This is a genomic window from Mycolicibacterium septicum DSM 44393, from assembly GCF_000455325.1.
Taxonomy (GTDB): Bacteria; Actinomycetota; Actinomycetes; order Mycobacteriales; family Mycobacteriaceae; genus Mycobacterium; species Mycobacterium septicum.
In genome coordinates this window covers 1,832,306-1,888,230 of the sequence record NZ_HG322951.1, presented here as the reverse complement: position 1 = coordinate 1,888,230, position 55,925 = coordinate 1,832,306, and the positions used below count along the sequence as shown (strand labels likewise).

The window sequence follows — 55,925 nt, the reverse complement described above, 5'->3', positions numbered from 1 at the left end:
CTTGTCGTGGAAGGACCTGGCGGACAACACCTCTGCCTGGAGCACCCTGGTGTTCTTCGGCGTACTCGTCGGAATGGCCAACGAACTCAACGAACTCGGCGTGATCGACTGGATCGGCGACTCGGTGGCCGGGGCGGTGGGGTCCCTGCCGTGGCTCGTCGCGTTCGCGATCCTGACCCTGGTCTACTTCTACTCGCACTACCTGTTCGCCTCGAACACGGCGCACATCGTCGCGATGTACGCGGTGTTCGTCGGGGCGGCGATCGCCACCGGCGCCCCACCCTTGTTCTCGGCCTTGGTGTTCGGGTTCATCGGGAACCTGTTCGGCGGTCTGGCCCACTATTCGTCCGGCCCGGCCGGTGTCATCTACGGCTCCGGGTACGTCAAGACCAGCGAGCTGTTCCGGGTCGGGTTCCTGATGAGCATCGTGATCATCCTGATCTGGACGCTCATCGGCGGCGGCTGGATGAAACTCATCGGGATCTGGTGACCTGACCGGGGCAGGCGCATTCCAGATCTTCTCCACTGCACGCCGGGTCCGGACCGTGGCCGCCCTGAGGGGTCGGCGCATCCGGTTGATCGCCGAGACCTCTGAGCGGACCGGCCATCCGGGCCACGACCGGGCTACCCGCGGCCAGGGTGGCCAGCACCGCCGACACCACGACGGCACCGTGGGCGCCGTGCGCGTCGGCGGCCACGCCGGCCAGCGCGGTACCCGACGCCCCGCCCACGAGCGCCGCGCTGTTGAGCCAGCCGAACGCCTCTGCCGCCGAGTGTTCCTCGATCTCCCGCGACACCATGAGATACAGCGCGGACATCGCCGGGGCGAAGCCCAGTCCCGACACGAACAATGCGCAGAACTGCAGGGCGAGGTTGCCGACGAGGCCGAACACGGCGGTGCCGGCAGCCACGATTCCCAGCGCGGCGACCAGGCCGGCGAGCCTGAATCGCCGGTGCCCGAACATCAAGCCTCCGACCAGGGATCCCACGCTCGCCACCGCGATCGCGAGTCCGGCGGTGACACCGGTGCGTCCGAGCGCGGCGACGATACCGACTTCCAGGGCCATGAACGAGGCGACCAGCGCGAGGCTGGCGACCATCGCGAGGATGACCGCCCGGTTGGCGATCACTCGGCCGAAGGCCGACGCGGCCATGCCCGTAGGCGGCCGAAGATGCCTGGCGCCCAGCAGAAACCACGTGGTGCCGACCACCGTGACGCCGGCGGAGACCGCCAACGGGATCGCGGTCGACAGCGCGGAGGCGAGGAAGGTCGTGGCCACCGGGCCGACAACCCAGATCAGTTCCTGTGCGGTGGTGTCGAACGCGAACAGCGCGCGGACCCCGTCGCTGGGCACCAGTTGCGGATACAGCGCCCGGACCACCGGCATCAGCGGCGGCACGGATGCCCCGATGAGCACCCCGAGCATCAGCAGCAGCGGCCCGGAGGCACCGGCGAACGCCAGCGCCAGCATGGCGATGCCGTTCGTCAGGGCCGCGGCGATCAGGGTGATCACCATGGCGCGTCCGGCGATGCGCGCGGTGACGGGCATCGCCAGCGCTTCCCCGATGCTGACGCATGCCACCGCGGCGCCGGCCAGTGCGTAGGACCCGGTCTTGGACTGGACGTGCATGAGGATCGCCAGGTTGAGCATGCCCAGCGGCAGTCGGGCGAACAGCTGGGAAGCAGTCACGTTCAGTACGCCCGGAGTCCGGAGCACGTCGCGATACACCCGCATGACCAGCTTCTCCATGTGACTCGACCGACGTGACCGGCCCAAACTATACCGTCCAGACGGTACAGTTCCACTGAATTGTCGTAAGCTCTCGGAATGGCTTCGTCGCGGGACCGCATCCTCGACGCCTACGAGGATGTCCTGGCCGTCGAAGGCGAGCGCTACGCCACCCTCGACGCGGTGGCCGCCAAAGCGGGCGTGTCGAAAGGCGGTCTGCTCTACCACTTTCCGTCCAAGGACCGTCTCGCCGCCGCATTGTGCGACCGGCTCCTGGCACTGGCGGCCGAGGATGTGCAGGCGATGCGGACCGCTCCGGAGGGACCCGCGCGCTACTACATCCGGTCCTCTCACTACGCGGGCACGCCGCTCGATCGGACCCTGGTGGCGGTGTCCCGGTTGCAGCAGGCGGGTGACGGTCACGCGCGGACCGTCATCGAGACCGTTTCGGCCGACTGGCTGAACGTCCTGCACGATGCACTCGGCGACCTCGACGTGGCCCGCGCGGTGAAGCTCATGGGCGACGGTCTGTACTACAGCGCTCTGCACCGCGCACTCGGCGGCCACGTCGTGGAGGCCGACGAGGACGACGGCTTGCTGGCGGTGATCGATCGGATCACCGCCACCTCAGACCCCGCTCAATGACGGTGGCCGAGCCCCGGTGCGTGCGGCCTGCCGACTCAACCACAGCTGCAGTCCCAGGAGCGGAATCGTCCAGCCCAACCAGGCACCCACACCCGCGACGACCCACAGATACTTCTGCTCGTCCCCGCCGAAGACGCTGTCGCGCAACGGGTCGAAGGTCAGATACAGCACGGGCGTCCAGATCCTGTTGGTGATGATCGACAGCGCCAGCGTCGCACTCCGCAGCATCTGGCGGCGGTGTACGCCGAACCTGCGGTGGCGCGCCGCAACGAATCCGTCGACCGTGAACCAGAGCCAGAGCGCCCCCAGTGCGACGTCGCTGACCCGCAGTATCGGACCGAACGGCGTCGCCGCCCCGATCACCATCGCGCAGACCGCCGCCGGAATCGCCGTCGCGACGTAGACGCGGCCGGTGCGCCGATGCAGTGCCGGGTGGCGATGCCGCAAGCCCGGCCAGATCTGCGCGACGGCGCACACCATCGCCACGCTCGCGAAGAGAACGTGAGCGACCAGCAGCGGATAGTGCAGCCCGAAGGTGGACGGCACCCGGGTGCCGCCGGTGAGGTACGGCGGTAGCGAATACGCCAGGAACACCACGACGATCACCGCGAGCGCCGCGGCCGGCCGCTTCGATCGCCCTGATGCGTATGTCATACGCAAAAGGGTATGGCATACGCATCAGGTTGTCACTGATTACTCTGAGCGGTGATGTCCGGCCCCGATGAACCGCTCCCCCGTGCGTTGCGCCTGCTCTGGCAACAAGACCCGGCGCCGAGTCGGTCGCGTGGCCTGACGCGGGAGGCGATCGTCGCGGCGGCTGTCGAACTCGCCGATACCGACGGACTCGCCGCCCTGTCGATGGCACGACTGGCCGAGCGTCTCGGATGCGGCACCATGTCCCTCTACCGGCACGTGGCCAACAAAGACGAGCTGGTGACGTTCATGCTCGCCACCGGACCCGGCCCGCCGCCGACGACGCCCGAGGGATCGGATTGGCGTGGTGCACTGTCGAATTGGGCTCATGAACTGTGGGCCATCTACCACCGCCATCCGTGGATCCTGCAGGCCGCGTCGGCCGGCCTGCCCGCAGATCCCGGTCAACTGGCCTGGCTCGACGCCGGCCTGGCCGCCCTGTCCGGCACGGGGCTGACCGAGCGCGAGAAGCTCACCGCGGTCATCGCCGTGCTGGTTTTCACCCGGGGCTCGGCGGCGTTGGCCATCGAGGCGCGCGACGTGGACGACCGGGAGTACCCAGCGTTACTGCGACGACTGGTCCGACCGGACCGGTTCCCCGCATTGGCAGCCGCCATCGACGCCGGGGTGTTCGATCAGACCGACGACGACCCCCTGGCCGAATTCCGTTCCGGCCTGGGTCAACTGCTCGACGGCATCGCAGCGAAAGCAGGGTGAGCACCGGCTACGGCCGGCGGGCCTCCAGCCGCGCGGCCACGCCGTCGAGAAGCAGATCCAGAGCCGATTCACCCGCGCTGCGCCGCATCGACTCGTCGAGCAGACCACTGGTGGCCGCGATGTTCGGATAGTTCTCGGCGGGCAGCTGCGCGTAGGTGTCACGCCACCTGTCGTCATCGCGCTTCTGGTGTTCTGCGGGCAGGGCTTCGAAGGCGGCGTCCAGAGCGGCGAACCCCAGCATCTGGTCGATGAAGGCGTGATACACCTCGACCGCCTCCCGCTCGGGGAAACCGGCCGACCGCAGTGAACCCAAAACCGTCTCGATGATCTGGATCTCGTGGGCGCCTCCGGTCACCCGGCTCGCGGCCAGCACACCGGCCTGCGGGTGCTCGACGTAGACGCGGTGCAGGCGCAGCCCCAGTTCCCGCATGTCCTCCCGCCAGTGACCGGTCGGCTCCCACCCCTCGACCACTCGTCGCAACAGCTCGTCGGTGATGGCCAGCACCACGTCCTCGATGCCGCGGAAGTAGCGGTACAGGGCGGTGGGGTCAGCCCCGAGGGCGACGCCGAGGCGCCTGACGCTCAGGCCGGCCGCACCGTGGTACTGCAACACCCGCAGGGCAGCCTCGACGATGAGCTCCTCGGACAGCACGACGCCCTGCTTCGTCTGTCGCCGTCGTCGCCGCGGCGACTCGGACTTCAATGTTCGGCCCATCCGCACTGCCTCCCGGCGCTTACATCAACGCCTTCGACCCATTGTGCGGCCCGGCCGCGGCCCGGCCCACAGAAACGCTATGCGACGAAGACCTTTCGCAGTGTCTCCCGCACCGTCCAGGTGGTGCGCTGCCCGGCGTGCAGGCGAACGAGGCTGCCGGGCCGGAGATCGATCGTCGGAGTGCCGTCGTCGAACGCGACACTGGCGTCCCCGCTCAGGACGACGAAGACCTCGTCCGACTCCACGTCCCGGGAAACGCCGGGGGTGTGTTCCCAGACGCCCACCGTCACGTCGGCCAAAGAGGTCACGTCACGATGCCCCGTCGTCGGAGCGCCGTCCAGCACCGACTCACCGGGAAGCGGCGCGTGGTCGAGCTCCAGGCCTACGGCGTCGACACATGTGCTCACGAGTCGAACCCAAGCCCGACCGAGTCGAGCGCCTTCAGCAGCACGTTGCGGCGGCCCTCACGATGGTCGGCACGGTCGAGCGACCAGCGGGTCGCCTGAATCCCGGCCGAGGCCAACGGTTCCGGCGGGAACGGTGCCGGCATGGACTTGACCATCTCGAGTTCGGTGCGAACCGTCGGCGTACCGGCGAAACGGTCGAGCATCACCTCGGCGGCGAAACGCGTGGCCGCCACGCCGAGCCCGGTGAACCCGGCGGCATATCCGACGCGGTCGCCGTACGCGGACCCGAAGAAGGCACAGAACCGCGTCGAGGTGTCGATCACCCCGGCCCAGCGGTGGCTGAAGCTGACGTCCTCGAGCTGCGGGAACGTGGTGAAGAAGTGGCCGGCGAGCCGGCGGTAGGTGGCATCGCGGTCCTCGTACTGAGGCCGGATCCGGCCGCCGAAGTGATAGATGGCGTCGTATCCGCCCCACAGGATGCGGTTGTCTTTCGACAACCGGTAGTAATGGAACTGGTTCGACATGTCACTGATGCCTTGCCGGTTGCCCCAACCGATCTCGGCCAGCTGGGTATCGGTCAGCGGCTCGGTCATCAAGGCGTAGTCGTACACCGGCACCGTGTGGTAGCGGTATCGCTTCAGCAGCGACGGAAAACCGTTGGTCGCCAAGATCACTCGGTCGGCGTACGCGGTCACCCGCTCGGTGCGCACCGACAACGGCCCGCCCCGATGGTCCTGACCCAGGCCGAGAACCTTGCTGTTCTCGTAGATCTCGACACCGAGTTCACTTGCGGCGCGGGCGAGTTCACTCGCGAGTTTGGCCGGGTGAACCAGCGCGGCGGCGTCCTTGGACCACACTCCGGAAAGGTAGGTGGGCGAGTTCACCTCGGCGCGGATCGCCTGCTGGTCGAAGTAGACCTGATCCGGCCGCAGCGCCGCGGTGGCCAGTTCGGCTGCCTGGTAGGGCTCGACCGCCACCGCGATCGAGCCGGTCCGCTCGAAGTCGCAATCAAGGCCGAGCGAATCGACGGTCTTCGCGATGCCGTCGAGGTTCTCCAGCCCCAGCCGGTCGAGAACGTCGATCTCGTCCGGCCAGCGGCTGCGGCCGTTCTCGGCGCCGTGGGTGAGCGACGCCTCGACGAAACCGCCGTTGCGGCCCGAGGCCGCCCACCCGATCGTCTGTCCCTCTACGAGGGCGACCCGCATGCCGGGGTCACGCTGCTTTGCCATCAAGGCGGACCACAGGCCGGTGTACCCGCCGCCGACCACGACCAGGTCGTAGCGCGACGACGGCTTGGTCAACCCCGGGTAGCGGGCTTGACCAGGGATGTCGTCGAGCCAGAAAGGCTGAAGCGCGGTCGTGGCCAACGAGCGGTCGACGAGGCTGGTTGCGGGGGAATTTCGTTCGAAAACGGTTTGCACGGGTATCTTCCTGGACAGTGAGGTACTACCCAGTAAGACGTATCCCCAGCGCTACCTCAAGGGTGTTGACGTAAGCGCAGCAGCTGCGGGATCAGCACCCGGGTGTCGGGCACGAAGGGCCAGTCCGGATCGGCCAGATGCGTTGCGAGCTCCTCATCGGTCCACCACCATCCGTCCACGATCTCCTCGGGCTGATGCCTGATCGGGCCGTCCCAGCTCACCTCGAACGCGAACAGGTGACAGCGCATGGGTTTTCCGGCCCACTGTCCGTCCCAGGCCTCTGACGCCAGCGCCGTCAACGGCACGCCGCCGATACCGAGTTCCTCGGCCAGTTCCCGGGTTGCGGCGCGCACCGGCGTCTCCCCCGGGTCGACGACCCCACCGGCCAGACAATCGTGCATCCCGGCGAACACCGACTTGGTCATGGTGCGGCGGTGCACGTAGATCCGGGTCCCATCCGGAGACCGCACCAGCACACCGGCACTTGCGTGCCACAACCCCTCGGCATACACCCGCGAACGTGGCGCCGCGCCAACCACATTCCCGTTGGCGTCGTACACCGCGACGAGTTCGTCGGTCACGCCGTCACGTTACCGGCCGGCGCACCGGCGGTCGGCTACGGCGTGACGATGTTGAACCAGAACGGGAACGTATCGAGCATGCCCACGAAGTCTTCCACCGGTTGACGGTTGCCGTCGAGTTTGACCTTGTTCTGATCGATACCGTCGTTGAGCTTGAGCTTGCCCATCTGAATCTGATTCATCGCGTCCTTGGACAGCGTGAGGCTCGCGTCGGCGTTCGGGATCTTGCCCGGCGCGTAGTTCAGCACGCCGTTCTCCACGACGAGGGTGTAGTCCTTCTTCAGGTCGTCGAAGGTCACGTTGAGCTTGATGTTCTTGCCTGCGGCCTTGGGGCCGTTCAGGCGCACACCCAGGTAGTCGAACATCATCTCGGGCGGCATCGCGCTGATCGTGTCCGGGCTCGCAACATCGGTGCCGCCGGACGTGGGCACTCCGTTGCGCAGTTCGTACGCGCCCTGCAGGTATACCGAGCGCCAAGGCCCGGACTCGGCCTGATAGCCCATCTGCTCGTAGCTGTCGGCCAGCAGGTTCTTGCCGTTCACACTGTCCGGGTTGGCGAACACCACCTGCTTGAGCACCATCGCCGTCCATCGGTAGTTACCCGCGTCGAAGTCCTTTTTCGCCTTGTCCAGGATGGCGTCCTCGCCGCCCATGTACTCGACGTACTTCTTGGCAGCGTCGGCCGGCGGCAGGTCATCCAGATCGGACGGGTTGCCGTCGTACCAGCCCATGTACCGCTGATAGACCGCCCGGGAGTTGTGCTTGAGGGTGCCGTAGTAGCCGCGGTCCGGCCAGAAGTTGCCGAGTTCGGGCGGCATCTGGATCTCCTCGGCGATCTCGGAGCCGACCAGACCGTTGTTCATCAACCGCACTGACTGGTCGTGGATGTACTTGTACATGTCACGCTGCTTTTTCCAGTAGTCGATGATCTTGTCGTGACCCCACATGGGCCAGTGGTGGCTCTGGAACTTCACCTCGGTGTTCGGCCCGTAGGTATTGATGGTGTCGTCGAGGAACTTCGCCCAGATCCGGGCGTCTCGCACCTGGGCACCGCGCAGGGTCAGCAGGTTGTGCATCGTGTTGGTGGTGTTCTCGGCCATCCACATGGCCTTGAACTGCGGGAAGAAGGTGTTCATCTCGGTCGGCGCCTCGGTCCCGGGGGTCATCTGGAACTCGAGGTCGACGCCGTCGATGGTCATCTTCTGGCCGGTGGTGGTGATGATGTCCGTCGGGATGATGAGTGTGGGCAGACCCGTGGAAACCGTCATGCCCAGGCCTCCGTTGACGCCGCCCTCGGCATTGCGCGGAAGTAGCGCACCGTACATGTAGACCGCCCGCCGCCCCATCGCGTTTCCGGCGATCACGTTCTCACTGACGGCGTCTTCGACGAACGCCTGCGGGGCAATGACTTTCACCTTGCCGGAATCGACATCGGCCTGATTGATGATGCCGCGGACACCGCCGTAGTGGTCGACGTGGGAGTGGCTGTGGATGACCGCGACGATCGGGCGGGCACCGAGGTGCTGATTGGCGAGGTCGAGAGCGGCCTTGGCGGTCTCGGGTGAGATCAGGGTGTCGTACACGATCCACCCGGTGTCACCCTGGATGAACGTGATGTTCGACAGGTCGTAACCGCGCACCTGATAGATGCGGTCGGCCACCTTGAACAGGCCGTACTCCATGCACAACTGCGCGTTGCGCCACAGGCTCGGGTTCACCGTGTCCGGCGCGGGCTTGTCGTCGGAGATGTACTTCTTGTATTCCTCCAGATCCCAGACCACATCGCCGTCGGCATTCTTGATCGTCAACGTATCCGGCCGTCCGACCAGATTCCGTTGTGCATCCTCGAAGTCGCCGCGCTCGTTGAACGGCAAGCTGTCGAGCACCTTCTTGTTCGCGGCCTTGGTCGCCTCGGTGGCACCTTTGACGCCGTTGTCGGTCTTCAATTCCCCACTGCCGCCGGATGATCCACCGGCAGACTTGTCGTCACATGCGACGATCAACGAGGTGGCGACACCTGCCACCGCCAGTCCGCCCAGCATCCTGCGCCGCGGAAGCTGCGCTCGCAATTCGTGAGGCTTATCGGCTTGATACGACTTCGAATTGGGATCCATGCACGTAAATTATGCCGCCGAATCGCATAATTCGAGTGCAATTCACCCGAGCGACCAAACTCCGGCGACGAACACACCCCCTACCGGCACGTTGCTGGAAAATCGAATCGCGCAGCAAGCAAACGAGTGTCGGATTGCTGAGTCAGAATCCGATTACAGAATCGGCGCAGATCCCTCGCGCGAAATGAGTGAGCGCGTGGCATCCGACGGGGACGTGAGTGGACCGCTCACACCGTCCACCAGTTCGCCCCATCGGAGATGACGTCCACTGCCTGGCCATCGGCAAGCACGAATTCGGGTTTACCGTCGATCGCCTGCCCTTTGACCGCACCGAGTTTCGCGTCGGCGCCGGAAACGTTCTTGACCGTGTAGCGGCAGGTGTTGTGCAGGGCAGACGGCAGCTTGGCTTTCGAAGCTCCCGCGGCGAGCAGATAGACATATTCGGCGTCGGGCGAACTCTCGAAGGTGCCGGGTGCCGACAACGTGACGACCGCGCGCCGCGCTGACGGCGTCAGGTTTCCCGACGTGTTTCCCGCGATCCCGACGTTGCGCCCCTCGGCCCGTACCGGCGCCTCGCTGTATCCGTTGTTGTCCCACTGGTTTCCCGAAATCGCGATGTCATCGACGTACCGGGCATCCACGGCGTAGCTCCAGCCGGCCCCCTCGTCGGTATTGGCGATGAAGTTTCCGGTGACGTTGAAGCCTTTGGTGCGGTGGTCGGCGTCGACGGAATAGATGCCGATGGCGGGATACTTGTACGGCGCACCCTTACCGCCGTTGGTGATGTTGTTACCGACAATCGCCACCTGTTCGTCATCGGACTCCAGCCACGACGGCATCGTGAAGACGATGGCCTCCTTCCGGGCGCCCTCGCAGATGTTGCCGATGATCGTCAGTTGCTTGTTGCCGCGCAGCTCGATGTTGTTCTGCGGGGCCCCGTCGAGGTGGTTGGCCAGAATGCGTACCGGGCCTGCCTCGATCGACAGGTTGGGGCCTGTCGACCCGATGTTGTTGTTCACGATCCACGAATCGAAGAACCGATACGTGGTGTAGATGCCGTAGCCCGTGCTCTGTTCGATGAAATTGTCGTCGATCCAATTCAGCAGACCCTCGGTGTTGGCGTTGAGCCGCATGCCGTAGTCGGTCCAGCCCAGGATCCAACAATGCCTGACATAGCTCTTGTCCAAGTCGACGTCGAATCCCGGTGAACCCTGAGAGTTCGCATCGATCTTGAGGTTTTCGATCCGGCATTCGATCCAGCGTCCGCTGATCGGCGCGACATCGGCCGTCACCCGCAATCGAGCAGCGCGTTCTCCCGCGCCGATCAGGCAGATGTGGGAGAAGCCGTCGTCGCCGTTACCGATCGAATCCGACAACGCATATTCGCCCGGCGGGAAGAACACCGTGCCGCCACCCGCGTCGGCCGCTTCGCGAACAGCGCGCAGCACGGCCGCATGATCGTCGGTTGTTCCGTCCCCGGTGGCGCCGTGCGACGTCACATCGATCACAGACATGGTGCCCAATCTGCCAGACCTCACCCGCACTCCGATGAAAAGATGGGGGCTGCCCGCCAACCAGCTACGGATCACCAGGTAGGGGACGTTCGATGGTTCGAGTCACTGTTCTGCTGTCAGTTGCCCTCGCCGTTCTCACGGCGTGTGGCGGGTCGCCGACCCAGGGCTCGGCCGGCGACCCGGACAGCGCCGGGCACGTCGTCTCCGAAGCGCCCCTGGACAACCTGGTGCCGGCGCTGCGTGACGCGACCGCGCAAGCCAAGATCATGACGTACGCCTCGCGCAACGGTGTCAACGATGCGGTCTCACACGTGACGGGCACGGTGTTCGTACCCAAGGGCAACCCACCAGCGGGGGGCTTTCCGGTGGTGGCCCTGGGGCATTCGACCACCGGGACGTCGGCGGACTGCGCTCCCTCGCTGTCACCCGATCTGCGCGGCGAGGCAACGACGGTGGTGGCGTTGCTCAACGCCGGTTACGTGGTCACTGTGCCCGACTACCAGGGCCTGGGAAAGCCCGACAAACCCGATGACTACGACTTCCACCCGTATCTGGACTCGACCACGGCCGGCTACAACGTGATCGATGCGGTACGGGCGGCTCGGACGATCGTGCCGAACACCTCCACATCGTGGGCGGCACTGGGCGCTCGCGAGGGCGGGCAGGCCACCTGGGCCGCAAACGAACTCATCGACAACTACGGTTACGACCTCAAACTGGTCGCCACTGCATCTCTGGCGCCGATGGCGAATATCGATGCCCTCGCGGACGGGGCGATGGCAGGCACCCTGAACGCCGATCAGAAGCTGGCCTACGTCGCCTATCTCGCCGCGTTGAAAGACCAGTACTACTACGACTTCGAAGTCGACGACTACCGTCGTGGTGCCGCCCAGGAGAATTGGGACGCCTTGCTCAGCTGCAATGACGATGCGAAGCGAAAGTCACTGGCAGACAAGTTGAGTGCCGATGATCTGCGCCCCGCCAACCCGGAAGCGCTGAAGACGCTGCGCGGCTACATCCAGAAGACGAACCTGCCGCAAGGACCCACGAAAGCACCGATGTATGTCATCTATGCCGGGAAGGACTCGGTGATCCCGGCCGCCTCCACAGAGCGGGCGCTCACCGCGGCTTGCAAGATGGGTGACGGCATCCAGATCGCCTTCTGGCCTGATGCGACACGCGAACAGGTCCAACCCGCTGCGGCGGTGGGCTGGCTCAACGATCGGATGAAATCGGTCCCGGCAGCCAATGATTGCCCGGCGTTCACCGCGGCCCACCCGTGACGACCGGCTATCTCCTGCCTACCGGCTCGTTCACCCGGTAGAGCCGCCAATCCGGCTGGCCGTCACCGTCATTGGGAACCTCCAGCTCCAGGGTGGCCACCTCGGCACCCGTGTCGTACAAGGTCGGGTAGCGCACATTGAGCGCATCCGATGTGCCGCGCCCGGTCGCCGGGACCGCGAGCAGATATCTGACCCCGTTGGCGGTCGGATCATTGAGCAACTCGGTGAAATCCGGGTCTGACGGAATCACGAAAACCTGCGGCCGGCTCGACGCAGCCAGGATTCCGAACCCGTACACCGTATCGGTGATCACGGAGCTGTCCGGCAGGTCGAGATTCTCCAGGTACTGGGCGATATCCCGCTCGGTTTTGAACGTCCGGGCGATCTGGTGCTCGATCGCCTTCCGCTCGGTCACGTTGTACGGATCCGGATTCAGCACCGCACCGAGTCCGTATTCCTGCGGCGCGTATTTGGGTTGAGCCATACCGAGCATCGTCACCGGGATACCGATGGCGACCGTCGCGGCAACGGCGACATACGGCGCGGCGGACCTGGGTTTGACCGGCTCGGCGGTCGGAGCCGGCGGCGCATATCTGCCCCGGCGGGTCGGCGTCCTGAAGACCCCGTCCGGAACCCCGAGCATCGCCATGGTCACGCACAGGGGTATCGCGATGATGAAGAACCGCAGGAACGGGAACGTCGATCCCGACGCGTAGCTGTACGACTGGAACACCAGCACCGCACCGAACAATGCGAAGGGCACGATCAACATCTGCCAGTTCGGCCGGCCCCATCGCTGCATCACCGCCCACAACGCCAACGGCAGCATGGTCGGCGCCAACAGCATGATGCAGACCGCCGCGAACATCAGGCCGTCGAACAGATTCGGCGCCGTCTGCCCGGATTGCTCAAGGATCGCCGTGTTGCCGTACTGCGAGGTGAACTGCGCGAACGCCTCACCGGTGATCAGCCAGCCGGCGGCCGCCCAGCCGAGGAACGCCAGAAAGCCGGGGCCGCTGACGATCAACATGTCCAGAAAGGCGCGCCGCAACCGGGGCGGCGGTTTGGCCCGGAGATAGGTCGTGATGGCCACCAGGAACCCGGCCGCCGCCACGCAGGCCGCCGCGTCGTACCGGGTGAGATAGGCCAATCCCATCGCGATGCCGCCCGCGGCCACCAGATGGTGCACATCGTCGTCGACCATCCACAAGATGAGCCGGCGCACCGCCCATGTCATGAAGAAGATGAACGGCGCTTCGCTCATCCCGTTGGACCCGTAGAAGATGATCATCGGGTTGAGTGCGAACAACAGGGTGAGCGTCACCGAATATGCCCGGGGCAGACCACGATCGGTGCCCATACTCAGGATCTGCACCGCGGCGCCTGCCATGAAGGTCGCCGACATGATCGTGCCCGCGAACGCCCGGCCCGCGATGTCCGGCCACACCGCGCCGAGCGCGACCGCCGGAATCTGCACCATGGCGGCCACCGGGGTGAAGATGAACCCGAGGGCAGCCAGGTGCGGATCGCGGCTGAACAGCACCGACTGGGTGGCCACGACACGTGACAACGTGTCGCCCATGATGAACCCGTGCTGGACCTGCAGCCAGTGTCCGACCGCGAGGTAGACGAAGAGCATGGCGACGAAGATCGTCAGCTTCAGCCTGAAATCCGACCGTCCGGCCGCCGCTGACATCACGCCGAGGAGGCCATCTGCTCGTGGGCAGCCTTGTCCTCCGGACGCTCGGCCAGTCCGTGAAAGGTCTTCTCCCAGAACGACGGCTGCCTGATCATCTGGTAAGCGCCCTTGGCGGCCGCGATGCTCATCATCAGCCAGAACAGCGGCACGCTCAGCGCGGCGAGCAGCAGATCAGATCGATCGTCCTCGCGTAGGGCGATCATGTTCATGTACATGACCGTGAAGTTGCCGATGATCATCGCGATCAGTGCCGGGAAGTAGATCAGTGCCGGGAACACCGAGCCGACGACGGCCGGCTGACCCAGGAACCACAGCACGGTGATGAACCAGAACAGCAGGTTCAGGACCGCGATGATGGGAGTTCCCGCCAGCACCAGGTTGAACCGGACGAAACTGCGTAATCCCAACGTGCGGTACAACTTCACCGGCTCGCGGGTGTGTACCAGCCAGGTCTGCAGGTAGCCCTTGTACCACCGGGAGCGCTGACGGATCCAGTTGATCACGTCACTGTTCGCCTCTTCGAGGGTGTAGGAGTCGATCACCGCGGTGTGATATCCGTTCGAGGCGATGCGCAGGCCGAGGTCGGCATCTTCGGTGACGTTGAACGGATCCCAGGCGCCGATTTTCCGCAGGATGTCACGGCGGAGGTGATTGGAGGTCCCGCCCAACGGAATCGGAGACGTGCTCACCATCATGCCGGGCAGCAGATAGCCGAACCACAGCGCGTATTCGGCGGTGAACCAGGCGGTCAGCAGATTCTGGTGGCCGTTGTGATACACCAACTTGGCCTGCACACACGCCACGTTGTCGGGTAGGTCGCGGAAGGCCGCCACCACCCGGCGTAACTGCAGCGGCTCGGGCAGATCTTCCGCGTCGAAGATCGTGACGATATCGCCCGTGGCGAAATGCAGACCGTAGTTGCACGCCTTGGGTTTGGTGCGGGGCTCGGCGGGCGGCACCAAAAGGATGGTGATGACGTCGGATTCGCCACAGGCCTTCGCGGCGTCGATCGTTATCTGGTCATCGGCTTCCAGCAGCAACAGAACCTGCAGCCGGTCTCTCGGGTACTCCAGGGCATCCATGGCCGCGATGAGGTCGGCGACCACTTCCGGCTCGTTGTAGGCAGGCACCAGGATCGTGTACGCCGGGAGATCCTCATCGGGAATCGCGCGCGCCACATCGTCGGGGATCACGATGGGACGCGACGCCAGCCCGCGCTTGAAGATCAACACCCGGTCGCCGAGGGTCAAAAGATAAGCCAGCGTGCACAACCCGATGAGCGTCACCGTGGTTTGCAGGGGCCGCCAGATCCCGAAGGCGATCACAATCACCAGCAGGGCCACCAGCACCGGCTTCTGCCAACCGATCAACGGTTTGGACGCCGAGTGCACCGGATCGTCCTCACGCAAACCGTTGATCGCCCGATTGAGCGCGTAGTCGCGCTGCTCCGCGGTGACGGTCTCGGGGTGGAACGTCTCGTCGAAAGTCATTGGCCGGCGCCCTTCACGAACTGTGCCGCCACCAGGGCGCGGCCGAACTCGGTGAGTAGCTCGGCGTCCTTGTACGCCGGCCTGCGCTGCACCAACACGGAATTGCCGCGGAACAGCACGGTGAACAGGTTTCGCAGCGTAGAAACCAACCCACGTTGTGGATCGGGGAACGGCGCGTCGGGCAGATGGTTGTCCACCGCGAAGATGTCGACCACCTGATCCTCTTCCTGGTCGCCCCAGGCGAAGCGTAGTACGTCCCAGCTCACCAACAGCCGGTCATCGATCGCCGAGAAGAGCTCCCCGGTCACCCCGTAGCCGAGATCGACCGGCTGTGGCGTGCTGAGCCGGGTTCCCGTGGTGTCATACAGCACCTGCCCGGGATATGCGTCGAACGAGAACGGCAGCTCGCTGACGATGCTGTCCACCATGAGGTTTCGCCGTGCCGACAGTTTGTCGAACCGCGGATCGCCGACGTCCGCGGTCATCCGCTGGCGGATGAGGACGGCTTCGTCGCCGTAGTACCTCTTCACCCCGGTGTACTGCTGCTCGCCGGTGATCGACCAGCCGGGTGGTGCCACCAGTCGCATACCGGGTGTCAGATCGTACGGCGCGCTCCGGCTGATCAGCGTGGCACTGCGCTGCTGCGGCAACGGCATGAACGCGAGGGCGACCGCGACCGCGACCACCAGCGGAATTGCCGTCCAGATCTGTTTGGCAGCAAGTGGTTCGATCTTGCGGTCGAGCAGCTTCTTCGGTTGACCACGACGCGTGTACAGCCGCGCCGCAATGCCCACTGCGAGGATCGACGCGAGCGACGGGATCATCTGGTACACGATCACCGGCACGTGCGGCCACAGCTTGTCGATCACGAAGAGGATCGCGAAACCGAACACGAACGCGACGAGCGCGCCGACCACCGCACGCTTGCGGGTACGGCCGACCGCGATCGCGGTGGCCGCCGCGGCGATCAACAGGGTCCCGACGCCTGCGGCGAAGTTGCCGCCCCCCAGCGCGATCACGACGACCTGATACGGCAGGGCGGATATCAGCGACAGCAGTAGCCACACCCATCCGAACCTGGCCACCGGCCGCACTCCGAACAGCACCAGGGCACTGCTGACCATGAACAGCCAGAGCGCCAACAGATCCAGCCGCATCAGGTGGAAGAACTCCGAGTACCGCTTGAGCAGAACCCCCTGCACCATGAGCGCCAGACCCAGTCCGATCACGCCGACGATGATGTCGGTCTGCCGGTCATGAATCGGTAGTTCGGTACGGCGCCGGAAGTTCACCCCGACGGCCGCGAGAGCGGCCGCGATCGGGACCATCCAGACATAGCCGATGAGACCACCCTCCAGCGTGGTCTGGACCAGGTTGCGCAGACTCGCACGGAACGCCACCAACGTGAGCACGGCGATGAGCGCCCAGCGTCCCACCAGCCGGACGGTCGGGGGTAGGCCGAACCACCACTGCGCCAGCCGGTCCCAATCGCGCCGGGTGCCCTGCAGCGTCGTCGTCACGACTGTCCCCGGGACCGCCGCCCACGCAGTGCGACCAGCCCGGCCCCGAGCGCCGCGAGTACCACGACCCCAGCGCCGACCCACAGCCGTAGTGACTTGTGGTCAGTGGCGGTCGCACTTTCCGGTTGGGCAGTAGGAGTGGTCAGGGTGACGGGATCGCGTCCCGGCATCGCGAGCACGGCGTTGCCGGACAAGCCCGACCACCGCGGCACATCGGCCCCCAACCAGCCCAGCAGCCGGTCCAGCTCCCCCGGAGCCCCGCTGGAGGTGGCGATCAGCACCGAGCGCCCTCCCGTGTAGACGGTCTGCAGTGATCCGAAGCCGACCTTCGGATCGAGGGTCAGAGTGGAGGATTTACCCGATCCGTCAACGTTTTCGACGGTGATCAGACCGTCGGAATTCACTGCCACGGGTAGTGCGATCCGCTCGTCGTTCCAGCCGTCGGCGCTGATCAGCAAGGCGGGGTTGGGCGAAGCGACAGCGTCGGCCAGCGAACGGACCTCGGCGTCGAAGGGGCGTGAGCTCAGGCGCTGCAGCCCCGTCAGGATCTGCACCGCACGGCGCAGGTTGGCGAACCCCGGCTCCATCCCGACCGCCAACCGCGGCATCAATGCCTGTGGCAACGATTGGAAGCCCGTCGGGACAGGAGGTTTGGCCAGCTTGCTCTCCACCGGAGACTCGCCGTCGATGGTCAACGTGATGGGTTGGAACTCGCCGCAGCGACCGGTGTTGCCTGCCGCGTCGATCGCGATGTCCACGTTGGTGTAGCGCTCCAGGAGCCAATCCGGCACGTCGACCCACCGGTCGATCCGGCCGCTCGCCTCGGTCGGCCAACGGTCGATCGTCTGCCCACCGATGCTGATCATCACCTGGCCTGCGACGCTGGCAGGCAGCGGGGTGTACGAACCCTGCAGATGCACCCGGACATCGTGAACCGCTCGGCCCAGCCTGGTCTGGTCCAACGGAACCGTGACGCGGGGATTGACGAGAGCCGTGGCGTTGACGCCGGGCTGGCCGAGCTGACGGATCGTGGTGTGGTCACTCGGCAGCTGCGGAGTGTTGGACAGCGGCCCCACCACAGCCTTCGACTGCACTGCGAGTTTCGAGATGTCACTGGACAGCAACCGGGCCTGGTTGGCGACCTCGCCGGCAGGGCCCGAAATAAGTAGGGCCGGAACAGCATTGGGCCCCTGCAGGCTCAATCCTGGTGCCTCCCCCTCACGCACGATCACCTGCCGCTCCAGCGGCTGCGGCGGCGCAACCGGACCGCCATCGGTCGTCACGATGTCGACGGAAGGACGTTGCAGGCCGTACCGGGCCACCACCGCGGTCGCAATCCGGATCGAGGCATCGGATTCCGACTGCGACGGATTCGGCGGGACGAACAGCGTGAGCTTGCTCAGTACCGGCGGCAAGAAGTCGGCGATCACCGTCGGCGGCTGTTCTGCGCCGGTGAACCGGACATCGGTGCCCATCAGCCGTAGCGGGTTCGTCGGGTCGTACGCGCAATACCCGTCGGGCATCGTCAGGTAACTGTTCAACTGCACGGTCAGAGCGTTTTCCACCACCCGGGCACCGGTCAGCGGAATGGTGATCGGCGCCTGGTCCGGGGGCAGCGGAACGCGCGACAGAACGCGTTGGTCCTGCGTCACCTCGAGGGTGCCGCCGCGGGTATTGACCGGCAGTTGCACCGTCGCCGCCAGCTCGGCGGGAATCAGTCCGCGCGGCACCGGAATTGTCAGGGTCTGCGAACCCTGAATTCCATACAGCGCGATATCCGCATTCGCACCGAGCGTCCGCAGATTCAGCGTCGGCGAATTCACCAGTGAGATGTCATCTTCTGGAGCGGCAGTCGCCACCGCAGGTGCGACTGCCGTTCCTGCAATGAGCACCGTGGCCGCAAACAGGGACCATATGCGGGAAGTCACCCGCGTCAGTCTAGATTGGACATTGCGGATACACCCGCCTTTACGGCAATCGCCACCCCAGTCTGCTCACGACGTGGGCCAGATCCGCACCGGGTGACGATGGCAAACCGCATCCGGCGATTTGCTGCGGTTCACTTACCCGCAACCAGACGTCATCAGGAATTGGCTCATTCAACAAATTGTCTGCGGCACATCGGTAAACCTCGGCAACTCCCTTTCGGGGGCGATAATTCCGGGATCTGGGTGATCGCGGACGGCGGGCCGGAACTCATGGGCATCTGGCTGCGCAGGGCGCCTGCGCCGCCACCAGTGCCCTGGCGAACGTCGTCAGCAGCCCTGCGTCCTTGTATACCGGTGTGCGCTCGTCCAGCACGGCGTTGCCGCGGAACAGTAGCGTGATGAGCGTCCGCAGGGTGGAGACGATGCTCTCTGAAGGCTGCGGAAACGGTGCGTCCGGCTCGTGGTTGTCGACGGCGAAGATCGTCACCCGCTGGGCGAGATCATTGTTGCCCCAGGCGAACTGCAGCGAGTTCCAGGTGACCAACAAGTCGTCGTCGACCACCGACAGCAGCTGGGCGCGCACTCCCATCCCGAGATCGACCTGCCGGAACGTGCTCAGCCGCGCGCCGGTCAAGCCGTACACCACCCGCGCCGGATAGACACCGAAGGTGAACGGGCGCCGGCTCACGATGCTGTCCATCACGACCGTCCGTGGCTTGCCCAGCTTGTCCCACTTCGGACTCCCGGAGTCCGCACGCAGGTATTGGCGCACCAGAATCGCGCCGTCACCGTAGAGCCGATGAACCTTGGGGTAGTCCTCTCGCTTGATGGTCGACCACCCGGGCGGCGGGACGAGTGGCCGACCAGGAGCCAGCGTGCCGGGGCTGGACCGGCTGATCGGCGCGGTGGTCACCTGCGTCGGCAGCGCACACGCCGACAGCGCCAGCGCAACCGCCACCACCAGCGGAACGCCGGACCAAACTTGTTTGGCGGCAAGAGGTTCCACCTTGCGGTCCAGCCACAGCTTGGGAGCTCCGCGCCGTGATGCCAGATACATCACGATCCCCACCACACATATCGCGGTCAACGCGGGGGCCTGCTGATAGACCAGCAGGGGCGTCGCGGGAAAGCCGATGCCGATCGTGATGAGCACGGCGAATCCGACCACCCAGGCACCGAGTGAGCCGACCACCCCGCGGCGGAAGGTACGACCCACCGCGGTTCCGGTGCCGACGGCGGCGATCAGCAGCGTCGTGGCGCCCGCCGCGAACTTCCCGCCGCCCAGGACGACGACGGTCAAGTAGTAGGGCAGGGAAAAGCCCATCACGAACAGCGCCCATACCCAGAAGAACCGCAACACCGGGCGCAGGCCGAACAGCACGATGCAACAGCACAGCACGAACAGCCAGGCCGCGACCAGGTCGAGGCGCAGCAGATGGAAGAACAGTGCGTATCGGTCGAGCAGCACGGCCTGGATCATCAATGCCAGTCCCAGACCCATGATGCCGACGATGATGTCGGTCTGACGGTCGTGGATCGGCAGCTCCGTACGGTTGCGGCGGGCCACTCCCACCGCCACCAGTGCGGCTGCGACGGGCACCGTCCACACGTATCCCCCGATTCCGCCTTCCCGGGTCGTGACCACCAGGCTGGTGAAGCTGGCGCGGAAGGCGAAGGCGGTGAGAGCAAGGATCAAGGCCCATCGGATGGTCAGCCGATAGGCCGGATGGACGTTGTAGTACCACGCCAGGAACGGGGCCCGCGGCGGGGACGCCGCTGCGGGTGTCGTAGAGGATGTCGCGGTCATCGCCGAGGACAAATCAGGGCCGTGGCTAACGCGATGGTAAATATGCGTATTCGGCCCAGGCCGCGCCAATGCTCTTCAACCACATGCGGTTTCCGGGCTCGCATGTGCGCGATGCTAGGGCAACCAACACCGATAGCAAACCCCTCACGAGGTGCTCACCCACCGATTTCCCGGCCCGGAGCAGATTCAGCAAACCCGCCACGAAACAACCGGCCGGGAGGACGGCCCAACTTCCGGGCCGTCGGCGCATCTTCGGCGAAGACCCGGCGTTTCAATCGCGATCTTCCGCGATTCCTTGACCGGCGGAGCGCGACTCAGGTCAACGACAGCCGGGCCATCATCTCCCCCGTCGGCTGCGGCGATCCGCCGTCGGGCTCCATGGTGAACGCCAACGCGGTCGAATCCCCGAGATCCCGCACCATGGCCGTGGTCGACGGCAGCATGGTCGCCATCATCCCCGCGGACTTCGGCCCCTCATCGGTCATCAGCCACATCTGGTAGACCATCCCGGACGGTGGTGGGGCCGCGTTGTTCATCACCAATACACCGGTCCGCTCATCGCGCGAGTACACGAACGTCGCGGTGCCACCGGCACCGACCTGCCCGGTGGCAGTGCGGACGTCACCTGCCGAAAACACCTGTTCTGCGGTGGTCGGCCCGCTCGCCGGGCGGAATGCCAGCCCCGCGCCGAAGCCGCCCGCGGCGACCACGAGGGCTGCGGCGGCTGCCACCAGCCCTGTGCGCCAACGGAAGCGGTCACGGTGGGAATCGCGGGACACCGCGAGTGCCCGTTGGCGCAGCGACGCCGGCGGAGTCGTCGCCGTCGTCGACGACGCGATCGCCATCGACTCGCGCACCGCACGCACCTCGGCGCGGAATGCCTCGGCGATCTCGACGGGAGCATCGGCCAGCCGGCGTTCGATGTCGACGCGCTCAGCGTCGGAAACTGCGTCCAACGCGTATGCCGTCGCCAGGTCCGGCAGCTCGGAATCGCTGGTCATGTCACCCCCAGGCAGTCGCGGAGCCTGCGCAGTCCGTCGCGCATCCGGGTCTTGACGGTGCCCAGACTGGTCGACAGCCGTTCGGACACCTGCGGGTAGGTCAGGCCGTCGTAGTACGCCAGCTCGATGGCCTGCCGCTGCAGGTCGGTCAACGATCCCAGGCAGTCGGTCACCTGCCGGCGTTCGTCGGAGCGGATCGCCGAGTCGGCGACCACATCGGTGTCGGGTTCGGAGCTCAACGCGACATAACGCGCCTCGCGCCGGCTGGAAGCCACCTCGGCCCGCACCCGGTCCACCGCACGGCGGTGCGCCAACGTCATGAGCCACGCCAGCGCCGAACCTTGCTCCGGGTCATAGTCAGCGGCACACCGCCACACCTGGGCGTACACGTCCTGCGTGGTCTCCTCGCTGTAACCGGGATCGCGCAGGATCCGGATGACCAATCCGTATATGCGGGCGCTGGTGGCGTCGTACAGCCCGGCGAACGCCTCGGCGTCGCCACGGGCCACCCGGCGCAGCTGGGCGTCGAGTACGTTGCTCACCTCCGGCGTGCGTGCCATCGATCGGTAGCCTAACGCCGCGTCGACAGTGCTCATCGCCGATCACCCGTAGGTGAACGAGAAAGCCTGCAGCCCTTGGCTCAACCGCACCTCGACCTCACCCCGATGCGCGTCGCGATCGCTGACGATCTGGCGCAGGGTGGGCGGTCCGCTCACCGGCACGCTCGTCGTCTCACCACCGCGCAGCACGGTCACGGTGCCGGTGCCACCCACGACGAGATACACCTGCCGGGCCTGGTAATCGAGCTTGATGGCCGAGCCGGAGCCTTGAGCGGTCGCACCCTGGTAGTCCAGGCGCCACGGCCCTCGTAGCGCGAACGAGTCGGCAGGCAGGCTGGTCGGATAGTCGAACACCGCCTCGCCCTCGTCGTACGTCCCGCCACCGGCGTAGTTGATCTCCTTACCGACTCCGAGGTAGGTCTCCGGCGTGAGTGGCGATGTCGGTGTCACGTCGGACGCGTTCACCGGGGCCGGCAACGCGGCATCCTTGGCGTCCATGAGCAACTCGCGAATCAACCGCTCCGTCGCGTCGTAGCCGCCTTCACCGAACTTCACATGCCGCACAACGCCGTTCGCGTCGATCAGATACTCGGCCGGCCAGTACCGGTTCTCATAGTTCGTCCAGGTGGAGTACGAGTTGTCCAGGGCGACCGGATAGGTGATGCCGAGGTCGGCCGCACCTTTGGCGACATTGCCGGGTACCCGTTCGAACGCGTACTCGGGTGTGTGCACACCGATCACGGTCAGACCGGAGTCCTTGTATCTGCCGTACCAGTCGACAACGTGGGGAATCGCCCGCTGGCAGTTGATGCACGAATACGCCCAGAAGTCGACGAGCACCACCCTGCCGCGCAGCGACTTGAGGTCGACGGGCGCGCCGGCAGGGGTGTTGAGCCAGCCGGTGATACCGGTGATATCCGGTGCGGGACCGCAGTTCTGGAGCTCCTCTGCACCTTCTGGACAATCCGACAACTGTCCACTACCGGTCGGGCTCAGTCGCTCCTGGACGTCGCCCGCGCCCGCCACCCGGTCCTGCAACCCACTGGTGTAATCCGGGATCGCCCGCTGCAACTTCGCCGGCACGTCGGCGGCCAACGCCACCGCGAACACCAGCATCACAATTCCTCCGATCAGCCGGATCTTGCGCTGCTGGCGGCGAAATGCGTTGACCCGCTCGACAACCCGACGTCCCGCGAGAGCGAAGACGAGCAGGGGAAGCGCGGCGCCGATGGCGAACGACAGGGTCAGTGCAACGGTGTTGACACCTATCGAACCGGTTGCGCCCGCGACGACGATCGCCGCGAGAACCGGACCCGCACACGGCACATAGAGCAGGCCCAGCGCCAACCCCAGCCCGAAACCACTACTCCCAGAGCCGAACTGCTTCTGCGGGATCCGGCTGAACGGTTTCTCCAGCAGCTGCTCGAAGCGCGGGAAGATCAGGCCCAGCCCGATCAGGGTCAGCGCCAGAAGCCCCGCCCAGCGAAGCGCGTCCTGAGGTAGGTGCAGCAGCTGCAGCAGTGCCGAGCCGGCGAGGGTCACCACGCTGAAACTCAGCACCAGGCCAGCGATCACCCGATAGGGACGCAGCGTGTCGGCCAGTGCCGGTTTCGTCGCAACGATCGTCGTGCCGTTCGACTCGGTGACGCGCGCACTCTGCGCTCCGGAGAAGAAGATCACGGGCAGTACCGGCAGGATGCACGGCGAGATGCCGGTGATGAGTCCGCCGAGAAATCCGATGAGCACCAAGGTGTACATGCCGGGTATTCGGCACCGAGGTTCTGCCGGATTGGTCGAAATCGGCACCCATCCGGATTCGGGTCGGCTCCGAATACCCATCGACCGAGAAAGTGACGGCGGTCACCGTCAATCACTCACAGGGAGTCGGAAAATGTTGATCCTTCACTACAAGATGGCCGCGGTGGCGGGACTGTCGGCCGCGGCCATGTTCGCGCTGCCCGCCTGCTCGAACGACACCGCACAGTCCGCACCCGTCACGCCGGAGGCCACCAGTGCGCCGGCGATGGCCGCCGACCCGGCCTCGGACCTGGTCGGCCCGGGCTGCGCGTCCTACGCGGAAAAGGTGCCGTCCGGCCCGGGGTCGGTGGTCGGGATGGCACAGGACCCGGTCACCGTCGCCGCGTCCCACAACCCGCTGCTCACGACGCTGACCGCGGCTCTCTCCGGAAAGCTGAATCCGAACGTGAATCTGGTGGACACCCTCAACGGAGGTGAGTTCACCGTATTCGCGCCCACTGACGACGCGTTCGCCAAGATCGACCCGGCCACCATCGAGACGCTGAAGACGGACTCCGCGATGCTGACGAAGATCCTGACCTATCACGTCGTGCCCGGACAGGCCAGCCCTGCCAAGGTGGTCGGCAGCCGGCCGACCGTGCAGGGTGCACCCGTCACGGTGACCGGCTCGGGTGACGCACTGAAGGTCAACGACGCATCGGTGGTGTGCGGCGGGGTCCACACCGCCAATGCCACCGTCTATCTCATCGACACGGTGCTCATGCCGCCCACCGGCTAGCCCGATACACGAAAGTGCCCCAAACCCGAAGGTTTGGGGCACTTTTCAGTCTGCTCGCGCGGAACAGAGAAGGCTACTTGGCCTTCTCCAGAACCTCGACCAGCCGCCACCGCTTGGAGGCCGACAGGGGCCGGGTCTCCATCAGCGAGACGCGGTCGCCGATACCGGCATCGCCGTTCTCGTCGTGCGCCTTGACCTTCTTGGTGGTCCGGATGATCTTGCCGTAGAGCGGGTGGCTCTTACGATCTTCCAGCTCGACCACGATGGTCTTCTGCATCTTGTCGCTGACCACGTAGCCGATGGCGGTCTTGCGACGGCCGCGCGGCGTCTCGGTGGCCGGGGTGTGCTTGGGGCCCTTGGTATCTGCCATTACGAATCCTCACCAACGGGTCCGGAAGCCAGACCCAACTCACGTTCACGCAGCACGGTGTAGACCCGTGCGATCTCCTGGCGCACAATGCGCAGCCGACGGTTGTTGGCCAGCTGACCGGTCGCCATCTGGAAGCGCAGGTTGAACAGCTCTTCCTTCGACTCGCGCAGCTTGTCCTTCAACTCGTTGTCGGACAGTTCGCGCAGTTCACCAGGCGTAGTTCCCACTGCCATCAGAACTGCTCCTCTCGACTCACGATGCGTGCCTTGATCGGCAACTTGTGGATTGCGCGAGTCAGAGCTTCCTTGGCGATCTTCTCGTCCGGGTAGCTGATCTCGAACAAAATGCGTCCGGGCTTGACGTTGGCGATCCACCACTCCGGCGAACCCTTACCGGAACCCATGCGGGTCTCGGCGGGCTTCTTGGTCAGCGGGCGATCCGGGAAGATGTTGATCCACACCTTGCCGCCACGCTTGATGTGCCGGTTGATGGCGATACGAGCGGACTCGATCTGCCGGTTGGTGATGTAGGCGTGGCCGAGGGCCTGGATGCCGTAGTCACCGAAGCTCACCGACGTGCCGCCGCTGGCGATGCCACGCTGCCGTGGGTGGTGCTGCTTGCGGTGCTTTACCTTGCGGGGAATCAGCATGATTAGTTCTCCGTGCTCTCAGCTGCGGGCGCCGAAGCAGCCGCGGCCTCGGTTGCGGCCGGTGCATCGTCTCCGGTCGCGGCGCGGCCGGCCTCGGTGCTCGTCGCCGTGGTGCCCGACGCACCGCTACGACGCGGCCGGGTGCCCGACGGACGCTCACGACGCGGCCGGTCACTGGCCGGCGCGGCGGCGGTGAGCTCACGCTTGCCACCGACGATGTCGCCCTTGTAAATCCAGACCTTCACGCCGATGCGGCCGAAGGTGGTCTTGGCCTCGTAGAGGCCGTAGTCGATGTCCGCACGCAGCGTGTGCAGCGGAACCCGACCCTCGCGGTAGAACTCCGAGCGGCTCATCTCAGCACCGCCGAGGCGGCCCGAGCACTGCACCCGGATGCCCTTGACGTTGGGCTGACGCATGGCCGACTGGATCGCCTTGCGCATCGCGCGACGGAACGCCACGCGGTTGCTCAGCTGCTCCGCGACACCCTGGGCGACGAGCTGAGCCTGCGACTCAGGGTTCTTCACCTCGAGGATGTTGAGCTGAACCTGCTTGCCGGTCAGCTTCTCCAGGTCGGCGCGGATGCGGTCGGCCTCGGTGCCACGGCGACCGATGACGATGCCGGGACGCGCGGTGTGGATGTCGACGCGGACCCGGTCCCGGGTGCGCTCGATCTCCACGTCGGCGATGCCGGCGCGCTCAAGACCAGTGGCCAGCAGACGCCGGATGGCGACGTCTTCCTTCACGTAGTCCTTGTACTGCTTGTCGGCGTACCACCGGGACTTCCACTCGGTGGTGATACCGAGCCGGAAACCGTGGGGATTGATCTTCTGGCCCACTACTCCGAGCCTCCCTTCGTCTCGGCCGTGCCCTTCGCGGCGGCGGCCTTGCTGCCCTGAGCACGACGGCTACGCGCCGAACCGGCGGACGCACCCTTCTGCTTGGGCGGACGGCTCTCCACGATCACGGTGATGTGGCTGGTGCGCTTGCGGATCCGGAACGCACGCCCCTGGGCACGCGGACGGATGCGCTTGGCGGTCGGGCCCTCGTCGGCGGTGATGGTCGCGACCACCAGCGTCGTCGGGTCCAGGCCCTCGTTGTTCTGCGCGTTGGCCGCAGCGCTGGCGATCACCTTGGCGACCGGCTCGCTGGCGCCCTGCGGCGCCCACCGCAGGATGTCGAGGGCTTCCTCGACACTCTTGCCGCGGACCAGGTCGATGACGCGGCGGGCCTTGCTCGCCGAGACGCGCACGAAGCGCGCCTTCGCCTGTGCGGACGGGTATTCAGTGACTGTGGTACTCATCGCCGCTTGCTCTTCCGGTCGTCCTTGATGTGACCCTTGAAGGTGCGCGTCGGGGCGAATTCGCCGAGCTTGTGCCCGACCATCGCCTCGGTGACAAACACCGGGACATGCTTGCGGCCGTCATGCACCGCAAAGGTGTGCCCGATGAAGTCGGGGAGGATGGTCGACCGACGCGACCAGGTCTTGATGACCTGTTTGGTGTTCTTGTCGTTCTGAACGTCGACCTTCTTGAGAAGATGGTCGTCGACGAACGGACCCTTTTTGAGACTACGAGGCATCGCTGCTACTCCTTCCGCGGCCTAGCGCTTCTTGCCGGTGCGCCGGCGACGGACAATGAGCTTGTCGCTCGGCTTGTTGGGCTTGCGGGTGCGGCCCTCGGGCTTGCCCCACGGGCTGACCGGGTGGCGGCCACCGGAGGTCTTGCCTTCACCACCACCATGCGGGTGGTCGACCGGGTTCATCACGACACCACGGACGGTCGGGCGCTTGCCCTTCCACCGCATACGGCCGGCCTTGCCCCAGTTGATGTTGGCCTGCTCGGCGTTGCCCACCTCGCCGACGGTGGCGCGGCAGCGCACGTCGACGCGACGGATTTCACCGGACGGCATACGCAGCGAGGCGTAAGTGCCTTCCTTACCCAGCAGCTGGATGCTCACACCGGCCGAACGGGCCAGCTTGGCACCGCCACCGGGCCGCAACTCCACAGCGTGGATCACGGTGCCGGCGGGGATGTTGCGCAGCGGCAGGTTGTTGCCGGGCTTGATGTCGGCGTTCGGCCCCTGCTCGATGACGTCGCCCTGCTTCAGTCCCTGGGGCGCGATGATGTAGCGCTTCTCGCCATCCAGGTAGTGCAGCAGCGCGATGTTCGCGGTGCGGTTCGGGTCGTACTCGATGTGAGCGACCTTGGCGTTGACGCCGTCCTTGTCGTGGCGACGGAAGTCGATGAGGCGGTATGCGCGCTTGTGGCCGCCACCCTTGTGCCGGGTGGTGATGCGGCCGTGCGCGTTACGCCCACCGGTGCCGTGCAGCGGACGGATGAGCGACTTCTCCGGAGTCGAGCGAGTGATCTCGGCGAAATCGGAGACGCTCGAACCGCGACGACCCGGGGTCGTCGGCTTGTACTTGCGAATTCCCATATCAGTTAAATCCTCTTAGTTCCCGGCGTTACGCCGGGGCTCCGAAAAGTTCGATCGGCTTGCTGCCGGCAGCCAGGGTGACGATGGCGCGCTTGGTGTCCTTGCGCTTACCGAAACCCGAGCGGGTGCGCTTGCGCTTGCCCTGCCGGTTGGCCGTGTTCACCGAGCTCACCTTGACGTCGAAGATCTTCTCGATGGCGATCTTGATCTGCGTCTTGTTGGAGTCCGGGTGCACGACGAACGTGTACACGTTGTCCTCGATCAGCCCGTACGACTTCTCCGAGATGACCGGGGCCAGGATGATGTCGCGGGGGTCTGTAATTGTTGCCATCAGACCGACGCTCCTTCTTTTTCGTCCTTCGTGTTCGCCGAGATGTACGCGTTCAGCGCCTCGACGCTGAACACCAGGTCGTCGGCATTGAGCACGTCGTAGGTGTTGAGCTGATCCGGCGAGATCACGTGCACACCGGGCAGGTTGCGGACGCTCTTGAGCCCGACCTCATCGGTGCGACCGATGACGATGAGAACCTTCTTGTTCTCGGTCAGCGTGCTCAGGAACGCCTTGGCGCTCTTGGTCGACGGGTTCTGACCCTCGACCAGCTCGGTGATCGCGTGGATCCGCTCGTTGCGGGCCCGGTCCGAGAGCGCTCCGCGCAGGGCGGCCGCGATCATCTTCTTCGGGGTCCGCTGGCTGTAGTCGCGCGGCTGCGGGCCGTGCACGACGCCACCACCGGTGAACTGCGGCGCGCGGGTCGAGCCCTGACGAGCCCGGCCGGTGCCCTTCTGGCGGTACGGCTTCTTGCCGCCACCGGAGACCTGCGCGCGAGTCTTCGTCGCGTGGGTGCCCTGGCGCTTGGCGGCCAGCTGTGCGTTGACCACCTGGTGCATCAGCGCGATGTTCGGCTCGACGTCGAACAGTGCGGCGGGCAGCTCGACGGAACCATCCGTCTTGCCGGCCGGCGTCTTAACGTCAATCTTCAAAGTCATTACTTCTCGCCTCGCTTGATTGCGCTGCGGACAACCACCAGACCACCGTTGCGTCCGGGGATGGCGCCCTTGATGAGCAGCACGCCGTTCTCGGCATCGACCTTGTGAACCTTGAGGTTCTGCGTGGTCACCCGGTCGTGGCCCATACGGCCCGACATCCGGGTGCCCTTGAACACGCGGCCCGGGGTGGCGCAGCCACCGATCGAGCCGGGGCGGCGGTGCACCGCCTGGGCGCCGTGCGAGGCGCCCTGGCCGGCGAAGCCGTGACGCTTCATGGTGCCGGCGAAGCCCTTGCCCTTGCTGGTGCCGGTCACGTCGACGTAAGCACCGTCGGCGAAGATCTCGGCGGTCAGCTCCTGGCCCACCTCGTACTCGGCGGCAGCAGCCTCGTCGACCCGCAGCTCAGCCAGGTGGCGGCGCGGGTTGACACCAGCGGCGGCGTACTGGCCGGTGACGGGCTTGTTGACCTTGCGCGGGCTGATCTCGCCATAGGCGAGCTGCACGGCGCTGTAGCCGTCGCGCTCGGGGGTACGGATAAGGGTCACCACGTTGGGGCCGGCCTTGACGACCGTCACCGGGACGACTTTGTTGTTCTCGTCGAACACCTGCGTCATGCCCAGCTTGGTGCCCAAAATGCCTTTTCTAGCCATTTTTCTCGGGTCTCCTACTGGATGTTGACGTCGACACTGGCCGGCAGATCGATGCGCATGAGCGCGTCAACCGTCTTCGGCGTCGGGTCGAGGATGTCGATCAGTCGCTTGTGGGTGCGCATTTCGAAATGCTCCCGCGAGTCCTTGTACTTGTGCGGCGACCGAATGACGCAGTACACGTTCTTCTCGGTCGGCAGCGGCACAGGGCCGACCACGCTGGCACCGGTACGGGTGACCGTCTCGACGATCTTGCGCGCCGAGGCATCAATGGCCTCATGGTCGTAGGCCTTGAGCCTGATGCGGATCTTCTGTCCCGCCACGCTTCTCCTACCTCTACTTCGTACATCGGCCGGCCGTATCGGAGTCCCGATGGGGAATCCCATCGAAACGCCGTCGGGCCTGGTGCCCGGCGCGGGTTGCGCCGAGAGTTGCCGCCGCTGTTTACCTGTCTGTGGTCCACCGGCCCCCGCGGTCGGGCGTGTCGCCTTCGCGCACACTTTCTCGCCCTGGAAATTCAGTCGCGATCTAGTGTTGGGACCGGATGCGCCCGTGGGGGCGCGGGTCGGATGCCCGGCCAGGAATACCCGGCGCAAGGCAACCCGAACAGTATGCCTTAGATCCGGGCGTCCTCCAAATCCGCGATCGAGCAGGTCGGAGCCTGTCGACGTGGCCGGGAAAAACGGCGTCCGGCTTCCGGATTTCCAGGCAGTATCCCGGCGCTCCGGCGACCGCGATCCGCGTACGTGACGCCACGGCGGAAAAAGTCGCCCGCGGCCGCCACCACATTACGAGCGCGGCGCGGACCCGGCTCCCCGCACCGAACTTACTCTTGAGTAAGGTTTGGCACATGACGCAGCCCAGCCCGACCTACAGAGCGTGGAAGAAGTTGTCATCGCTACCCGGTGGCAGCTGGGCGTTCTCCGCCGCCGCCATGGCCCGGGTGCCCTACTTCGCGTCGATCCTGCCGCACGTCGTGCGCATGGAACCGGGGCTGGCCGAGGTGACGGTGCCCAAGTGGTTCTACGTCTACAACCATCTGCACACCGTGCACGCCATCGCGTCGTGCAACGCCGCCGAGATGGCCATGGGCATGTTGATGGAGGCCACCGTGCCGACGACGCACCGTTGGATCCCCAAGGCGATGAACGTGCAGTACCTCGCGAAGGCCACTACCTCACTGCGCGCCACCGCGGAGCTCGCACCGCCGGATTTCGCCACGATCACCGAGGGCACCGACGTCGTGGTCCCCGTCAGCATCACCGACCGCAACGGCGTGGAAGTGGTGCACGCCGACATCACCACCTGGGTGACGCCGGCCTGACGCTCTAGTCCAGGTAGGTGCCGTGACCTTCGCGCACCAGGGCGCCGTCGAACAGCAGCACCTCGTTGACCAGTCCGCCGAGTTGATTGCGGTAATGGATCACCAGCGCCGATTCGCCGCGATAGGTGCCCAGCACCTCGAAGTTCAAATCGGGATAGGCAGCCAAGGCCGTCGTCCAGTAGTGACGTAACGCGTCCTTGCCCCGCACCACTCCGCCCGTCTCGGGCAGCACGCGCGCCGCGACGGGCGAACTGAACATCACGTCGTCGTGAAAATGGGCCAGCACCGCCTCGACGTCGTGTGCGTTCCACGCATTCACCCACTCTTCGGCGAATGCCTGCGGATCCGGTGTCGCCATCGAGTTCACTTCTCCCTCAGCCCCGCCCAGAACGGGCATTGATGAACGTGCGCATAGCCATTGTCGACGCGACTGCCGTCGGCCTGCAACGACATTCGGGTAGGCGTGCCCGAGCCGTCGAACTCCGGCCAGTCCGGTTGGCCGTCGACCGCGGGATCACCGGAACGCACGAAGGCACTCCAGTAGTCGATCATCTGATCCGAGAGCTGTTGCTGCGCCGGGTTCAACGGGGGCGCCCCGCCGACGTCGAACAGATAGCGAAGCTCCAGCGAGTGGCTGGCCCCGACCGGGAAGGGCAGGGTCCGCATGACCTCCGGTGCAGGCGCTGAGCGGTCGTTGAACTCGTAGGCGTAGACCGGACCGGTGCGGGACAGCTCACCGGCGATCCGGTCCGACACGCAGGCGAAGGCACCGTCGGTGACGGCGGCCGAATATGCCTGCGCCACAACGCCGTAGCGATCAATCGGGTAGTGCGCACCGACGGCCGCCGCATCGGCGCCGAAGGTGTCTGCCAGCAACCGCGGGTAATCCCCTGTCGTGTAACGCTGCCCATGCCGCAGATAGCGCAAGGCCACGAAGAGCGTGAACTCATCGCGCGTGGTGCCGATCAATACCGGCACCCGTTCGGCCCGGTCGGTGCCGAACGCCGCCAGCGGCGGTTGGGGGATCAGTGCCGATCCGGTGACCGGACCGGTCAGCTCGTCACTGCCGATATTGAAGTACCAGACCGGCTTTCGCAGAGCATCCACCGGGAGCGCGCGCAGGCAGGTGCCGGCGGTCGCGGGGTCGGGACATCCGGCGGCGGCCGCGTAATCCAGGGACCGGGGGGTCGCGGCGGCGAGATCGGCCTGGGCCTGGCACGGGGCGCTCATCAGGATCGCGGCGCGGAACAACCCCGCCGAGCCCGGCGACACCAGATGATCACACACCGACATGCCGCCCGCGGATTCACCGGCGACAGTGACCTTTTCCGGATCACCGCCGAAATCGGCGATGTTGTCCCGCACCCACCGCAGCGCCGCCTGCTGATCGGCCAGACCGTAGTTCCCGACGTCCCCACCAGCCCCCAGCGCCGGGTGGGCGAGGAAGCCCAGGGTGCCGAGCCGGTAGTTGACCGTGACCACGACAACGCCCCCGCGCGCGGCCAGTCGCCCCGCGTCGTAGATGTCACCGCTGCCGCCGGCGAACGCGCCGCCATGGATCCACACCATGACGGGCCGCTTCTCGTCCGACACCGGCGGGGTCCAGACGTTCAGGCTCAGGCAGTCCTCGGCCGAGTTGGCTCCGCGTTCGGGATCCGAATCGGGGTCCTGGATGCACCGCGGGCCGGGGCGGGTGGCGTCGCGCTCCCCCGGCCATCCCGGCGCGGGAGCCGGTGCGGCGAATCGCATCGCACCCACGGGCGCCGCGGCATACGGAACCCCGGCGAACAACCGGTGGTCGGATACCACTGCGCCGCGCAGGGTTCCGGCCGCGATCCGGACCAGGGCCGGGTCCGGCCCCTGGGCGTGCCCCTGCGCGGGACCCGGCGGATGGCCGGGCGTCACCGCCTCACCGCCACCACGCACACAGCCTGCAACCAGCATCGCCAGCATTGCCAGCAACGCGACAGCGCGCCGCCCCGACCGCATGGCTGCGAGCGTACGGGGCGGATCGCAAGAATCGCCTCCCTTACGTGTCGCCGATCACATATGGTTGTAATTGACACCCGTCAAGTACCGGTCATGTGAGGAGTCCGTATGAGTGCGCCGACGATGGATGACGCCGCGAAGGTGCTCGCCGACCCGAAGGCTTACGCCGACGACGTACGGCTGCACACCGCGCTGACCCATCTGCGCGCGAACAATCCGGTGGCCTGGGTGGACAACGCGCCCTACCGCCCCTTCTGGGCGATCACCAAACACGCCGACATCATGGCCGTCGAGCGGGACAACGACCTGTTCATCAGCGAGCCACGGCCGCTGCTGGCCACCGCGGCGGCCGACGACCTCGCGAAGCAACAGCTCGAGGCCGGCATGGGCCTGCGCACGCTGATCCACATGGACGATCCGCACCACCGCAAGGTTCGGGCTATCGGCGCGGATTGGTTCCGCCCCAAGGCAATGCGCGATCTCAAGGTCCGGGTCGACGAGCTCGCCAAACGCTATGTCGACAAGATGCGCGACATCGGCCCCGAGTGCGATTTCGTCACCGCGATCGCCGTCGACTTCCCGCTCTACGTGATCATGTCGCTGCTCGGGCTGCCCGAAGAAGACTTCACCCGCATGCACATGCTCACCCAGGAGATGTTCGGCGGCGACGACGACGAGTACAAGCGCGACGGTGGCTCACTGGAGGACCAGCTCGCGGTACTGATGGACTTCTTCACCTACTTCTCGACACTGACCGCGTCCCGCCGGGCCAACCCGACCGAGGACCTGGCGTCGGCCATCGCCAACGGCACCATCGACGGGGAACCGCTGTCCGACGTCGACACCGCCTCCTATTACGTCATCGTCGCAAGTGCGGGACACGACACCACCAAGGACGCGATCTCCGGCGGACTGCACGCGCTGATCGCGAATCCGGATCAGCTGGCCAGGCTGAAGGCGCAACCGGAGTTGATGGGCACGGCGGTCGAGGAGATGATCCGGTGGTCCACCCCGGTCAAGGAGTTCATGCGCACCGCCACGGCCGACACCACCGTGCGCGGCGTACCGATCGCCAAGGGCGATTCCGTCTACCTGGCCTACGTTTCCGGCAACCGTGACGAGGACGTGTTCGACGACCCGCACCGCTTCGACGTCGGGCGGGATCCGAACAAGCACCTGGCGTTCGGCTACGGCGTGCACTTCTGCCTCGGCGCGGCCCTGGCCCGGATGGAGATGAACAGCTTGTTCACCGAGCTGCTCGGCCGGCTGGACTCCATCGAATTGGCAGGGACGCCAGAGCTTTCCGCGACCACGTTCGTCGGCGGCCTCAAGCACCTGCCGATTCGCTACTCGCTGCGCTGAACGTCCGCCGCGGGCCTGCGGTGGGTGGCGAGAAAGCCGTCCACCGCGGCCCGCACGCATGAGGCGTAGTCGAACTCCGACAACGTGCTGAGCTTGCCCAGCACGATCGGGCCCAGCAGCAGGGCCGCGGCCTGCGTGCGATCCACCTCGACGAGTTCGGCAACGGCCTCGGGGCTGTCGAAGATGGCTTCGAACGGCACCGCATAGTGCTCGGCCACCCGCTCACGAAGGGTCCGTACCTCGGCGCTGTCGCCAGAGCGCCAGGGCAGTTGCTCCATGTCACCGCCCAGCGCCAGCCATGACATCGCGGTGATGCTGATCGGCGCCTCGGCGATCGAGTCGGCCTGCGCCTGCACCAGCGCGATCAGCCGGTCACGCAGCGTGCCCTCATCCGGCGGCATCGGCGCTGCCGGGATGAGCGCGCGAAATGCCGCTGCCAGCAAGTCGTTTCCGCTCGGAAAGTGCCGGTACAGCGTCGCCCTGGCCACGTTGGCGGCCCGGGTCACCGCGTCGACGGTGACCGCACTGGGCCCGCCCGACCGCAACAGCGCCGTCGCCGCCTCCAGCAGCCGGGCCCGGGATCGGGCAGGGCGCGGGTCGCCGCTCTCCGGTGTCATTCGCCGTCACACCTCCAAAAAACAGACTTACCGTCTCGCTCCGAGACTGTTAGTCTCAAAACTCTGCCGACGAAGGAGGGCACAGCATGTCCGCCACCCTTGTCGAGTCCAGCCAGGATATCGACCCGGGCATGGCCTATCTGCCGATCCGGCAGCGGTACTGGCTGCTCGCGGTGGCCTGCATGGATGTCTCCATCGTGATCGCATCGATGGTGGCGCTCAATGCCGCGCTGCCCGACATCGCCCGCCAGACCGCGGCCACCCAAGCCCAACTCACCTGGGTGGTCGACGGATACACCCTGGTGCTGGCCTGCCTGCTGCTCCCGGCCGGCGCGATCGGCGACCGCTATGGCCGACGCGGCGCCCTGCTGACAGGGCTCGCCGTGTTCGTCCTGGCCTCGGTGGCACCGATGGTGTTCGACGACCCCGTCCACCTGATCGTCGCACGTGCGGTGGCCGGAGCCGGTGCGGCCTTCATCATGCCGGCCACCCTGTCGCTGCTGACGGCGGCGGTACCGAAATCCGAGCGCAACAAGGCGATTGGCATCTGGGCGGGCGTCGTCGGATCGGGCGCCGTCTTCGGATTCCTGATCACCGGTGGGCTGCTGCACTTCTGGGGATGGCAGTCCATCTTCGCCACCTTCGCGATCGCCGGAGCCGGGTTGTTCATCCTGACCTGCACCGTGCCCTCCTCGCGGGACGAGGACGCCGCACCGCTGGACTGGATCGGCGCGATCCTGATCGGCGCCGCGGTGGCGGTGTTCGTGCTCGGGGTGGTCGAGGCTCCCGTGCGCGGCTGGACGCACCCGTTCGTATGGGGTTGCATGACGGGCGGCGTCGCCCTGGCCGCCGCATTCGCCGTCGTGCAACTCAAACACCGACACCCACTGCTGGATATCCGGCTCTTCAGAAAACCCGAGTTCGCCACCGGGGCGGTCGGTGTGACCTTCCTGTTCTTCGCGAACTTCGGCTACTTCTTCGTCAGCATGCAGTACATCCAGCTGGTCATGGGTTACAGCCCGATCCAAACCGCAATCGCCCTGTGCCCGTTGATGCTTCCCGTGCTGGCCCTCGGCGCCACCACACACTGGTACCTGCCCCGGCTGGGCCTGCGCCTGTGCGTGTCGATGGGCCTGCTGGTGATCGCGGCCGGGCTGATGTGTATGCGCCTGCTCGAGCTCGACTCCGGCTACCTCGACTACACCTGGCCGCTGATCATCATCAGCACCGGCATCGGCCTGTGCACGGCGCCGACGACATCGGCCATCATGGGAGCCGTTCCGGACGAGAAGCAGGGGGTGGCCTCCGCGGTCAACGACACCACCCGGGAGGTCGGCGCCGCCCTCGGCATCGCGGTGGCCGGCTCGATCCTGGCCGCGAACTACCAGAATCACCTGGGGCCCAAGCTGACCGGACTGCCCGCCGAGGTACGCGAACCAATCCTGGGCTCATTGGCCGAAGCCCTCGCCGTGGCCGCGCAGTCGGGTCCACAGGGAACAGCCATCGCCGAGTTGGCCAAGCAGGCGTTCCTGGATGCGACGAATTCGGCCCTGCTCGTGATGGCGGTGGTGCTGGGAGTGGCCGCGGCGTTCGTAAGCATCTGGGCGCCCGGCCGCGACGGTCGGCAGCTGTCCGTGATCCGGGGGCTCAGGTCGAGAGGAACTCAGCGGCCCGACGACCGATCATGGCAATGGTCGCGTGCGGGCCGCGGCTGGTGATGGCGGGCATGATCGACCCGTCGACGACCCAAAGGCCCTCGACCCCCAGCACCCGGCAGGTCGGATCGAGTACCGCGTCGGGCCCGGTCCCCATCGGCGCGGTGCCGGCCAGATGCTGCGATGTCGACCAGAACGCGTCACCGACTTCAGCTGTGTGACTGACCAATTCACGAGCCAGCTCGGCACCCCGGCGCAGCGCGTCGACGTCTTCGGCCACGCTGTCGTACCGGTGCTCGATCACCGGTGCCACCGCCGGATCCGCCGAGGCCAACCGGACCCGGCCGCGGGAGTGCGGTCGCATCAGCGCCACACCGAGGTGTGGAAGTTCGGCGGGATCATGTTCGGGTCCGTGCACCATGGCAGCGAATCCCGCTGTGTACGGCCGCACTTCGATACCCTCGGCCGTGGTGAGCACGGCCTCCAGCGGCGGCAGGTCATGGGTCGGCACCCAGGAGACCGGGAGCACCCACTCCGGATGGTCCACGGTGTGCATTCCGACGGGCAGGCCGGCCACCACCTCGACGTCGAGCGCCTCAAGGTCGGCCGCCGGCCCGACACCCGACAGCAGCAACAGATGAGCAGATCCGATCGCACCGGAACACAGCACAATTCGATCAGCGCGCAGAACCGCACCGTCATCGCAGCGCACCCCGACCGCGCGGTTCGCGCGGAACAACACCTGATGAACCCGCGTGTCGGTCAGCACCTCGAGATTGGGCCGCTCCAGCGCCGGCTTCAGATAAGCACCTCCTGGCCCAACCCTGTTGCGGCCATTGATGTTCAACGGCACGGCACCGACGCCGGCGGGCAGCACCGCACCGGCATCCGAACCGTTCAGGTCATCGATCCAGCCGAACCCCGACCGGGTTGCGGCGTCGACGAATGATGCTGTGCAACCATCGAATTCGCGTACCCGCCGAACGGTGATCGGGCCACTGTCGCCATGGAGCGGGGTGTCGAAATCCAGATCGGTCTCGATGGCACGGAAATGCGGCAGCACATCCTGCCAGCCCCAGCCCGGCACCGCCCAGGTCTCGAAGTCGGTGGGAAGTCCCCGGCAGAAGTAGCCGCCGTTCACCGCCCCGGAGCCACCCACCACCGAGCCGCGGATGATCTCGGTGTGCCGGGGCGGATTCTCGGTCAGCACCGACGCGTAGTGGCGCACCACCGAGCTGGCGGCCCCGATCGGCAGCCGCAGGCCGTCGGTGATCTGCGCCTCCACCCGCGGGTCACTCGGCGCCGGACCGGCCTCGACGACCGTGACGTTGCAGCCGGGATCGCTGGAAAGCCGTTCAGCCAGAACTGATCCGGCGCTTCCGGCACCGATGATCAGGACGTCCCGCACGCGAGGAGGACTGGATGACAGTTGCAACTGGGTTTAGCTCCGCAGCTGCGGCTTGAGCGCGCCCAGCTGACGTTCTCGCACCACCCCGGTCCACAAGCCGATCCCGTAGGCCAGGTCGTCAAGGCGCTTGAGCAGGATATGGGCCAGCAGGCCCACCGGTTTGGTGTCGTCGTCGGCGTTGCCGCGCCGGCTCGCCCAGTCGACCACGCCGTCGAGCACCGCGGCCACCAGCACCGCGTGCCTGGCCCGCCGGAACAGCAGGGCGGCGATCAGCGCCACCGGCCAGTAGTGCCGACAGATCGCCGAACACAGCTGCAGGGCTGCCGACCACAGTCCGCGCGCGGTCACCGCGGCGACCTCGGTGGGCTCGGTGTCGACGGTGCTGAGGGAGCGGGCGATGCGCCGACCGGTGATGATCGCGATCACCACGGAGCCCAGATACCCGACGTACGACCCCATGGCCAGGAACAGCCACACCATCAACGTCCATCCGGAGATCACCACGGGGGCGGTCTTGCCCGGGTGCCTGGCGCTCAACGGTGCCGCGGATGTGCCGTAGAAAGCCTTGCGGTTGAACCACTCTCGCAGATCGGTCCGATGGTCGTGGGCCACCAGCGCGATCGGCTCGTACCGCAATCGGGCGCCGGACTCGACCAGGCGCCAGCAAAGGTCGACGTCCTCACCGGACTGCATGGTCTCGTCGAACCCGCCCACCGACGCCAGTGCCGACCGCCGGCAGATGATGGCCGCGCTCGGGACGTAGGACACCGGGCCGTAGGGCACGACCGGCGCCTCGCGCACCCCGAGATCCAACGACGAACGAACGGCCTCGTACCGGGCGACCACGTTGTCGGCGGTGTGCAGACCGACGATGCGCGGCGCGACCAGCGCCACCGCCGGATCGCAGAAGTGTCCGAGCAATGCCTCCAGCCACCCGCGCCGCGGCACCACATCGGAGTCGAGGAACGCCACGAAGTCGGTCTCCGACGCGGCCAGGCCGGTGTTGCGGGCGGCCGCCGGACCGTTGCTGCGGAGGTGCCGGAGCACCTGCACGTCGCAGTGCATCCCGGCGAACTCCGATTGCGCTACGGGAACCGCCGAGCCGTCGTCGACCACGATCACCCGCAGGCCCCGCAGCGCCGCGATCAGCCGGTGCAGTCCGGATACGTTGTCGCGCACCGGAATAACGACCGTCACGTCGCGGTGCGACGGCCCGCTGGGCGGACGGGGATGGGCGACCGTGGCGTCGAGCAAAGTCCGCGCCAGCTGCGCGCTCTGCGCGTCGTGCACCTCCAAGCGGCCACCGTTGAGCATGGTCTGCGCCGTCGGCGCCAGCCGCAGCAACCGGGTCGGTGACCCGCCGAGGAGGGCCGCGCCGGCCCCGAGCACCTTGACATGGCGATCCACCTGCACGGCAAAACCGTCGGGCAGCCTCGGTCCGGTCATGTCAGCAATCCGTTCCGGTCCGGCTGCCACCGCTGAATCTGACCGGCGCAGCCGTTGACCATTTCAGCAAAGATACGCTCCCCCTCGGCAGCCGTGGCGGTTGTCGGGTCACCGAGGACACCGACTTCGCTGACTGCCGCGATCCCGCCGCTGCGCATCGCGGGCATCAGCTCGGCCAGCGGGGCGGTGTTCCCCGCGGTCAGGTCGTCAGTCCAGACATCGCCGGGCGAAATATGTAGCAATACAGATGTTTCGGTATGCCCCGCATGCGCGTCGGCGCCCGCGGCAATGCACGGGGCCCAGCCAACATCGCGGCCCTCCCGGCGCAACAGGGACACGGCGCCCGCCAGCGCCTCCACATTCCCACCGTGACCATTGACGAAGACGAGTTTCGAGGCCCAGCTCGATGCGGACCTTCCGTACTCGACCAGCAACAACTGCAAAGCCGCGGTGCCGATGGACACCGTGCCGGGGAAGCCCTCGTGCTCGCCGCTGGCGCCGTAGGAGACGGGAGGTGCGACCATCCAGTCGCCGGCCGGACCGCCGCCGAGGTGCTCGAGGACCTCGTGGGCGACGGCCGAGGCGATGCGCGTGTCGGTGTCCAGGGGCAGGTGCGGACCATGTTGCTCGGTAGAGCCCACCGGGATGATCAACATTGGCGACACGCTGCGTAGCTGTCTCGACGTTGAGTTCCCGAGCCCGCTGGGGAAAGCCACGTGCCGATCGTAGGCCGAATTCACCTACCGTGCGCCAATTGTTGGAGCACGGGCAGCAATTGATTTGCCTTGGCTTTCCCCACACCGGCCGTGAGCATCACGTACGTCTCTCCTGCCACCCCTGTCACGCCGCACCCCGGCGCGCCCGGGGCAACCGTCAGGCGTCGGCGCGCGGAACCCCGAGGGTTCGGGTGAACCCTTCCGGAATCAGGATGTCGTCCGGCGTGAGGTCGTGGATCGAGGACTTGCCCAGCCCGCGCAGCACGGAGTCGATGCCACCGCTGAGGATGTCCAACACGTTCTCGACGCCCGCCTGGCCGTTGGCCGCCAGGCCCCACAGATAGGCACGTCCGATCATGACGGCCCGGGCGCCGAGCGCCACGGCCTTGACGACGTCGCTGCCGCGGCGGATCCCGCCGTCCAGCAAAACCTCGACCTGGTCGCCGACCGCGTCGGCGATGGCAGGCAGGCAGCGGATCGCCGCCGGGGTCCCGTCCAGGTTGTTGCCACCGTGGTTGGACACCGTGATCGCCGAAACACCCGCATCCACCGCACGTTTGGCGTCATCGACGCGCACCATGCCCTTGAGCAGGAACGGCCCGCCCCACTGCTCACGCAGCCAGGCGATGTCCTCCCAGGTCGGAGGCGGGGTGCCCATCCACTGCCCGTATGCCTCGAAGAACGTCGGCCCGGGCTCGCCGCGGCGGCCCTGGTTGGGCACGCGCAGGTCCGGCGGACGCAGGTGCTTGCCGAAGCTCCACAGCCAGCGGGGCTTGGTGAGCACCTCCGGGGACATCCGCAGCATCGTGCGCAGGTCCATGCGCTCCGGGATCTTGGGGCTACCCCAGTCGCGGCCGTGGCTGAAGCTCCAGTCGGTCGTGGCGATGAGCCCGACGGCGCCGGCATCCTTGGCCCGCTGCACGCGCTCGGCGATCTCGTCACGGGACCCGAGCCAGTAGATCTGGAAGAAGATCTTGTCGTTGACGGCGGTGACTTCCTCCATCGGCTTGCTGGCGAACGACGACAGCCCCATGGCGGTCCCCCGCGCCGCGGCGGCGCGGGCAACGGCGACCTCGCCGTCGGGGTCCACCGCCTGAACGCCGGTCGGCGATATGATCACCGGCATCGAAATGTCTTGCCCCATCACGGTTGTCGACATCTCACGCTTCTCGGTGGCACCGATCACGTGCGGCGCGAAACCCAGCTCGGCGAACGACTCCACGTTGTCGGAGACCGTCACACCCTTCTCGCTGGCAGAGATCAGCGACGAGTAGGCGGACTTGGGCAGCCGCTTCTTCGCCCGTTGCTGGGCAATGGCGACGGTCTCGAACCAGGTATCACGGGCCATGGATTACACCGGACTTTCGTTACAGATTCGGGCAGGGGGCTTGGTCAGCAGCTTGAGTGCCACCGGCCCCTGCTTGGTACCGCGGGAGTGGTCACCGCTGGGCTTGGGTTTGGTGCGCTCCTGTGCCAGGGCCGGCTCGCCCCAGCCTTCGACGCACTCGGGGTCCGGTCCGTCCATCGGCAGACCGGTGAAGAACTTGGCCGCCATGCAGCCGCCCCGGCAGGCGTCGTAGTGCCCGCAGCCGCTGCAGGCGCCGGCCGACTGGGGCTCGCGCAGCTCGCGGAACAACGGGGAGTTCTGCCAGACGTTCTGGAATCCGGCCCCAAAACCTGTGTCTTCCAGGATGTTTCCGGCCAGGAACTTGTCGTGGATGGCGAACGGGCAGGCGTAGACGTCACCCACGGGGTCGATCAGGCACACCACCCGGCCGGCACCGCACAGGTTCAGCCCGGCCAGCGCACCGGGCTCGCCCAGGCCCGACAGGTGGAAGAACGAGTCACCCGTGAGCACGCGCTCACCGTGGGAGACCAGCCAGTTGTACAGCTGGCGCTGCTGGTCCGGGGTCGGGTGCAACTCGTCCCAGACATCGGCGCCGCGGCCCGACGGGCGCAGCCGGGTGATCCGCAGCGTGGCGCCGTAGCGGTCGGCCAGCGCCTTGAACTCATCGAGCTGGTCGACGTTGTGGCGGGTGACCACCACCGAGATCTTGGCATCGGAAAAGCCAGCGGCGGCAAGGTTTTCCAGCGCACGCACGGCCATGTCGAACGAGCCCTTGCCGCGCACCGCGTCGTTGACCTCGGCGTTGGCGCCGTCCAGGGAGATCTGCACGTCGACGTAGTCGCTGGCGGCGAGCTTCGCGGCGACCTCGGGCGTGATGCGCACACCGTTGGTGGAGAACTTCACCCCGACGTGGTGCTCGGTCGCGTAGTCGACCAGTTCCCAGAAGTCCGGGCGCACAGTGGGTTCGCCACCGCCGATGTTCACGTAGAACACCTGCATGCGTTCCAGCTCGTCGATGATGTCCTTGCACTGCTGCGTGGACAGCTCGCGCGGATCCCGCTTGCCCGAGGAGGACAGGCAGTGCACGCACGCCAGGTTGCAGGCGTAGGTGAGCTCCCAGGTCAGGCAGATCGGGGCGTCGAGTCCGCTTTCGAACTGGTCGACGAGCCGTGGGACGGGCGTGCGCACAGGCGCGACAGAAGTCATTGTGAGTTCCCGGGGATGAGCATCTTCGAGGACACCAGCACGCTCAGCGCGTGCAGGTACGGGCCTTGGTCGGAGTCGGCGATACCGGCCGCGCGGCACGCGGACCGGGCGTCGGGGTGATCAGCCAAAGAGTTGACCACCTCGACGACCGTCCGGTTCTTCAGAAACGACAGCTTGCGGGTTCCGAAGTGATACAGCAGGGCACCGAACGGCTCCGGCCGCACCGCCACCTGGTGGTGCAACCGCCAGCTGACATCCGGGTCGAATACGACGCCAGTGCGCCCAGCCATATCGGTAACCTCTGCGGACACTGTCAGTAAACCCCGCACATACCGTCGATCGAGACCTCTTCGACGAGCGTCTCGGTGACGAGCTGGGTTTCGGTTTCGACCTGCGGGTTCTGATCCATGAATCGCACCTTTCCTGCAACTGTGGGTCTCGACAATTGTGACCTGAGTCGCAAGAATATGGCATCGAGTGCACAAATGGAAGGGCGGATTTCATGCGGCAGGCATCCGGGCCCCGCGTCGGTCGGCGCCCGTCCACCACGCAGGACCACATCACCGACGTCGCCCTGGCGCTGTTCGCCAGCCGGGGCTTCGACGAGGTCAGCGTCGACGACGTGGCCAAGGCGGCCGGCATCGCCCGGCGCACGCTGTTCCGCTACTACGCCTCCAAGAACGCCATCCCCTGGGGGGACTTCGACGCCCACCTGCAGCATCTGCGTGACCTGCTCGGCTCCCTGAGCACCGAGATCCCACTCGCCGATGCCCTGCGCGAGGCCCTGCTGTCGTTCAACACCTACGACGACCAGGAGATGGCCCAACACCGCCGACGGATGCGGGTGATCCTGGAAACCGCTGGACTGCAGGCATATTCGATGACGATGTACGCCGGTTGGCGCGAGGTCATCGCGGCCTACGTGGCGCAGCGGATCGGAGCGGCACCCGCCGACCTGATGCCCCAGACCGTGGGCTGGCTGATGCTGGGCGTCGCGCTCTCGGCGTACGAGCACTGGCTCGCCGACGAGTCGGTCGCCCTGGCAGACGCCATCGGCGAGGCGTTCGAGGTGGCCCGGCCCGGGCTGGAGGCGCTAGCCCCGCGCTAGCTCGTCCCACACACAGGCCAGCGCCTCCGGACCTCGCGGGCCGAGCCGTTCGGTGAGCATGACGGGCCCCTGCGACATGAAACGCGGTGTGCCACCACGATGTACGTCCGCCGCATGGGCCGTGAAGGGATGGAGCACATACATGTCACCGGGCCGTCCGGTGGCGTGGGCCACCGGCCGGGCTCGGCTCGCCTCCTCCGCCAGGGCACCGGCTTCGACGAAGTCGACCGGTTCCGGCCCGAGCACCCCGGCCACGTCGCGGTGCGAACCCACCCGGACCCGCGTCGGCGCATCGTCGGGTCCCACCTCGGACAGCAGGGTCAGCACCAGAACGGTGTGCGGGCGGCCGCTGACCGCCCACTGACCTCCGGGCAGCGGGGTGTTGGCATCGACGTGCCAGCCCCGGTCCTGCGCGGGCGGATCTACGGGAAACCGGACCGGGATGTTGCCCAGAGAGCCCCGCGGAAGCCAGCCGCCGGTTCCGCAGATCCGGTCCAGGGCGTCGGCGAGCGGGGCGCTGCCCACCACCTGCCCGAACGCGCCTGCACCGGTCAGATCCGCCGCCCACACCACCGGGGCGGTCCACGATGCCGGGTCGTCCGCGGACAGCCCGATCTGCGTCCAGAGCAGATGCCTGGCCGCATCGGCGATTTCGGCCGCAACGGCCTGCTCGATCTTGACAAACCCGTCCCGCTTGAATGCGTCGACGTTCACCACGCCGACCACCATGACGCACCAGGCCCGACCGGGGCCAATCATTTTCCGGCGAAAATTCTTGACCCAACCCCGTCGGAGTTCGGCCCCCGGCGGCGACGATAAGGGTGTGAGCGCCGAAACTGACGCTCCGCGGGTGCTGCCGAGGTGCTACGACGAGGCTCTGCCAGTGGTGTACGGCTACTTCGTACGACGCTGTGGTGACCGCGGAACCGCCGAGGACCTGACGTCGGAGACGTTCCTGGCCGCAATGGACGCGGCCCGCAGACCGTCGCCGCCGCCGATCTCGGTGCCCTGGTTGATCGGGGTGGCAAGGCACAAACTGGCCGATCACTACCGCAGGCGGCACGACCGGTTCAGTGTGCCGGTGGCCGAGCTGCCCGAACCGGTGGATCCGGTGGACGACTGGGACGCCGAACTGGATCGCATTGTGGCCGAATCGGTTTTGGCCCGGCTTCCCGAACAGCACCGCACCGTCCTCGTCCTGCGCTACCTCGACGACTGCTCGGTGCCCGAATGCGCCGAGCTGATCGGCCGCACGGTGCACGCCACCGAGGCCCTGCTGGTGCGGGCCCGCCGCGCCTTCAGGTCCCAGTACCCGACACCGGAGGGAGGGACGTCGTGATCAACAGCCACGATCCGCTGACCGTGCTGAACGGCAACGACCACCCGGTCTCCCCCGATCCGGCGTTCGCGGCCCGGCTGCGCGCGCGGCTGGAATCGGCCCTCACCCTGCCCACCCACGCCGAAGGAGTTGACATGAGCGGAACCGACACTGCCATCGCCGAACTGAACGAGCCCGCGGCCACCCCGGCGCCCCCGCGGCCCGCTGCCATCCCCTACCTGGCCGTACCCGACGCCCGCGCTGCCATCGCCTGGTACATCGAAGCCCTCGGGGCCGTACAGGTCGGCGAACCGGTGGTGATGGACGACGGCCGCATCGGCCACGCCGAACTCGAGCTGGGCGGCGGGGTGCTCTACCTGGCCGACGAGTACCCCGAGCTGGGATTGAAAGCTCCTGCTCCACAAGCAAACTCGGTGAGCCTGATGCTGGCGGTGCCCGACACCGACGCGGTGCTGGAACGCGCCAGGAACCTGGGGGCACTCGTACAGCGCGAGCCCTACGAGAGCTACGGCACCCGCAATGCGGCGATCATCGACCCGTCCGGCCATCGCTGGATGCTGACCGGGGCGGCGACCGGAGCCGTCACCCCCATCCAGCACGGCGACGTCGGCTACGTCTCGGTCTGGGCACCCGACATCGCGCGTGCCGCCCGGTTCTACGGCCACGTGCTGGGCTGGACCTTTGACCCGGCCACCCGCCAGGTCACCAACACCGAACAGCACATCGGCATCTTCAACGCCGACGGTCCGCCCACCCTCTTCTGCTGCTACGCGGTGACCGACCTGGACGGGGCCCGCCAGGCCATCCTGGCAGGCGGCGGCCAACCCGGAGAGACCCAGGAGTTCGACTTCGGCACCGTGCTGGACGCCACCGACCCGGCCGGAACCGCCTTCGCGGTGTTCCAGCCGACCTCCGTCATCCCCCGCCCCAAGCTCAACGGTGCTGGGCCGGGCGAGCTTTCGTACATCACCTACGAAGTACCCGACTCGACCGCGTTCAAGGCGTTCTACAGCCGGCTGTTCTTCTGGACCTTCGAATCCGGCCGGATCGACGACGGCTGGGGAGTTCAGGGCAGCCAACCGATGTCAGGGATGGCCGGCGGCGCCGCACAGGCCGTGACCGTGCCGATGTGGACGGTCGCCGATATCGATGCCGCGGTCAGCCGCGTCGTCGAGGCCGGCGGCACGGTGTTGCAGCAGCCGTCACGACAGGACTACGGGCTGATGGCCGAGTGCACCGACGACCAGGGCGGCCGGTTCTACCTCGGCCAGATCTAGAGCGATTTGTGCACCTGCGGTAACGCCTGGCGTTACGGCAGGTGCACAAATCGCAAAGAGAGTCAGCCCAGGACGTCGGAGATGGGGGCGCCTGCGGCGATCTTGCCGCGGGCCTTCATCACCTTGCCGGGCATGCCGCCGCCGACCACACCGACCACGACACCGTCGCGCTCGTAGAAGGCCAGGAACTTACGGCCGTCGTCCTCGACCACGTGCACGACGTCGTCGGCCTCGGGCTCGCCCAGGCACTGGATCTTGACGTCGTACTGATCGCTCCAGAAGTACGGCACCGAAACGACAGGTGAGGCCTCCTGGCCCAGGATCGCCGGCACCATGGCGCGCGCCTGATCGGCGACGTTGCTCCAATGCTCAACGCGCGCTTGATCACCCACGTGATCGCGCCACGACGCGACATCTCCGATGGCCCACACGCCCGCGGCACTGGACCGGCCGACCTCGTCGCACACCACGCCGTTGTCGAGCTCGATCCCGCTGCCCTCGAGCCACTCGATCGCCGGGTGCGAACCGATGCCGACCACCACGAGATCGGCGTCGAGCTCGGTGCCGTCACCGAGCACCACCTGCTCGACCTTGTCGGCGCCGCGTACCTCGGACACCCCGACACCGCAGCGCACGTCGACGCCTTCGGCCTGGTGCAGCCGGGTCACCAGGGCGCCGATCTGCTCGCCAAGCACCGAGGCCAGCGGTGTCGGCTGAGGCTCCACAAGCGACACCTCGACACCCAGCTTGCGCAGGCTCGCGGCCACCTCGCAGCCGATGAAGCCCGCTCCGACCACCACGGCGCGCTGGGCCTTGCCGGCGTGTTCGCGCAGGGCCATGCTCTCGTCGTAGGACCGCAGCACATGGATGCCGGCCAGATCGCCGAAGGACCGGATGCGCTTGGGCACCAGTCCGGTGGCGATGACGAGCTCGTCGTAGGCCACGTCGGTGCCGTCGGCGAGCTTCAACGTCTTGGCGGCGGTGTCCACCGATCGCGCGGCAGAGCCGAGCCGCAGCGTGATGTCGTTCTCGGCGTAGAACTCGGCCGGCTTGAGCGTGACGTCGTCGGTCTCGGCGCGCAGCACTTCCTTGGAAAGCGGCGGCCGATCGTAGGGCAGATGGTCCTCGTCGCTGACGATCGTGATGGGCCCGGCGTACTCCGACCGGCGCAGCTGTTCGGCCGTCCGGGCCGCAGCCAAGCCACCGCCGACGATGACGATGCCCGCCGCTGATCCCGTAGAAGTAGTCACGTGGGGTTTTTACACGATCGGGGTTAAGCGTTGTAGGGCACCCTACGTTTGCGCAGGCCGGTGACCCACCGCCGATTTTGCTCCTCGCGTGCGCGGTGTCACGACCGGCCCCGGTCTATGACATTGGTGAGCACCACGATGCTCTCGCTGCGCTCGATCCGAGCTGTCGAGCGGATGCGTTCCAGGGCCTCCTCGAGGTGGCGCATGTCGCGCGCCAGCACGTGCAGGATGGCGTCGGCAGTACCGGTCACCGTAGCGGCACTGACCACCTCCGGGATGTCGATCCAGGCTGCGCGCAACTGATCCGGCGCGATGGTGCCCTGGCAGAACACCTGCACATATGCCTCGGTGCTCCAGCCCAGCACATTGCGGTCGACAACAGTGGTGAAGCCGCGGATCACCCCGTCGGCGACCATGCGGTCCACCCGCCTCTTGACCGCGGGCGCCGACAGATTCACCCGTTGCCCGATCTCGGCGAATGTCGCCCTGGCGTGCTGGGTGAGTTCGGCCAGAATCCGCTCGTCGGTGTCGTCCAGGCGCTCCACATCGACCTCCACGCAACAAACCATCGTCAGCTGACGATTTCTGCAATATATCCCTACATATCACGCAACAAGAAGCGATTGATTGCGCCGTTGGCACTTCATATCGTCGATTCATGACGATTTTCGACGAAGTCGTGCACGGCACCGTGCCTCAAACCGGCGGCGCGGTAGCGCCGACACGGACCCCGACCAACCGCCACTACGCCATGACCGCTCCCGAATACTTCACCGTCGAATACGCCATCAACCCGTGGATGGACACCTCCACGCCCGTGGACACCGCACTCGCACTGACCCAGTGGGACACGCTGCGCCGGGTGTACGCCGAACTCGGCCACAGCGTCGACCTGGTGACACCGCTCGACGGACTTCCCGACATGGTCTATGCCGCCAACGGCGGTTTCCTGGTCGGGGACACCGCAGTGGTGGCCCGCTTCGCCTTCCCGCAGCGGGCCGGCGAGGCCGATGCCTACGCCGAGTGGATGGCGGCGGCCGGCTATCGGACGGCCCGCACCGAGCACGTCAACGAAGGCCAGGGCGACCTGCTGCTCGTCGGGTAGAACCTGTTGGCCGGATACGGTTTTCGCACCGACCGGCGCGCCCACGACGAGATCGCGACCATCACCGGTCTGGACGTGACCAGCCTGGAACTCGTCGACCCGCGCTTCTATCACCTCGACACCGCACTGGCCGTGCTCGACGACTCGACGATCGCCTACTATCCCCCGGCCTTCAGTGACGACGCCCGCCGGCGTATCGGCGAACTGTTCGGCGACGCCATCGAAGTGGGCTCGGCCGACGCCTATGTCCTCGGTCTCAACGTGGTGTCCGACGGCAGGCACGTCGTGATGCCCGCGGCCGCCACCGGGTTCGCGGGCCAACTGCGCCGGGCCGGATTCGAGCCGATCGGTGTCGATCTGTCCGAGCTCCTCAAAGGCGGCGGATCCGTCAAATGCTGCACCCTGGAGCGGCATCCATGACCATGCTGGACAGTGTGGACAATCAGGCCACCCCGGATTCCGCGACCGCATCGGCGATCGCACTCGACGATCGCCATGTCGCCCACAACTACTCACCGCTGCCGGTCGTCGCCGAAACCGCCGAGGGGGCGTGGATCACCGATGTGACCGGCCGGCGCTACCTCGATTGCCTGGCCGCCTATTCGGCCGTCAACTTCGGCCACCGCAATCCCGAGATCATCGCGGCCGCGCACGCCCAGCTGGACCGCCTGACCCTGGTGAGCCGCGCCTTCCACTCCGACCGGCTCGGTCCGTTCGCGCAGGCATTGTCCGAATTGTGCGGCAAAGACATGGTGCTTCCGATGAACAGCGGCGCCGAGGCTGTCGAGAGCGGCATCAAGGTGGCCCGCAAATGGGGAGCCGACGTCAAGGGCGTGCCCGCCGGCGAAACGAACATCGTCGTGGCGCACAACAACTTCCATGGTCGCACCACCACGATCATCAGCTTCTCCGATGACGAGTCCGCGCGCCGGGGCTTCGGCCCCTACACACCCGGGTTCCGCTCGGTGCCGTTCGGCGACCACCGGGCCCTCGCCGATGCGATCGACGCGAACACCGCTGCGGTACTGATCGAGCCGATCCAGGGTGAGGCGGGCATCATCGTCCCGCCCGACGACTTCCTGCCCCGGGTTCGCGAGATCTGCACCCGCAACAACGTGCTGATGATCGCCGACGAGATCCAGTCCGGCCTGGCCCGCACCGGACGCACCTTCGCCTGCGATCACTGGGATGTGGTTCCCGACGTGTACCTGCTCGGCAAGGCCCTGGGCGGTGGCGTGGTACCGCTGTCCGCGGTGGTGGCCGACCGCGACGTACTCGGCGTGCTGCACCCCGGCGAACACGGCTCCACCTTCGGCGGCAATCCGCTGGCCACGGCGATCGGCACCACGGTCGTCGGCATGTTGCGCCGTGGCGAATTCCAGCTCCGGTCAACCGAACTCGGGGAACACCTGCACAGCCGGCTCACCGGGTTGGTCGGGCACGGGGTGACCGCCGTGCGAGGCATGGGCCTGTGGGCCGGGGTGGACATCGACCCGGATCTGGGTACCGGCAAGCAGTTCGGCCTCGCGCTGGCCGAACGCGGTGTGCTGGTCAAGGACACCCACGGCTCGACCCTGCGGTTCGCCCCGCCCCTGGTGGTGACCGCCGACGAGCTCGACTGGGCCGTTGACCAATTCGCTGACACCCTGACCGAGGCGCGCCGATAATCGGTTGATCGGCACCAAGGAGGCACCATGTCCGCCCCAGCCAACAGCTTGACCGGCCAGATGTTGCGACGGAGGCCCGTTCTCGGTGCTCCGGTCGCACACGGCGCCTCCGACCACCTCCGACGAAGTATCGGCACGTTCCAGCTGACCCTGTTCGGCGTCGGCGCGACGGTCGGTACCGGCATCTTCATCGTGCTGCAGCAGGCCGTCCCCAAAGCCGGTCCCGCAGTGCTGGTGTCGTTCGTGGTGGCCGGTGTCGCCGCCGGGTTGTCGGCGATCTGCTACGCCGAAATGGCGGCGGCCGTGCCGGTTTCGGGCTCCACCTACTCCTACGCCTACACCACGATGGGCGAATTCATCGCGATGGGCGTCGCAGCCTGCCTGCTGCTGGAGTACGGCGTATCGATGTCGGCGACCGCGATCGGCTGGAGCGGCTACCTCAATCAGCTGCTGGACAACTGGTTCGGTTGGCGGTTGCCGCACGCCCTGTCCGCGGCACCGTGGGGCGACAACCCCGGCCTGATCAACCTTCCCGCGACCGTCCTGATCATCATGTGCGCCCTGCTGCTGATCCGCGGTGCCAGCGAGTCCGCGGCGGTCAACACCGTCATGGTGATCCTCAAGCTCGCCGTGCTCGGCATGTTCGTGGCCATCGCGTTCACCGCATTCACCACCGACCATTTCGCCGGCTTCTGGGACAAGGGATTCGCCGGGATCACCGCCGCCGCCAGCACCATCTTCTTCACGTTCATCGGCCTGGACGCGGTGTCCACCGCCGGCGACGAGGTGAAGAACCCGCAGAAGACCATGCCGCGGGCGATCCTCGGCGCCCTGGTGGTCGTCACCAGCATCTACATCCTGGTCGCGTTCGCCGGCCTGGGCACCCAATCCGCCGACGAATTCGGTTCCGACGAACAGTCCGAAGCCGGACTGTCGGTGATGCTCACCAACATCCTGCACGGGCAGACGTGGGCCAGCAGCATCCTCGCTTTCGGCGCGGTGATCTCGATCTTCTCGGTGACCCTGGTGGTGATGTACGGCCAGACCCGCATCCTGTTCGCCATGGGCCGCGACGGCCTGCTGCCGCCGATGTTCGCAAAGGTGAACCCGCGCACCATGACTCCGGTGAACAACACCATCGTCGTCGCGGCGGTCACCGGCACCCTGGCCGGATTCGTGCCGTTGGACTACCTGTGGGATCTGGTCTCGATCGGCACGCTGGTGGCGTTCATCGTGGTGTCCATCGGCGTGATCCTCCTGCGGGTGCGGGAGCCGGACCTGCCCCGGTCCTTCAAGGTTCCCGGCTACCCGGTGACGCCGGTCCTGTCCGTGCTGGCCTGCCTGTTCGTTCTCTACGGCCTGCCGCACATCACCTGGCTGTGGTTCAGCATCTGGGTCGCGCTCGTCCTCGCGTTCTATCTCTTGTGGAGCCGGCACCACAGTGCCCTCAACGACGGCGGCGACGGATACATCCCCGGTGCGGCAGCCGGGGAGGACGACGTGATGACCACCCCCGGCGCCGAGGAGACCCGATGACCGTCGTCGTCGGGTATCTGGCCGGAAAGGGCGGGGCATCGGCACTGCACCTCGCGGTCGGTGCGGCCCGCACCCTGAACACCTCGCTGGCGGTGGCCACCGTCGTCCCGCGTCCGTGGCTGAACCCGTCACCGGCCCGCGTCGACGCCGAATATGCCGAGTACGCAGCACAGTTGGCAGCATCGTCGGCCGAACAGGCTCGGCAGCACGTGTCCGCACTCGACGATCGCCTCGACGTCAGCTTCCACAAATTCGCGCACCGCTCGGTATCCGGCGGTCTGTTGAACGCCGTTGACGAGCTCGGCGCCGAGGTGCTCGTCCTCGGCTCGGCATCGGACGGCCAATTGGGCCAGGTGGTGGTGGGGTCGACCGCGGATCGGCTGCTTCACTCCTGCCCGGTTCCGCTGGCGATCAGCCCGCACGGCTACCGCAGGCCGAAATCCGGTGCGCTGGCACGCATCACCTGTGCCTACCCGGGCTCCCCCGAAGCGGTGGCCGTCGTCCAGCAGGTGACCGACCTGAGCCGAAGACTGGATACCCCCCTGCGCGTGGTCACCTTCGCGGTCCGGGGACGCAACATGTACCCGCCGACCGTCGGGCTGCACGCCGAGGACGCGATCCTGCAGGAGTGGGCGAAACAGGCCCAGCAGGCGCTGACCCGGTTGAAGGACGAGAAGATCATCGGCGACGGCGTGGAGCTGCTGGTCGTCACCGGCAACGACTGGAGCGAAGCACTCGATGCCATCGACTGGCTCGAGGGCGAGATCCTGGCGATCGGAACCTCGCCGGGCGGCGCGGTCGCCCGGGTGTTCCTGGGCTCACACGGATCGAAGATCCTGCGGCACAGCCCGGTTCCGGTTCTCGTCCTCCCGGGCTGACCGCTCCGGAACCGTCAGTACTTGAGCACACCCCGGTCGACGGCGATCTGGCTGCCCGACAGGGTGGCCGAGTTGTCACCGGCCAGGAATGCCACGACGTCGGCGACCTCCTCGGGCGCCATGAACGCCGCGAGTCCCTCGTTCTTGCCGTCGGTCACCTTGTGATACGGCATCGGGGCGAAACTGTGCAGGTAGCTCGGGTACTTGGAGAAGATCTCGGCCATCGCCTCCGGTTCGATCATCGGAGTGTCGATCGAGTACGGATGGATCGAGTTGACCCGAATTCCGAACTCCCCCACCTCAAGTGCCAGAGCGTTGGTCAACGCGACCAGCCCGTGCTTCGAGGCGGAGTAGTGGCCGTTGCCCGGCGTGGCCTTGAGCCCGGCCGAGGAGCTGACGATGATGATCGAGCCGCCGTTGCCGGCCTCGATCATGGCGGGCACCGCGGCCCGGATGGTCCGCCAGGTGCCGTTCAGGTTGACGTCGATGATGGTGTCGAACTGCTCGGGTGACATCTCGAACAGCCGTCCCCAGCTGAGCACCCCGGCATTGGCGACCACGATGTCGAGCCGGCCGAACTGCTCGACGCCGTCGGCGACCACCTGCTGCTGGGCGGCCAGATCGCGGATGTCGACCTCGCGAGCGAGCACCTTGCGGCCCGCGGCCTCCACGGCCGCGACCGTCTCTGCCAGATCCTCCGATGTCGCGGCCGGGTAGGTGATCGAGCCGTCGACGGGCCGGCAGACATCGATCGCGATGATGTCGGCACCCTCGTTGGCCAACCGCACCGCGTGCGCGCGCCCCTGGCCGCGTGCAGCGCCGGTGACGAATGCCACCCGGCCTTCCAGTGTTGCGTTACCTGCAGCCATGCCAGGGTCCTTTCAGTGAGTCTGGCCACAGGCTAACAGCAGAAGTAGAACGTGTTCCTGGACTCCTACCACTCAATGGGATCACGGATGATCGGGCAGGTCATGCAGTGCCCGCCACCTCGGCCGCGACCCAGCTCGGCACCGACGATCGTGATCACCTCTACGCCCGCCCTGCGCAGCAGGGAGTTGGTGTGGGTGTTGCGGTCGTAGGCGAACACCACCCCCGGTTCTACAGCGACCAGGTTGTTGCCGCTGTCCCACTGCTGACGTTCCGAGTCGTAGGCGGTGCCGCCGGTCTCGACGACCCGGAGCTTCGGCAGGCCCAGCGCGGCCGCGACCACGTCGATGAACGGTTTGGATTCCGGTACCACCTCGACACCTGGCTCGGTATCGCTGGGCAGCAGGGTGAACGCGACGATGCTGTTGACGATCTCGGGGTAGATGGTCACCACATCGCGGTCGGCGAAGGTGAACACCGTGTCCAGGTGCATCGCGGAACGCAGCTTGGGCATGCCGGCGACGATCACCTTCTCGGCCGCACCGCCGGCGAACAGTTCGGCGGCGACCTGGGTGATGGCCTGCCGCGAGGAACGCTCGCTCATGCCGATCAGCACCACGCCCTTGCCCGGAATCAGCACATCACCGCCCTCGAGAGTGGCTTGGCCCCAGGACTTCTCCGGGTCGCCCCACCACACCGTCGAACCCACGTAGTCGGGATGGAACTGGTAGATCGCCTTCATCAACAAGGTTTCGTCATGCCGAGCCGGCCAGAACAACGGGTTGAGCGTCAGTCCGCCGTAGATCCAGCAGGTGGTGTCGCGGGTGTAGAGCGTGTTGGGCAGCGGCGGCATCAGATACTCGTTGACGCCGGTGTCCTCGCGGGCCAGGGCCAGGTACCCGGAGCGGACCTCGGCGGGCAGATCCCGGGTGGACAGTCCACCGATGAGGAATTCGGTGAGCCGGCGTTCGGGAAGAGAGTCCAGGAACCCGCGGGTGTCGTCGACCAGCCCGACGCCGACCTCGTTGGCCACGATCTTGCGGTCCAGCAGCCACGCCTTGGCCTCGGGGATCTCGATCGTCTCGGTCAGCAGGTTGTGCAGTTCGACGACCTCGACCCCACGGTCGCGCATCTTGTCCATGAAGTCGAAGTGGTCGCGGCGCGCGTTCTGCACCCACAACACATCGTCGAACAACAGGTCGTCGCAGTTGGTCGGGGTGAGCCGTTCATGGGCCAGCCCCGGCGAGCACACCAACACCTTGTGCAGCTTCCCGACCTCGGAGTGCACGCCATACGTGGCGGACGGATTCGGCATCATCTTCCTTTCCCGATGGGTGGCACTAGATCTGAATCTGACCGGTGATCAGACCCGCGATTCCGGCCACCGCGCCGAGCAGGATGACCACGAACAGCACCGCCTCCGGCGCCGAGAACACCCGCAGGCTGCGCTCGCGGCGGGCCATCACATACAGGACGGCACCGGCCGCGTACAGGATGCAGGACAACAGAAGGTGATCGAACCCGGCCGCGTACACCAGGAACAGCGTGTAGAACGTGGCCAGCCCCGCCACCACACCGTCGGCGAGCAGAGGTTTGCGGTCCTCGTACGTCTCGCGGGTCAGCACCAGTTTCAGTGCGTAGCCGGCCGCCAAGAAGTAGGGAATCAGAGCCAGAGCCGCGGTGAGGTCCAGCATGAAATCCAGTGCCTCGGAGGTGAAGAGCAGCAGGATGAGCAGCAGCTGCACCAGGCCGCCTGCCATCACCAGGGCCGTCACCGGCGCACCGTGGCTGTTAGTCCGGGCCAGGAAGCGTGGCATGTCCGCGGATTTCGCCGGGATGTAGAGAATCTCGGCAGCCATCAGAGTCCAGGCCAGGTATGCCCCCAACACCGAGAGCACGACACCCACCCGGATGAACACCGAACCCCACGGACCGACAATGGATTCGAGCACCGAGGCCATTGACGGCTGGTTGACGGTGGCGAGTTCGGACTGCGGCAGGACGCCGTAGGACACCAAGGTGACCAAGGCGAAAACCGCGAGCACAGACAGGAATCCGATGACCGTCGCCCGGCCGACGTCCTCGCGCTTCTTCGCGTATCGCGAATACACGCTGGCTCCCTCGATGCCCATGAACACGAACACCGTGATGAGCATCGTGCCCTTGGCCTGTTCGAACACCGAGGCCGACGGACCGCCCTCGGCTTTCCAACCGCCCCAGAAGTTGTCGGCGAACACCCCGGCCTTGAACGCGACGAGTGCGATCACGATGAACACCAGGATCGGAACGACCTTGGCAACCGTCGCAATCCGATTGATCACCGCCGCTTCCTTGACGCCGCGCAGAATCAGGTAGCAGAACAGCCACACGCCCACCG

General features: G+C 66.6%; 57 protein-coding genes and 1 pseudogene (2 of these 58 running past the window's edge). 15 read left to right on the top strand and 43 right to left on the bottom strand.

Translation table 11 applies throughout. The features are described 5' to 3' along the window. Window positions 1-490 carry the 3' portion of an anion permease gene (locus TX88_RS08855; protein WP_044516166.1) on the top strand. 962 nt of this gene lie to the left of the window's left edge, so 490 of the gene's 1,452 nt are visible here — the last part of the coding sequence; its start codon lies beyond the left edge, outside the window; it ends in the stop codon at window positions 488-490. On the opposite strand, the gene TX88_RS08850 is transcribed toward TX88_RS08855, so the two are convergent. Further along, window positions 474-1,751 (bottom strand): MFS transporter, encoded by a 1,278-nt coding sequence (locus TX88_RS08850; RefSeq protein WP_244438387.1) that lies wholly within the window; start codon window positions 1,749-1,751, stop codon window positions 474-476. The genes TX88_RS08855 and TX88_RS08850 overlap by 17 nt on opposite strands. A gap of 78 nt (window positions 1,752-1,829) precedes the next feature. Here TX88_RS08850 and TX88_RS08845 point away from each other — a divergent pair, with 78 nt between their 5' ends. Further along, entirely contained in the window at window positions 1,830-2,375 is a 546-nt protein-coding gene (locus tag TX88_RS08845) for a TetR/AcrR family transcriptional regulator (protein ID WP_044516165.1), read from the top strand. On the opposite strand, the gene TX88_RS08840 is transcribed toward TX88_RS08845, so the two are convergent. Then, window positions 2,358-3,029, bottom strand: coding sequence for a DUF2306 domain-containing protein (locus tag TX88_RS08840; protein ID WP_044516164.1), 672 nt, complete (start codon window positions 3,027-3,029; stop codon window positions 2,358-2,360). The genes TX88_RS08845 and TX88_RS08840 overlap by 18 nt on opposite strands. A 54-nt stretch (window positions 3,030-3,083) precedes the next feature. Here TX88_RS08840 and TX88_RS08835 point away from each other — a divergent pair, with 54 nt between their 5' ends. Next, window positions 3,084-3,785: a TetR/AcrR family transcriptional regulator gene (locus TX88_RS08835; protein WP_044516163.1), complete on the top strand. Its 702-nt coding sequence runs from the start codon at window positions 3,084-3,086 to the stop codon at window positions 3,783-3,785. Window positions 3,786-3,792: 7 nt separating this feature from the next. Here the strand turns inward: TX88_RS08835 and TX88_RS08830 are convergent, their stop codons facing one another. The 6 genes from TX88_RS08830 to TX88_RS08805 all read right to left on the bottom strand — a co-directional run bounded on the left by TX88_RS08830 (window position 3,793) and on the right by TX88_RS08805 (window position 10,537). Continuing rightward, the gene (locus TX88_RS08830; protein WP_044516162.1) at window positions 3,793-4,500 is read right to left on the bottom strand and encodes a TetR/AcrR family transcriptional regulator; all 708 of its coding nucleotides are present in this window, start codon (window positions 4,498-4,500) and stop codon (window positions 3,793-3,795) included. 77 nt (window positions 4,501-4,577) lie between these two features. Further along, a complete protein-coding gene (locus TX88_RS08825; RefSeq protein ID WP_044516161.1) occupies window positions 4,578-4,907 on the bottom strand; it encodes a cupin domain-containing protein in 330 nt (109 codons plus the stop codon). Continuing rightward, the gene (locus TX88_RS08820; RefSeq protein WP_044516160.1) at window positions 4,904-6,328 is read right to left on the bottom strand and encodes an NAD(P)/FAD-dependent oxidoreductase; all 1,425 of its coding nucleotides are present in this window, start codon (window positions 6,326-6,328) and stop codon (window positions 4,904-4,906) included. Before TX88_RS08820 ends, TX88_RS08825 begins: the two co-directional genes overlap by 4 nt. A 56-nt stretch (window positions 6,329-6,384) precedes the next feature. After that, entirely contained in the window at window positions 6,385-6,909 is a 525-nt protein-coding gene (locus tag TX88_RS08815) for an NUDIX domain-containing protein (protein ID WP_044516158.1), read from the bottom strand. A gap of 35 nt (window positions 6,910-6,944) precedes the next feature. Next, window positions 6,945-9,023 carry an alkyl/aryl-sulfatase gene (locus TX88_RS08810; RefSeq protein WP_244438386.1) on the bottom strand — a complete coding sequence of 693 codons (2,079 nt, stop codon included), beginning with the start codon at window positions 9,021-9,023 and terminating at the stop codon, window positions 6,945-6,947. A gap of 227 nt (window positions 9,024-9,250) precedes the next feature. Then, a complete protein-coding gene (locus TX88_RS08805) occupies window positions 9,251-10,537 on the bottom strand; it encodes a glycosyl hydrolase family 28-related protein (RefSeq protein ID WP_049924880.1) in 1,287 nt (428 codons plus the stop codon). Window positions 10,538-10,629: 92 nt separating this feature from the next. Here TX88_RS08805 and TX88_RS08800 point away from each other — a divergent pair, with 92 nt between their 5' ends. Then, complete coding sequence (locus TX88_RS08800; RefSeq protein WP_049924879.1) at window positions 10,630-11,820, top strand: lipase family protein; 1,191 nt, start codon at window positions 10,630-10,632, stop codon at window positions 11,818-11,820. A 7-nt stretch (window positions 11,821-11,827) separates the two neighbouring features. On the opposite strand, the gene TX88_RS08795 is transcribed toward TX88_RS08800, so the two are convergent. The 8 genes from TX88_RS08795 to TX88_RS08760 all read right to left on the bottom strand — a co-directional run bounded on the left by TX88_RS08795 (window position 11,828) and on the right by TX88_RS08760 (window position 23,583). Beyond that, window positions 11,828-13,516 (bottom strand): ArnT family glycosyltransferase, encoded by a 1,689-nt coding sequence (locus TX88_RS08795; protein WP_044516156.1) that lies wholly within the window; start codon window positions 13,514-13,516, stop codon window positions 11,828-11,830. Next, a complete protein-coding gene (locus TX88_RS08790; RefSeq protein WP_044516155.1) occupies window positions 13,516-15,009 on the bottom strand; it encodes a glycosyltransferase in 1,494 nt (497 codons plus the stop codon). Before TX88_RS08790 ends, TX88_RS08795 begins: the two co-directional genes overlap by 1 nt. Further along, a complete protein-coding gene (locus tag TX88_RS08785) occupies window positions 15,006-16,529 on the bottom strand; it encodes a hypothetical protein (protein ID WP_049924878.1) in 1,524 nt (507 codons plus the stop codon). Before TX88_RS08785 ends, TX88_RS08790 begins: the two co-directional genes overlap by 4 nt. Continuing rightward, on the bottom strand, window positions 16,526-18,457 hold the full coding sequence (locus TX88_RS08780) for a cellulose biosynthesis cyclic di-GMP-binding regulatory protein BcsB (protein WP_044516153.1): 1,932 nt from the start codon (window positions 18,455-18,457) through the stop codon (window positions 16,526-16,528). The genes TX88_RS08785 and TX88_RS08780 overlap by 4 nt, the downstream gene beginning before the upstream one ends. A gap of 268 nt (window positions 18,458-18,725) precedes the next feature. Further along, window positions 18,726-20,264 carry a hypothetical protein gene (locus TX88_RS08775; RefSeq protein ID WP_049924877.1) on the bottom strand — a complete coding sequence of 513 codons (1,539 nt, stop codon included), beginning with the start codon at window positions 20,262-20,264 and terminating at the stop codon, window positions 18,726-18,728. Window positions 20,265-20,578: 314 nt separating this feature from the next. Then, window positions 20,579-21,265 carry an anti-sigma factor gene (locus TX88_RS08770; RefSeq protein ID WP_044516152.1) on the bottom strand — a complete coding sequence of 229 codons (687 nt, stop codon included), beginning with the start codon at window positions 21,263-21,265 and terminating at the stop codon, window positions 20,579-20,581. Then, window positions 21,262-21,825: an ECF RNA polymerase sigma factor SigK gene (sigK, locus tag TX88_RS08765; RefSeq protein ID WP_044519221.1), complete on the bottom strand. Its 564-nt coding sequence runs from the start codon at window positions 21,823-21,825 to the stop codon at window positions 21,262-21,264. Before sigK ends, TX88_RS08770 begins: the two co-directional genes overlap by 4 nt. Before the next feature lie 42 nt (window positions 21,826-21,867). Then, window positions 21,868-23,583: a cytochrome c biogenesis protein DipZ gene (locus TX88_RS08760; protein WP_044516150.1), complete on the bottom strand. Its 1,716-nt coding sequence runs from the start codon at window positions 23,581-23,583 to the stop codon at window positions 21,868-21,870. 133 nt (window positions 23,584-23,716) lie between these two features. Here TX88_RS08760 and TX88_RS08755 point away from each other — a divergent pair, with 133 nt between their 5' ends. Continuing rightward, window positions 23,717-24,361 carry a fasciclin domain-containing protein gene (locus tag TX88_RS08755; protein WP_044516148.1) on the top strand — a complete coding sequence of 215 codons (645 nt, stop codon included), beginning with the start codon at window positions 23,717-23,719 and terminating at the stop codon, window positions 24,359-24,361. A gap of 73 nt (window positions 24,362-24,434) precedes the next feature. Here TX88_RS08755 and rpsQ read toward each other — a convergent pair whose 3' ends face one another. The 11 genes from rpsQ to rpsJ are packed head-to-tail and all read right to left on the bottom strand — an operon-like array spanning window position 24,435 to window position 29,773. After that, window positions 24,435-24,731: a 30S ribosomal protein S17 gene (gene rpsQ / locus TX88_RS08750; RefSeq protein ID WP_044516145.1), complete on the bottom strand. Its 297-nt coding sequence runs from the start codon at window positions 24,729-24,731 to the stop codon at window positions 24,435-24,437. Next, window positions 24,731-24,964, bottom strand: coding sequence for a 50S ribosomal protein L29 (rpmC, locus tag TX88_RS08745; protein ID WP_044516143.1), 234 nt, complete (start codon window positions 24,962-24,964; stop codon window positions 24,731-24,733). Before rpmC ends, rpsQ begins: the two co-directional genes overlap by 1 nt. Then, entirely contained in the window at window positions 24,964-25,380 is a 417-nt protein-coding gene (rplP, locus tag TX88_RS08740) for a 50S ribosomal protein L16 (protein WP_036441254.1), read from the bottom strand. The genes rpmC and rplP overlap by 1 nt, the downstream gene beginning before the upstream one ends. Before the next feature lie 2 nt (window positions 25,381-25,382). Continuing rightward, a complete protein-coding gene (gene rpsC / locus TX88_RS08735) occupies window positions 25,383-26,216 on the bottom strand; it encodes a 30S ribosomal protein S3 (protein WP_044516139.1) in 834 nt (277 codons plus the stop codon). After that, entirely contained in the window at window positions 26,216-26,680 is a 465-nt protein-coding gene (gene rplV, locus TX88_RS08730) for a 50S ribosomal protein L22 (RefSeq protein ID WP_044516137.1), read from the bottom strand. The genes rpsC and rplV overlap by 1 nt, the downstream gene beginning before the upstream one ends. Further along, window positions 26,677-26,958 (bottom strand): 30S ribosomal protein S19, encoded by a 282-nt coding sequence (rpsS, locus tag TX88_RS08725; RefSeq protein ID WP_044516135.1) that lies wholly within the window; start codon window positions 26,956-26,958, stop codon window positions 26,677-26,679. Before rpsS ends, rplV begins: the two co-directional genes overlap by 4 nt. A 21-nt stretch (window positions 26,959-26,979) precedes the next feature. Next, entirely contained in the window at window positions 26,980-27,816 is an 837-nt protein-coding gene (rplB, locus tag TX88_RS08720; RefSeq protein ID WP_044516133.1) for a 50S ribosomal protein L2, read from the bottom strand. A 28-nt stretch (window positions 27,817-27,844) separates the two neighbouring features. Further along, entirely contained in the window at window positions 27,845-28,147 is a 303-nt protein-coding gene (rplW, locus tag TX88_RS08715) for a 50S ribosomal protein L23 (protein WP_044516131.1), read from the bottom strand. Continuing rightward, complete coding sequence (rplD, locus tag TX88_RS08710) at window positions 28,147-28,803, bottom strand: 50S ribosomal protein L4 (RefSeq protein WP_044516129.1); 657 nt, start codon at window positions 28,801-28,803, stop codon at window positions 28,147-28,149. The genes rplW and rplD overlap by 1 nt, the downstream gene beginning before the upstream one ends. Further along, window positions 28,803-29,453, bottom strand: a complete 651-nt coding sequence (gene rplC, locus TX88_RS08705; protein WP_044516127.1) for a 50S ribosomal protein L3 — start codon at window positions 29,451-29,453, stop codon at window positions 28,803-28,805. The genes rplD and rplC overlap by 1 nt, the downstream gene beginning before the upstream one ends. Before the next feature lie 14 nt (window positions 29,454-29,467). After that, window positions 29,468-29,773 carry a 30S ribosomal protein S10 gene (gene rpsJ, locus TX88_RS08700; RefSeq protein WP_003883485.1) on the bottom strand — a complete coding sequence of 102 codons (306 nt, stop codon included), beginning with the start codon at window positions 29,771-29,773 and terminating at the stop codon, window positions 29,468-29,470. Window positions 29,774-30,300: 527 nt separating this feature from the next. On the opposite strand from rpsJ, the gene TX88_RS08695 reads away from it, so the two are divergent. After that, complete coding sequence (locus tag TX88_RS08695; RefSeq protein WP_044516094.1) at window positions 30,301-30,774, top strand: hotdog fold domain-containing protein; 474 nt, start codon at window positions 30,301-30,303, stop codon at window positions 30,772-30,774. Between the two features lie 4 nt (window positions 30,775-30,778). Here TX88_RS08695 and TX88_RS08690 read toward each other — a convergent pair whose 3' ends face one another. Together TX88_RS08690 and TX88_RS08685 are read right to left on the bottom strand one after the other, a co-directional pair. Further along, window positions 30,779-31,132, bottom strand: a complete 354-nt coding sequence (locus TX88_RS08690; protein WP_044519220.1) for a nuclear transport factor 2 family protein — start codon at window positions 31,130-31,132, stop codon at window positions 30,779-30,781. 5 nt (window positions 31,133-31,137) lie between these two features. Continuing rightward, window positions 31,138-32,763 (bottom strand): carboxylesterase/lipase family protein, encoded by a 1,626-nt coding sequence (locus TX88_RS08685; RefSeq protein ID WP_044516092.1) that lies wholly within the window; start codon window positions 32,761-32,763, stop codon window positions 31,138-31,140. Window positions 32,764-32,871: 108 nt separating this feature from the next. On the opposite strand from TX88_RS08685, the gene TX88_RS08680 reads away from it, so the two are divergent. Then, entirely contained in the window at window positions 32,872-34,125 is a 1,254-nt protein-coding gene (locus tag TX88_RS08680) for a cytochrome P450 (protein ID WP_044516091.1), read from the top strand. Here the strand turns inward: TX88_RS08680 and TX88_RS08675 are convergent. Further along, window positions 34,110-34,742, bottom strand: coding sequence for a TetR/AcrR family transcriptional regulator (locus TX88_RS08675; protein WP_044516089.1), 633 nt, complete (start codon window positions 34,740-34,742; stop codon window positions 34,110-34,112). The genes TX88_RS08680 and TX88_RS08675 overlap by 16 nt on opposite strands. Before the next feature lie 86 nt (window positions 34,743-34,828). Here TX88_RS08675 and TX88_RS08670 point away from each other — a divergent pair, with 86 nt between their 5' ends. Next, window positions 34,829-36,460 (top strand): MFS transporter, encoded by a 1,632-nt coding sequence (locus TX88_RS08670; protein ID WP_044516088.1) that lies wholly within the window; start codon window positions 34,829-34,831, stop codon window positions 36,458-36,460. On the opposite strand, the gene mftG is transcribed toward TX88_RS08670, so the two are convergent. The 7 genes from mftG to mftA form a co-directional block, all read right to left on the bottom strand. Beyond that, a complete protein-coding gene (mftG, locus tag TX88_RS08665; protein ID WP_044516086.1) occupies window positions 36,390-37,805 on the bottom strand; it encodes a mycofactocin dehydrogenase MftG in 1,416 nt (471 codons plus the stop codon). The two genes, TX88_RS08670 and mftG, sit on opposite strands and share 71 nt — an antisense overlap. 33 nt (window positions 37,806-37,838) lie before the next feature. Further along, window positions 37,839-39,251 (bottom strand): mycofactocin biosynthesis glycosyltransferase MftF, encoded by a 1,413-nt coding sequence (gene mftF, locus TX88_RS08660; protein WP_044516085.1) that lies wholly within the window; start codon window positions 39,249-39,251, stop codon window positions 37,839-37,841. After that, window positions 39,248-39,991 carry a mycofactocin biosynthesis peptidyl-dipeptidase MftE gene (gene mftE / locus TX88_RS08655; RefSeq protein WP_084621837.1) on the bottom strand — a complete coding sequence of 248 codons (744 nt, stop codon included), beginning with the start codon at window positions 39,989-39,991 and terminating at the stop codon, window positions 39,248-39,250. The genes mftF and mftE overlap by 4 nt, the downstream gene beginning before the upstream one ends. Before the next feature lie 133 nt (window positions 39,992-40,124). Further along, the gene (mftD, locus tag TX88_RS08650; protein WP_044516082.1) at window positions 40,125-41,315 is read right to left on the bottom strand and encodes a pre-mycofactocin synthase MftD; all 1,191 of its coding nucleotides are present in this window, start codon (window positions 41,313-41,315) and stop codon (window positions 40,125-40,127) included. A 3-nt stretch (window positions 41,316-41,318) separates the two neighbouring features. Continuing rightward, window positions 41,319-42,521, bottom strand: a complete 1,203-nt coding sequence (gene mftC, locus TX88_RS08645) for a mycofactocin radical SAM maturase (RefSeq protein WP_044516081.1) — start codon at window positions 42,519-42,521, stop codon at window positions 41,319-41,321. Further along, window positions 42,518-42,811 (bottom strand): mycofactocin biosynthesis chaperone MftB, encoded by a 294-nt coding sequence (gene mftB, locus TX88_RS08640; protein WP_019344465.1) that lies wholly within the window; start codon window positions 42,809-42,811, stop codon window positions 42,518-42,520. Before mftB ends, mftC begins: the two co-directional genes overlap by 4 nt. Before the next feature lie 23 nt (window positions 42,812-42,834). Then, window positions 42,835-42,930, bottom strand: a complete 96-nt coding sequence (mftA, locus tag TX88_RS33225) for a mycofactocin precursor MftA (protein WP_019344466.1) — start codon at window positions 42,928-42,930, stop codon at window positions 42,835-42,837. Window positions 42,931-43,023: 93 nt separating this feature from the next. Between mftA and mftR the strand changes: the two genes are divergently transcribed. Beyond that, the gene (gene mftR, locus TX88_RS08635; protein ID WP_044516078.1) at window positions 43,024-43,629 is read left to right on the top strand and encodes a mycofactocin system transcriptional regulator MftR; all 606 of its coding nucleotides are present in this window, start codon (window positions 43,024-43,026) and stop codon (window positions 43,627-43,629) included. Here mftR and TX88_RS08630 read toward each other — a convergent pair. Continuing rightward, window positions 43,615-44,388: a phytanoyl-CoA dioxygenase family protein gene (locus tag TX88_RS08630; protein ID WP_244438385.1), complete on the bottom strand. Its 774-nt coding sequence runs from the start codon at window positions 44,386-44,388 to the stop codon at window positions 43,615-43,617. The two genes, mftR and TX88_RS08630, sit on opposite strands and share 15 nt — an antisense overlap. Before the next feature lie 64 nt (window positions 44,389-44,452). Here TX88_RS08630 and TX88_RS08625 point away from each other — a divergent pair, with 64 nt between their 5' ends. Together TX88_RS08625 and TX88_RS08620 are read left to right on the top strand one after the other, a co-directional pair. After that, on the top strand, window positions 44,453-44,968 hold the full coding sequence (locus tag TX88_RS08625; protein WP_044516075.1) for an RNA polymerase sigma factor: 516 nt from the start codon (window positions 44,453-44,455) through the stop codon (window positions 44,966-44,968). Then, the gene (locus TX88_RS08620) at window positions 44,965-46,245 is read left to right on the top strand and encodes a VOC family protein (protein WP_110917914.1); all 1,281 of its coding nucleotides are present in this window, start codon (window positions 44,965-44,967) and stop codon (window positions 46,243-46,245) included. Before TX88_RS08625 ends, TX88_RS08620 begins: the two co-directional genes overlap by 4 nt. A gap of 62 nt (window positions 46,246-46,307) precedes the next feature. On the opposite strand, the gene TX88_RS08615 is transcribed toward TX88_RS08620, so the two are convergent. Both TX88_RS08615 and TX88_RS08610 read right to left on the bottom strand, forming a co-directional pair. Further along, window positions 46,308-47,495, bottom strand: a complete 1,188-nt coding sequence (locus TX88_RS08615; protein WP_044516074.1) for an NAD(P)/FAD-dependent oxidoreductase — start codon at window positions 47,493-47,495, stop codon at window positions 46,308-46,310. A 98-nt stretch (window positions 47,496-47,593) separates the two neighbouring features. Next, window positions 47,594-48,040, bottom strand: coding sequence for an Rv2324 family transcriptional regulator (locus TX88_RS08610; protein WP_044519218.1), 447 nt, complete (start codon window positions 48,038-48,040; stop codon window positions 47,594-47,596). A 206-nt stretch (window positions 48,041-48,246) separates the two neighbouring features. On the opposite strand from TX88_RS08610, the pseudogene ddaH reads away from it, so the two are divergent. The 4 genes and pseudogenes from ddaH (at window position 48,247) to TX88_RS08590 (ending at window position 52,681) form a co-directional block, all read left to right on the top strand. After that, window positions 48,247-49,020 (top strand): annotated as a pseudogene (ddaH, locus tag TX88_RS08605) (dimethylargininase). Beyond that, window positions 49,017-50,267, top strand: coding sequence for an ornithine--oxo-acid transaminase (rocD, locus tag TX88_RS08600; RefSeq protein ID WP_044516072.1), 1,251 nt, complete (start codon window positions 49,017-49,019; stop codon window positions 50,265-50,267). The pseudogene ddaH and the gene rocD overlap by 4 nt, the downstream one beginning before the upstream one ends. 27 nt (window positions 50,268-50,294) lie before the next feature. Beyond that, window positions 50,295-51,803, top strand: coding sequence for an amino acid permease (locus TX88_RS08595; protein WP_044516070.1), 1,509 nt, complete (start codon window positions 50,295-50,297; stop codon window positions 51,801-51,803). Next, entirely contained in the window at window positions 51,800-52,681 is an 882-nt protein-coding gene (locus TX88_RS08590) for a universal stress protein (protein ID WP_044516068.1), read from the top strand. Before TX88_RS08595 ends, TX88_RS08590 begins: the two co-directional genes overlap by 4 nt. A 14-nt stretch (window positions 52,682-52,695) precedes the next feature. Here the strand turns inward: TX88_RS08590 and TX88_RS08585 are convergent, their stop codons facing one another. The 3 genes from TX88_RS08585 to TX88_RS08575 all read right to left on the bottom strand — a co-directional run. Next, window positions 52,696-53,550 (bottom strand): mycofactocin-coupled SDR family oxidoreductase, encoded by an 855-nt coding sequence (locus tag TX88_RS08585; RefSeq protein WP_044516067.1) that lies wholly within the window; start codon window positions 53,548-53,550, stop codon window positions 52,696-52,698. Window positions 53,551-53,615: 65 nt separating this feature from the next. After that, the gene (locus tag TX88_RS08580; protein WP_044519217.1) at window positions 53,616-54,863 is read right to left on the bottom strand and encodes an arginine deiminase; all 1,248 of its coding nucleotides are present in this window, start codon (window positions 54,861-54,863) and stop codon (window positions 53,616-53,618) included. Between the two features lie 25 nt (window positions 54,864-54,888). Next, on the bottom strand, window positions 54,889-55,925 hold the 3' portion of the coding sequence (locus TX88_RS08575; RefSeq protein ID WP_044516065.1) for a basic amino acid/polyamine antiporter. 418 nt of this gene lie beyond the right edge of the window; the window shows 1,037 of its 1,455 coding nt (coding positions 419-1,455); its start codon lies beyond the right edge, outside the window; the stop codon is at window positions 54,889-54,891.

What these genes read in the sequence shown, in the direction of transcription:
- rplV (WP_044516137.1), bottom strand. Translation starts at nt 26,680, where the DNA reads ATGAGTACCACAGTCACTGAATACCCGTCCGCACAGGCGAAGGCGCGC.
- mftR (WP_044516078.1), top strand. Translation starts at nt 43,024, where the DNA reads ATGCGGCAGGCATCCGGGCCCCGCGTCGGTCGGCGCCCGTCCACCACG.
- mftA (WP_019344466.1), bottom strand. Translation starts at nt 42,930, where the DNA reads ATGGATCAGAACCCGCAGGTCGAAACCGAAACCCAGCTCGTCACCGAG.
- TX88_RS08595 (WP_044516070.1), top strand. Translation starts at nt 50,295, where the DNA reads ATGTCCGCCCCAGCCAACAGCTTGACCGGCCAGATGTTGCGACGGAGG.
- TX88_RS08690 (WP_044519220.1), bottom strand. Translation starts at nt 31,132, where the DNA reads ATGGCGACACCGGATCCGCAGGCATTCGCCGAAGAGTGGGTGAATGCG.
- rplW (WP_044516131.1), bottom strand. Translation starts at nt 28,147, where the DNA reads ATGGCAACAATTACAGACCCCCGCGACATCATCCTGGCCCCGGTCATC.
- rplC (WP_044516127.1), bottom strand. Translation starts at nt 29,453, where the DNA reads ATGGCTAGAAAAGGCATTTTGGGCACCAAGCTGGGCATGACGCAGGTG.
- TX88_RS08590 (WP_044516068.1), top strand. Translation starts at nt 51,800, where the DNA reads ATGACCGTCGTCGTCGGGTATCTGGCCGGAAAGGGCGGGGCATCGGCA.
- TX88_RS08580 (WP_044519217.1), bottom strand. Translation starts at nt 54,863, where the DNA reads ATGCCGAATCCGTCCGCCACGTATGGCGTGCACTCCGAGGTCGGGAAG.
- rplB (WP_044516133.1), bottom strand. Translation starts at nt 27,816, where the DNA reads ATGGGAATTCGCAAGTACAAGCCGACGACCCCGGGTCGTCGCGGTTCG.
- TX88_RS08755 (WP_044516148.1), top strand. Translation starts at nt 23,717, where the DNA reads ATGTTGATCCTTCACTACAAGATGGCCGCGGTGGCGGGACTGTCGGCC.
- TX88_RS08585 (WP_044516067.1), bottom strand. Translation starts at nt 53,550, where the DNA reads ATGGCTGCAGGTAACGCAACACTGGAAGGCCGGGTGGCATTCGTCACC.
- TX88_RS08760 (WP_044516150.1), bottom strand. Translation starts at nt 23,583, where the DNA reads ATGTACACCTTGGTGCTCATCGGATTTCTCGGCGGACTCATCACCGGC.
- TX88_RS08770 (WP_044516152.1), bottom strand. Translation starts at nt 21,265, where the DNA reads ATGACCAGCGATTCCGAGCTGCCGGACCTGGCGACGGCATACGCGTTG.
- mftD (WP_044516082.1), bottom strand. Translation starts at nt 41,315, where the DNA reads ATGGCCCGTGATACCTGGTTCGAGACCGTCGCCATTGCCCAGCAACGG.
- TX88_RS08695 (WP_044516094.1), top strand. Translation starts at nt 30,301, where the DNA reads ATGACGCAGCCCAGCCCGACCTACAGAGCGTGGAAGAAGTTGTCATCG.
- TX88_RS08850 (WP_244438387.1), bottom strand. Translation starts at nt 1,751, where the DNA reads ATGGAGAAGCTGGTCATGCGGGTGTATCGCGACGTGCTCCGGACTCCG.
- rplP (WP_036441254.1), bottom strand. Translation starts at nt 25,380, where the DNA reads ATGCTGATTCCCCGCAAGGTAAAGCACCGCAAGCAGCACCACCCACGG.
- TX88_RS08790 (WP_044516155.1), bottom strand. Translation starts at nt 15,009, where the DNA reads ATGACTTTCGACGAGACGTTCCACCCCGAGACCGTCACCGCGGAGCAG.
- TX88_RS08800 (WP_049924879.1), top strand. Translation starts at nt 10,630, where the DNA reads ATGGTTCGAGTCACTGTTCTGCTGTCAGTTGCCCTCGCCGTTCTCACG.
- TX88_RS08830 (WP_044516162.1), bottom strand. Translation starts at nt 4,500, where the DNA reads ATGGGCCGAACATTGAAGTCCGAGTCGCCGCGGCGACGACGGCGACAG.
- TX88_RS08845 (WP_044516165.1), top strand. Translation starts at nt 1,830, where the DNA reads ATGGCTTCGTCGCGGGACCGCATCCTCGACGCCTACGAGGATGTCCTG.
- TX88_RS08670 (WP_044516088.1), top strand. Translation starts at nt 34,829, where the DNA reads ATGTCCGCCACCCTTGTCGAGTCCAGCCAGGATATCGACCCGGGCATG.
- sigK (WP_044519221.1), bottom strand. Translation starts at nt 21,825, where the DNA reads ATGGCACGCACGCCGGAGGTGAGCAACGTACTCGACGCCCAGCTGCGC.
- TX88_RS08835 (WP_044516163.1), top strand. Translation starts at nt 3,084, where the DNA reads ATGTCCGGCCCCGATGAACCGCTCCCCCGTGCGTTGCGCCTGCTCTGG.
- TX88_RS08680 (WP_044516091.1), top strand. Translation starts at nt 32,872, where the DNA reads ATGAGTGCGCCGACGATGGATGACGCCGCGAAGGTGCTCGCCGACCCG.
- rpmC (WP_044516143.1), bottom strand. Translation starts at nt 24,964, where the DNA reads ATGGCAGTGGGAACTACGCCTGGTGAACTGCGCGAACTGTCCGACAAC.
- TX88_RS08630 (WP_244438385.1), bottom strand. Translation starts at nt 44,388, where the DNA reads ATGATTGGCCCCGGTCGGGCCTGGTGCGTCATGGTGGTCGGCGTGGTG.
- TX88_RS08840 (WP_044516164.1), bottom strand. Translation starts at nt 3,029, where the DNA reads ATGACATACGCATCAGGGCGATCGAAGCGGCCGGCCGCGGCGCTCGCG.
- mftB (WP_019344465.1), bottom strand. Translation starts at nt 42,811, where the DNA reads ATGGCTGGGCGCACTGGCGTCGTATTCGACCCGGATGTCAGCTGGCGG.
- rplD (WP_044516129.1), bottom strand. Translation starts at nt 28,803, where the DNA reads ATGACTTTGAAGATTGACGTTAAGACGCCGGCCGGCAAGACGGATGGT.
- TX88_RS08775 (WP_049924877.1), bottom strand. Translation starts at nt 20,264, where the DNA reads ATGACCGCGACATCCTCTACGACACCCGCAGCGGCGTCCCCGCCGCGG.
- mftC (WP_044516081.1), bottom strand. Translation starts at nt 42,521, where the DNA reads ATGACTTCTGTCGCGCCTGTGCGCACGCCCGTCCCACGGCTCGTCGAC.
- TX88_RS08805 (WP_049924880.1), bottom strand. Translation starts at nt 10,537, where the DNA reads ATGTCTGTGATCGATGTGACGTCGCACGGCGCCACCGGGGACGGAACA.
- mftF (WP_044516085.1), bottom strand. Translation starts at nt 39,251, where the DNA reads ATGACCGGACCGAGGCTGCCCGACGGTTTTGCCGTGCAGGTGGATCGC.
- rpsQ (WP_044516145.1), bottom strand. Translation starts at nt 24,731, where the DNA reads ATGGCAGATACCAAGGGCCCCAAGCACACCCCGGCCACCGAGACGCCG.
- rpsS (WP_044516135.1), bottom strand. Translation starts at nt 26,958, where the DNA reads ATGCCTCGTAGTCTCAAAAAGGGTCCGTTCGTCGACGACCATCTTCTC.
- TX88_RS08685 (WP_044516092.1), bottom strand. Translation starts at nt 32,763, where the DNA reads ATGCGGTCGGGGCGGCGCGCTGTCGCGTTGCTGGCAATGCTGGCGATG.
- TX88_RS08795 (WP_044516156.1), bottom strand. Translation starts at nt 13,516, where the DNA reads ATGTCAGCGGCGGCCGGACGGTCGGATTTCAGGCTGAAGCTGACGATC.
- TX88_RS08675 (WP_044516089.1), bottom strand. Translation starts at nt 34,742, where the DNA reads ATGACACCGGAGAGCGGCGACCCGCGCCCTGCCCGATCCCGGGCCCGG.
- TX88_RS08810 (WP_244438386.1), bottom strand. Translation starts at nt 9,023, where the DNA reads ATGGATCCCAATTCGAAGTCGTATCAAGCCGATAAGCCTCACGAATTG.
- rocD (WP_044516072.1), top strand. Translation starts at nt 49,017, where the DNA reads ATGACCATGCTGGACAGTGTGGACAATCAGGCCACCCCGGATTCCGCG.